We start from the raw sequence: 57,671 nt of genomic DNA, 5'->3' as shown, positions 1-57,671 counted from the left end.
AATTTGGAATATGGCAGCAATCAATAATAATTTTGATGTTATAGCAATGATTTCGGAATTGTCCAGCACCTGAGAAGCATCATTCATATTCAAGAATAAATGGGGTAAGAAGTTATGTAAAACAACAAACACAATAGCGAAAAAGGTTTCTAAAATAATAGCCAACAAAAATATAGAACGCGCTACAACGATCAGTTTTTTATAATCGTTTATACCTTTAGTATGACTCACTCTAATCATTGCCGTAACACTCAATCCCATGGCAACCATAAAAGTAGACGATGCCAGAATAAGTGCAATCTGATTGGCCGCTTGACTGTTTTTACCTAAAGAACCGGAGAGCCAAATTGCAGCGGTGAACAACGTTACTTCAAACAACATTTGCATCGCTGAGGGCAAACCAAGATTGATGATTTTTTTCAAAATTGACTTTCGGATTTCTTTAAAACTAAAATTCTTAAAATATTTTTTTAAGTCGGCATTCCTTTTCATCAAATAATGCATAAAAACCACCATCATTATTCTGGACAAAACCGTTCCTAAAGCGGCTCCCAATATTCCTAATTTTGGAAATATCCAAACTCCATATATAAGCACGTAATTAAAAAAAACATGCACCACATTAGCCATAAAAATAGCGTACATAGAGTATTTCGTTTTGGCTAGACCATCCGCAAATTGCTTGTACCCTTGATACATAATCACTGGAATCAAAGAAAAAGCAACCCAATCAATATATGGAGTTGCCATATCAGCAACCTCTTTGGGTTGGTGCATAAAATACATAATTTGTTTAGAAAGCACGGTCAAAATAAATAATGCAACTCCTAAAACCGTACATAAAAGCAAACCGTGATGAAACGTGGTTCGAATTTTTGACACATCATTTTCAGCATCAGCCTCAGCAACTAATGGTGTAATTGCCGTAGAAAACCCTATCCCTAATGATAAGGCAATAAATATAAAGCTGTTTCCCAAAGAAACTGCAGCTAACTCTGTAGACCCCAGTTTCCCGACCATAAAATTATCGACTATCCCAATCAAAGTATGCCCTAACATTCCTAGAATTACTGGATATGCCAATTTAATATTATATGAAAACTCTTTAAAGTATTGTGATAAATTCACTTGATGTTTTTTTTGAAAGCAAAGATAATTAGAAGGTTTCAATTCTTTCAATACAATTGATAATAAAACACTCTGTAGTGCTATCTATTTTGAAGAAAACAAGTAATTCTATAACAAAACCAAATAATTCTATAACAAACAATGCTTGTAAGCACTATACTTTTGCACTGTTGCAAACGGGTAATTAAATCTAACTAGCAACAATAAAGAAATAAATAAAATATTACAATTATGAAAATGACAGGTAAAATCAAAATGTTTTTTGTATTCGCAGTAGCAATGATGTTTGCTAATAATGCACAAGCACAAGAAACTACAACTACAGCTACAAATTACGATCAGGGATTCCGTCTAGGTGTTGGTTTAAATGCAGGATATTCAACTAATGACCCTTATAAGTTAGCACTTGGTGCAGATGTAAGAGGACAATATGATTTATCAAAAAGATACTCTTTGACATTGACTTCAGGTTACACTAATTTATTTGTAAGCAAAGCTGATGGAAAAGATTTAGGTATTATTCCAGCTAAAGCGGGTTTCAAAGCTTTTATTTGGAATGACCAATTCTACGTTATGGGAGAAGCTGGTGCAGCATTTGCAACAAGTAATGTAGAAAACACAAGAGACGATACTTCTTTATTGTTATCTCCAAGTGTAGGTTATGCTACTAAATACATAGATATTTCTTTAAACTATACACACTACAATCATTTTGATCGTTTAAACAGTAACGGTTCTCTTGGTAGAGGAGTTGGACAAGTTGGTGTACGTTTAGCTTATGGTTTTCAACTATAAAAAAATATTGAGTTAGTTAAAAAAAATGCGCTGAATTTCAGCGCATTTTTTTTGCAATTATTTTTCCGTTACTCTTTTTTCAACATCGCTTTATACATTTCCATATTCGCCTTGATCGTATCGTCCATCTCAGGTTCCTTAATATCGGTATGTTTTTGCATTTCTTCCCAAATAATCTTAGCTACAATATAGCGTGCCATTTCCTTATCATCAGCAGGAACAACATACCATGGCGCATATTCTGAACTTGTATTGTTAATTGCCTCTTCATAATACTGCATGTAATCATCCCAACGATCCCTTTCTTTTAAATCGCCTACCGAAAATTTCCAGTTGTGTTCTTTTTCTTCCAGTCGGCGCAACAAACGCTGCCTTTGCTCCTCTTTACTCAAATGCAAAAAGAACTTTAAAATAATGGTTCCATTTTGCGTAATATGCTTTTCAAAATCATTAATTTGTTGCATTCTATTTTCCCAAAACTGAGGTGTAACATCATCAACGGTTTCAATACCCGGCAAATTTTCATTCATAATATATTCAGGATGTACTCTGGTGACCAAGACATTTTCATAATGCGTTCTGTTAAAAACCGCAAACTTCCCTTTTTCTGGCAAAACCAAATAATGCCTCCACAAGTAATCGTGTTCTAACTCACTTGAATTGGGTGTTTTAAAACTATGAACCACAACTCCTCGAGAATTGAATTCCTTAAAAACTTCCCGAATCAGACTATCCTTTCCAGAGGTGTCCATGCCTTGCAAACAAATTAAAACGCCATAGCGATTGTGTGCATACATGACATCTTGCAGTTGGCTTAATTTTTTGGAAACATTTTCTAACTTATCTTCTTTTTTTTCATCGCTTGCCCCAATATTAAGATTGGTAGGCAATTGTGACAAACTTATTTTGTCAATAACTTTAAAATCATCGGGATTTATAGACTTCATAGGAAATAATTTATCTTTACCTCTCAAATATACCAAATTATAAGGATTAATCCTGATGAATTTCAGGAGCTTTTTCCAGCTATTCGTTGCAATCTTTTATTATTTTAAAGGAAAATAATAAAAGGATTTTCACTACAAACAAAGTTCACTGAACTCCTATGAAAATAGAAATTAGGTGAAGTAATCTGGGCTAGGTACTCGCTTTCAAAACAAATACAATGGAAAAATTCACACTCGAACTATTATTTCAAATCATTGGCATTGGTTCCGCCTCAGGACTTATTTACAAAGACAATTCCTTACTGATTATTGGTGACAACAGCGGTTTTCTTTATGAATACCATATGGATTCCCATGATTTAAAACGCCATCCTTTAATGGAAAATCCAACTGAGAACACACTCAAAAAAGACAAAGCTGATTTTGAAGCCATAACTCATTTTGGAGATAGTTTGTACGTTTTTGGTTCCGGTTCCACCGAGAAAAGGACCAAAATGATACAAGTTAACTCCAGCGATAAAAAGGTAATCGCCACGAATGATCTCAGCGATTTGTATGCAATCATGCAAAATTTCGGAGACATAAAACCCGAAGACTTCAACCTTGAAGGTGCTATCTATAATGGCGAAAGTTGGTTTTTGTTGAATCGTGGCAACGGAAGTTCTAATAAAAATGTTCTTTTCACCATAGAAGGAAAAAACCTGACTAACGATTTCACTATTCTTTCAAACGCCTACAAACTGCCAAAAATAAGAGGAGTGCGCAGTAGTTTTACGGATGCCATTTTAGTTGACAACAGCATTTATTTTTTGGCCACAGCCGAAGATACCGAATCTACATATGATGACGGCGAAGTTTTAGGAAGTCTTATTGGGAGAATCAACCTGAAAACAATGAAAATAGATTTTACCCAAAAAATCAGTAGCACCCATAAATTCGAAGGATTGACTTTATACACCAATTCAAAAGAAAAAATAGAGTTCCTGCTTTGTGAAGATAAAGACACGGAAGTTCTGGAAACAGATATTTACAAATTATCCTTTTCAAATCAATAAATCAAAAAATAATTTATTTCCATCCCAACCTTTTTCATTTTTTTCATCTCTTTAGTAGAAAGACATCAATTGTGATAAACGAAAAATTAATTTCTGAATGCAAAAAAATGCACCGAGATGCCCAGCGTCAAGTGTACGAGCTTATGGCTCCAAAATTGTACCGCACTTGCAAGCGCTACCTAAAGAAAGAGGAAGAAATAGAAGAAGCATTGGCCGATGCTTTCTATACTATTTTCACAAAACTCGACCAGCTCAAAGAATTTGGCGCTTTTGAAGCTTGGTCCCGAAAAATTACAGTTAATCATTGTTTGGCTAACATCAAGAAAAACACCAATTTCAATTTGTATCTTGATGATCTCAAAACTATTTCGCAGCCTCTTACTGATGAAATAACGGACCTCGAAGAGGACGATTTGCTGAATTTGCTCAATCATATTCCTGAAGGTTGCAAGACGATTTTTAATCTTTTCGTTATCGAAGGCTATGGTCATAAAGAAATTGCAGTTATGCTGAACATTTCCGAAGGAACATCAAAATCACAATTGAATGCTTCGAAAACCAAGCTAAAGGAATTAGTAAACAATTTGTATTACCAAAAAGCGAAATAGTCATGGACAATCAAGAAAAAATATTCCAAAAAATAAAAAATGCTTCCCAAAAAGCAGAAGAAAAAAACTTTCCTGCAATGGAAAAAGTTTGGATGCGAGTAGAAGAAAAAATCGATGAAAAAGAAGACAAAAAAGCTATTGTACTTTGGAAAAAATTAGCCATTGCCGCTTCACTCCTATTGTTTTTCTCATTGGGATACCAGTTTATTAAAACCGATTCGAAAGTAATCACTCCAAGCGAAACGAAAGAAAACAGCGTAGTTATTCAAGAAAAAACAGAGCCTAAACAAACCGAGGGACTTTCAAAAACCATAAAACCAGATGTAGAAGTTATTCTAAAAAAACAAATTGAAAAACCTGTAGTCGTAGTAAAAACAACAACTCATATCAATAGTGACATCAATCAAATAACTTCTACTAATTCAGAAGACATCGAACGGAACAAGGACAAAGAAGCGAATAATAACGCCTTTAAAGTCGAAGCAATTGCATTAGAAGAAAATAAGGCAAAAGCCAAAATCACATCTACTTACGATGCCATAACAAGAATGATTTCAGGCATAGTTACAGACGAAATGGACTTACCACTTCCTGGGGTGAATGTATATATTAAAGGAATAACAAAAGGAGTCGCAACTAACTTTGATGGAAAATTTAGCATCAAAGCTGAAAAAGGAGATGAACTTGTTTTTTCATATATAGGATATGAAGACAGTTATGCCACTGTTGGTGAAAATGATAAAATAAATATGAAACTGGTTAATAATTCAATGGCTTTGAATGAAGTAGTAGTTGCTAGTTATGCATCAAAGCCAAAAAAGTCAGTTTTGACGGGTTCTGTTACAATGATTTCTAGTAATGATCTGCTAAAACAAAAATCAGTAAATGTTAGTCAAGCCCTTCAAGGTAAAGTTGCAGGTGTTCAAATTACAAACAATCCTGGATATTTAAGCCAAGGCACGCCTAAACCTTCTCCAACAATTATAATCGGCGGAAACGCATCCATTACACAATCATACGAGCCTTTATACATTATTGATGGCGTTCCTGTGAATCCTGATGATTTTAAACAGTTAAAATCTGAAAACGTTAAAACTATAAACGTTCTTAAGGACACCTCAGCAACTTCTTTATACGGAAGTAGAGCATCAAATGGTGTCATCATTATAACCACAAAAAACGGAACTTATCAAAATCTTTCCAAAAAAGAACTAGAAAAAAGACTCAAAAAACTGAACAAAAATAAAAAGGAAGAACAAGCAGTAGTTCCACCAAAATCTATCGAAGTTTCACAAGAAGACTATGAAAATTTTGTAGAAAATCAATTCGAAAGTCCAAAATCAGCGCCTCTTTCCACTTTCTCGATTGATGTTGACAACGCTTCTTATACCAACGTAAGACGTTTTATCAACAACGGACAAACCGTGCCGAAAGATGCGGTGAGAGTCGAAGAAATGGTCAATTTTTTCAAGTACAAAAATCCACAACCACAAGACCAAAATCCGTTTTCGATTAGTACGGAATATAGTGATTGTCCTTGGAATCCAAAACACCAATTGCTAAAAATTGGTTTGCAAGGCAAAAATATTCCAACGGATAATCTGCCAGCTTCCAACTTGGTTTTCTTGATTGATGTTTCAGGTTCGATGAGTGATCTCAACAAATTGCCTTTACTGAAACAATCACTGAAAATTTTGGTAAACGAACTCCGTAAAAAAGACAAAGTAGCCATTGTGGTTTATGCTGGAGCAGCAGGAATGGTTTTGCCTCCAACATCTGGAGATGAAAAGCAAACCATAATTGATGCGTTGGAAAAACTCAATGCTGGCGGAAGCACAGCTGGTGGAGCTGGAATAGAATTGGCTTATAAATTAGCTCAAGAGAATTTCGTCAAAGGAGGAAATAACCGAGTAATCTTGGCTACTGACGGCGATTTTAACGTGGGCGCATCTTCCAATACCGACATGCAAACCTTGATTGAAGAAAAAAGAAAATCAGGTGTTTTCTTGACTTGTTTGGGCTATGGAATGGGCAATTACAAAGACAGTAAAATGGAAACTTTAGCCGACAAAGGCAATGGAAATTATGCTTATATCGACAATATTCAAGAAGCCAATCGTTTCTTAGGTAAAGAATTTAAAGGTTCAATGTTTGCTATCGCCAAAGACGTGAAAATCCAAATCGAATTCAATCCAAAACATGTTCAGGCGTACCGATTAATTGGCTACGAAAACAGAAAATTGCGTCCTGAAGATTTTACAAACGATACTATTGATGCAGGAGAGTTAGGTAGCGGCCATACAGTAACTGCTTTGTACGAAGTGATTCCAACTGGTTTGGAAAATGAATTTATTAACAATCAACCTGATTTAAAATACACAAAAGTTTATCCAAACGAAAGTAATTATAGTGAAGAGCTTGCAACCATAAAACTCCGATATAAAAAACCTGATGGTGAAAAAAGTATCGAAATGGTAAAGGCTATTGAAAACAAATCCATTCCATTAAAAAATTCGTCCGATGATTTTAAATTTAGTTCCGCTGTAGCTTGGTTTGGGTTGAAATTAAGAGATTCAAAACTGGTATCTAATAAATCTTCTGAAGAAATCAAAAAACTGGCAAAAGAAGGATTGTCCAATGACGAAGACGGTTATAAAGCAGAGTTTGTCCGTTTGGTAGAAACTGTGAAATAATTTATTAAGTTTTAGAGCTAATAGGTTTTGAAAACCTGTTAGCTCTTTTTTTATTTCATTTTTCAATTGAAAACTTCATTCTTTTAACTCCAAAAATTCAGAAATAGTTCTAAAATATTTTGGCTTTAATTTTAAGTTAAAGACAGCCTCTACCCTGAGCAAATGCCTTAACTTTGTTTTGGAACAAAAACAAAGCAAAAAATGACAGATTTAAAAAATAAAAATGCCCTAATCACCGGCGCAGGAAAAGGAATTGGAAAAGCAATCGCTTTGGCATTAGCTAAAGAAGGTGTAAATGTAATTTTAGTGGCGCGAACGAAAGATGAAATAGAAAGTGTTGCCATAAAAGCGCGTTCTTTGCGAGTAAAAGCGCTTGCCATCACTGCCGATGTTGCTGATATCAATTCGGTAAACGCTGCCGTTGAGAAAGCCTTGGCTGAATTTGGAACCATTGATATTTTAATCAACAATGCCGGAATAGCAGCTTTTGGAAAATTCTTAGAATTAGAGCCAACAGATTGGGAACGCATCATTCAGGTAAACCTTATGGGAACGTATTATGTAACCCGTGCCGTTTTGCCAAATATGATCGAAAGACAAACAGGTGATATCATCAATATTTCTTCCACTGCAGGATTAAGTGGGAATGCTTTAACTAGTGCCTATAGCGCTTCTAAATTTGCCGTTTTAGGATTAACGGAATCGTTGATGCAAGAAGTTCGAAAGCATAATATTCGTGTAACGGCATTAACGCCGAGTACTGTTGCAACCGACATGGCCAAAGAATTAAAATTGACAGACGGTAATCCAGAAACCGTAATGCAAGCAGAAGATATGTCCGAATTAATCATCGCCCAACTAAAACTAAACCGACGCGTATTTATCAAAAACAGTAGTATTTGGTCTACGAACCCTTAAAAGTAGTCGAAAGTCAAAAGTCTTAAAGTCAAATGTCGATAGGTACAATAAAAACCATTAAGAGATTAAGAAAATTAAGCGTAAAACTTAATGAACTTAATCCCTTAATGGTTTTTTAATCTTTTGCGTATATGACTTATATGTTTAAAAACTAAAACATACTCGTAACAAAATCCATTCGTACACTTCCATCTTCATCAATTTTCGTCAAATTAATGTCATGTAAAGTATTCACTAATTCTGGATTCCAAGGTGTTTTTACTTTCACATAGTTTTCGGTAAACCCGTGAATATAACCTTCTTTGTTTTCACTTTCGAACAAAACAGTTCTATTACTTCCCAATTGACTTTCGTAAAAAGCACGGCGTTTTTTAACTGACAAACCTCGTAACATTTTACTGCGTTTGGCGCGAACGTTAGCAGGAACAACGTCTTCCATTGAAGCTGCTTCAGTATTATCTCGTTCCGAATACGTGAATACGTGTAAATACGAAATATTCATTTCATTCAAGAAATGGTAGGTCTCTAAAAAATGTTCGTCTGTTTCACCCGGAAAACCTACAATTACATCTACGCCAATACAAGCGTGTGGCATTACTTCCCGGATTTTATTTACGCGTTCCGTATATACTTCGCGTTGGTAACGGCGTTTCATCAATTTTAGAATATCATTGCTTCCCGATTGTAGCGGAATGTGAAAATGCGGAACAAAAGTTCTACTTTTTGATACAAATTCAATCGTTTCATTTTTCAATAAATTTGGTTCAATAGACGAAATTCGCAGTCTTTCGATTCCTTCTACTTTGTCTAATTCCTGAACCAATTCTAAAAAAGTATGCTCGTGTTTTTTATTTCCAAATTCTCCTTTTCCGTAATCCCCAATATTCACTCCGGTAAGAACAATTTCCTTGATATTTTGTTTTGAAATTTCTGAAGCGTTTTTCAATACATTTTCCAGTTCATCACTTCTCGAAATTCCTCTTGCTAACGGAATGGTGCAATACGTACATTTATAATCGCAACCGTCCTGAACTTTCAAGAAAGCACGGGTTCTGTCTCCAATCGAATAACTTCCAACATAAAAATCAGCTTCGGCAATTTCGCAGGAATGCACTTCGCCAAAATCATTTTTCGACAAATCATTGATATAATCTGCCAATTTGAATTTTTCAGTTGCACCAAGAACTAAATCCACTCCATCTACACTCGCTAATTCTTCCGGTTTCAATTGCGCATAACAACCCACTGCCGCGACAAATGCTTTATCATTCAATTTCATTGCTTGACGCACGACTTGTTTGAACTGCTTATCAGCATTTTCAGTAACTGAACACGTATTAATCACATACATATCAGCGACTTCCTCAAAATCTACACGGTCAAATCCTTCGTCTTGTAAGTTACGGGCAATCGTAGAAGTCTCTGAGAAGTTTAGTTTACAGCCTAAGGTATAAAAGGCTACTTTTTTTCTATTTTCCATATTATAACTCAATTAATGAAATCGTTGTCAAAAAATTGAGTGTGCAAATTTACGAACTAAAATCTATTAATTTTTAGACGACAACAATTTTATTAAAAACTAAATCCGACACTCAGAATCTTTTGAGAGACTAAGTATCGGATGATAAATTATTATTTTTTGATTTAAGATTTAATTCAAAATAAATCTTCTCACCACCTCAGCCACGCCATGATTATTATTAGAAGCTACGATAAAATCTCCTTTAGCTCTCAATTCAGGATCGACATTATCGACCCAAACTCCTAATCCAGCATATTCAATCATGGTTAAATCATTCCCTGCATTTCCTACAGCAATAATCTCACTTTGAAGAATATTTAGTTTCTCGGCTAAAAATTTGATACTGGCTCCTTTATCAATTCCATTTTGCGCTACTTCAAGAAAAAATGGCTTTGACATACTCACACTTAGATGCGGCATTGCGGCTTTCAAGTCTTTTTCTACTTCTTTTAAGTAAGTTGGCTCTTCTAACAAAATACATTTGACAGCTGAAGACTGAACTTCTTCTTTAAAACTTACCGCTTTATTGTGTTCTAAACCCGTAATATTTTTTTCGATTTCAATATATTCAGAATCCGTTTCACTTACAATTTTCCCATTAACGTAAGTAATAATGTGTGTCTTACTTTTTAAACTGTAATCATACAATTCATGGATTTGCCCTTGAGTTAACGTTTGCTCAAAAATGACTTTATCTTCTTTTAAATCAGTAATAACAGCTCCATTATACGATATCATATACGAATTATCCAATTGTAATTCTTTGGCGTAAGCAATCATTGCTGGCGTTGGTCTTCCAGAAGCCAGAATAACATAAACTCCTAATTCCTGGGCCTTAAACAACATTGCTGCATTCTCTACTGAAATGGTATGGTCATCGGTTAACAAAGTGTCATCCAAGTCTAAAACCAACATTTTATATTTCATTATTATTTTTTAAACGTAGTAATTTCAATTACTGCGGATTCACAAATTACTTTTTCAAGTTGATTGAATTCTGACGAGTGTCAAAAATTTGAAGGATACGAATTTCAGTTTCAGAATGAATTTTATAAATAATTTTATAATCTCGAACAATCATTCTTCTGAATGGTTCTCCTAAGAATTCATCTACTTGATATTGCTCAACAAAATGAATGTTTTAACTTTGAAGTACAATATCTCTGATAACGTTCCTAGCTCCTTGAGGAGATTTTAATTTAATAAATTCAAATAGTAGTTTTAAATCGGCTTTCCCTTCAGTATCCCAAAGTATGGTAATTGGCTTCTGCATATTACCACTTCTCGATTTCTTTTTCTAAATCTTCAATCGTTGTATATTCTCCCGATGAAATTCGTTCATCAGCCTCTTTTACCATAGCAACGTATTCTTCCTTATCAACTGGGTAACCACTTATGGTATGCGCAACAACTTCTTGGTCTAAAACAGATTTAAACGCAATTATTTTTTTTAGTTTACTTTCATCATTAACATGAAGTAACCAATCCATCAATTCTATTTTTTTTGCAGCTATGTCCATCTTACAGAGGTATTTGAATAGCAAATATATAAATTTAAATACTCATTCTGAATTCTTCAATAACAGGATTTACTTTTGCAAACTCGGTTTCCTGAACAAACAATTCAACCGCTAAATCTGAATTTCCAAATCCTCCCAATCGAGCCGATTGTATATTATTTTTTACTACTACATCGACGCCAATCGATTCAATTCTTTCTTGTAACGCTACAGCTAAAATCTCACTTCCCGAAAACACTTTCATTAATCCCATTTCCCTCTTTATTTAATTATTTTGTACCGTTTTCTTCATCGCCTTCTAATTCCTCCTCCTCAAAATCTTCATTTGCATCTACCTCCAAGTTTTCTTCCTCGTCAAAATCTTCTTCGTCTTCATCTTCTCCATCAAAATCGAATTCATAAGGTTCCTCTAGCATTTTTTCAGCAAGAACTTCTATTCGTTCTGTGAATTGTTCCGAAAAAATAATACGTTGCGCTCTAACAATACTATTCGAAATACGCATGATTTTTGTTTCATGACGCAACTTCAAAATTGGATCAGCATCATCAAGGATAAACATTTTTAATCGGTTTACGTTAAATCCAGCTGTAGTAAACATTTCGCTTAACTTATTTGGCGTTCCAATCAAAACATCAATTCCGCTGGAAATATAATTTTTATCGTACTCCATGTCGCCTTTATCATGAACACCGTAAACTTCTAAATTAGAATTCTTTCCGTATTTTTCAAAAAGAGATTCCATTTCTAATACTTTCGCTTTATCTTCAACTATAATCAAAGCCCTTGGCGATTCTTCGGTCACTCCAGCCAATCTCTGAATTACATTCAGCACAATTGTAGTTGATTTTCCGCTTCCTTTTGGTGCGATAATAATACAATCCGAACCACTTTTCATGGTCGAAAATGTTTCTTTTTGCATCGCATTGGCTTCAGTCAAACCGTTTTCAATTAAGGCTTGTTGTAACTCTTCGTTTATTTTTTTTAGTTTCATTTATTTGATATTGATAGATTTAAATATTCAAAAATTAAAATATTACCACACTAATTTTTAAATTATTCAATCATTAAATTAATTTTATTTAGACGCAAATAATGTCACATCATTCTCAGAAATTTCGCTTCCGCCAAGGATAATCAAGCGCTCTACCACATTTCGTAATTCACGGATATTTCCTGTCCAATCGTATTCTTTCAACAAATTAATCGCTGCTGAAGAGAACTTTTTGACTGCATTCCCTTGCTCCGAAGCAATCTTATCCGCAAAATGAGAAATCAACATCGGGATATCATCTCGTCTATCATTCAAAGCCGGGACTTTAATCAAAATCACTGCCAAACGATGGTATAAATCTTCTCGGAAACGCCCTTCGGCAATTTCAACTTTCAAATCTTTATTGGTAGCTGCTACCACACGAACATCGACTTTGATGTCTTTGTCCGCTCCCACTCTGGTAATCATACTTTCCTGTAAAGCACGCAATACTTTTGCTTGCGCCGAAAGACTCATATCCCCAATTTCATCTAAAAAAATAGTCCCTTTATCCGCAGCTTCAAATTTTCCTGCGCGATCTTTGACAGCCGAAGTAAATGCTCCTTTTACGTGACCGAATAATTCACTTTCTATCAATTCTGATGGAATTGCAGCACAGTTTACTTCGATTAAAGGGAAATTAGCGCGCTCACTCTTTTCGTGTAGTTGATGCGCAACCAGTTCTTTTCCGGTTCCGTTGGGACCCGTGATTAAAACTCTAGCTTCGGTTTGAGCTACTTTCTCAATCATCACTTTGATATGATTGATGGCTTCACTTTCGCCAATCATTTCGTAGTTTTTACTGACTTTTTTCTTTAAGATTTTATTCTCAACTACGAGTTGTTTTTTGTCTAAAGCGTTGCGAACCGTATTCAATAATCGGTTTAAATCTGGTGGTTTTGAAATGTAATCAAACGCTCCCAAACGCATCGTGTTAATTGCCGTTTCCATATCGCCATGACCGGAAATCATCACCATAGGAATTTCGGGCTTGATTTTTTTGACTGCTTCTAATACCTCAACACCATCCATTTTTGGCATTTTGATGTCGCACAAAACCAAATCGTAATCGTTGTTCTTTATTTTTTCGAGACCTGCAACACCATCTTCGGCTTCTTCAACCTGATAAGTGTCATTTTCTTCAGAGAGTATTTTTGTGAGTACTCTTCGAATTGCAGCTTCGTCTTCTATGATTAGTATTTTTGACATATTTTTATTTTTGTTTAGCCACCAAGACACAAAATTTAATTTCTAATTAACAGACAAAGTTTTTGAAAACTGATGCCCTAGCCCCGATTGAAGTGGAAATCCTTTTTATTTTTTCTTTAAAAATAAAAAGATTGCAACGGAAAGCGGGAAATAGCTCCATAAATTAATTAAGTTTTAACAAAGCTGAGCCGAGCTTTATTTAATATTTCAACCAGCGATACATCTCACTCCACGTTGGCTTCTTGCCGTACATAAGTATCCCAATTCGGTATACTTTTGCAGCAAACCAAACGACACAAAAGAAGCTACCGAACAATAACGTTACAGAAATGGTGATTTGCCACAAAGGTACGCCAAACGGAATTCGCATCAGCATTACGATAGGAGAAGTAAGCGGAATCATTGAGAAAACGACTGCAATTGTCCCGTGTGGATCATTGATAACCGTAAAAAATCCAACATAAACACTCAACATTAACGGCATAATGATTGGCAACAAAAATTGCTGTGAATCGGTTTGATTATCGACTGCGGCGCCAATTGCTGCGTAAAAGGAACTGTATAGAAAATAGCCGCCAATAAAGTAAATCACAAATCCAATCAAGATACTTGCAATGGGTAAATTCCATAATTCCTTAATATACATTTGGGCAGTTCCCGTCATTTCTTGCTGTACAGTTTGCATCATTTCTGGCGAAACCCTGGCTGTAGGACCCACATTTACTCCTAAAAATGCCGAAGCTGCAAAAAGTAAAGACATTCCAATTATTGCCCAAATTAGGAATTGCAACAATCCTGCTAGTGAAGTTCCTATGATTTTTCCCATCATCAATTGAAATGGTTTCACTGAGGAAATTATGATTTCTACTATTCGACTGGTTTTTTCTTCGATGACACTTCGCATCACCATGTTTCCATAAATAATTATGAACATCATAATAAGATATCCAAATGCGCCACCAATCCCGATTTTGATTTCGTTAAGTCCTTTGACACTTTCTTCACCAGAGGCTTTTGTCAAGCTAATATTTACTTTAGACTGAGCATTTTTGATTGCCCGGGTATCTAAATGTGCTTTTTCTAAATTGCTTTTAGTTAATTTATTGGCAATTACATCCTGAACATTTTCAATGAATGAAATACTGGGACTGCTGTTTGAAATAAACTGTATTTTACTTTCGAAATCCTCAGTATTACTCGCCTTTGGGATATACAATAATCCCTCATAGCTTTCCTTTGTGATACTATCTTTGAGAAATTTTAAATCAATTGCAGTTAAATCAAGGTATTTGTATTCCTCCTTTTTATTGTTCTGCGACGTAAATTCCTTTGCAAACATACCTGATTCGTCATGAATAGCAATTCGTTTCGTGTCTGCTTTCATGGAACTTAAATACGCAACAAAAACGGCGATTCCCACAAATAATAACGGACTTAAAAAAGTCATGACAATAAAGGATTTATTCCGCACCTTGGCAATAAACTCTCTTTTTATAATTAATGATACTATAGACATTTTAGATGGTTAGATTGTTAGACATTTTGGACTCTTAGAATTATAAACCATTAGATTTTCTAAAAATCTAAGTAGTCTGGAAAGTCTATTGTGTTACTGTTTGAATAAAAATATCATTTACACTTGGAATCTTTTCGACAAAATGAGTTACTTGTCCGCATTGTGTCAAAATATTCAATAACTCATTTGGTGTGGCATTCCCGAGTTGAATTTCTAGTTTTAATTCGTTGTTCAAGGATTTAAAAGTAGCCGGGCCAACGGTGAATTTTTGCGTAATAGCATACATCAATCCTTCTACATTCTCCGATAAAATGCCCACTTCAAAACTATTAGTTTTAAATTGTCTTTTTACTTCGTCTAGTTTTCCCTCTATGAGTTTATTCGATTTGTGAATTAAAGCAATATGATCACACAATTCTTCTACGCTTTCCATACGGTGTGTAGAGAAAATTATTGTCGCTCCGTCTTCTCGTAAAGCCAGAATTTCATCCTTGATAGTGTTGGCATTTACGGGATCAAAACCAGAAAAAGGCTCATCAAAAATTAATAGTTTTGGCTTGTGCAATACACAAACTACAAATTGAATTTTCTGTGCCATTCCCTTAGAAAGCTCTTGGATTTTCTTGTTCCACCATCCTTGAATTCCCAATCTTTCGAACCAATACTCCAGTTGTTTTTTGGCTTCAGCCTTAGAAAGTCCTTTCATTTGGGCCAAATACAAGCATTGCTCTCCCACTTTCATCGTGTTGTACAATCCTCTTTCTTCGGGTAAATAGCCGATGTATTGAACGTGTTTGGGTTGCAGTTTTTCACCATCCAAAATAATTTCACCGCTATCAGGTAATGTAATTTGATTTATGATTCGGATTAAAGACGTTTTTCCAGCTCCGTTTGGACCTAAAAGTCCGTAGATACTTCCTCTTGGAATACTCATTGAAACCTCGTTGAGCGCCACATAATCACCGTATCGTTTTACAACTTTATTAACTTCTAAAATAGTACTCATGCTCCTTTTTTAATTGATGTAAAAGTAAATAATTAGTTTCATGTAAGTGCCATTTAATTTATTACGAATTACAATCATTCTAACAAAAGTGTAGGCGACTGTTAACACCAAATAAGTAACACGTATAATTTTCAAAAAAAACCCATCCTTATTGTAGTAAGGATGGGTACTATATTTAAAACAGCTTAGACAAATTTTCTATTATGAAAACATGTCTTTTACTTTCTCAAAGAATGATTTATCTGATTTCTCTGGATTTGGAACAAAATTTTCGTCATTTAGGTTTTTTTCGAAAAACTGTTTTTGTTCTTTGTTTAGTGTTTTTGGCGTCCAAACATTTACATGAACCAATAAATCTCCGTTTCCGTAGCCATTGATACTTGGTATTCCTTTGCCTTTTAATCTTAGAATTTTACCAGATTGAATTCCTTCTTCTAGTTTGATTCTCACTTTTCCGTTTATAGCTTCAATATCTTTGGAGATCCCAAGAACTGCTTCAGCAAAACTGATGTATAAATCATAGTGTAAATTCTCTCCTTCACGTTTCAAGAACTCATGCTCCAATTCTTCAATTGCAACAATCAAATCTCCTGGAATACTGTTTCCTGGCGCATCATTTCCTTTATTAGAAACTTTCAATTGCATTCCGTCAACTACACCTGCAGGTATTTTTATAGACACTGTTTCGTCCTCCAAGATCATTCCTTGAGAATCAGCTTCTGATGGTTTTTTGTCTAATATTTGACCTGAACCACCACAAGTTGGACATGTGGAGGCCGATTGCATTCTACCTAAAATGGTATTCGTGACACGCATCACTTGCCCTTGACCATTACACGTAGAACACGTTTTGTATGATACTCCTGGCGCTTGAACTTTGCGTTTTACTTTTACTTTTTTCTCAACACCATTGGCAACTTCCTCTAAAGTTAACTTTACTTTGATTCGGAGATTACTTCCTTTAGCGCGACGAACACCTCCGTCACCGCCTCCTCCGAAACCACCAAAACCGCCTCCAAAGATATCACCAAACTGACTGAATATGTCATCCATATTCATTCCACCTTGACCACCACCGCCAAAACCTCCTGAACCATCAAAAGCTTGATGACCGTATTGATCGTATTTTGCTTTTTTCTGAGGATCGCTTAAAACTTCATACGCCTCAGCGGCTAATTTGAATTTTTCTTCAGCCGATTTGTCTCCAGGATTTTTATCAGGATGATATTGAAGTGCGTTTTTGCGATATGCCTTTTTAATTTCAGCAGCATCAGCGCTCTTTGAAATGCCTAATATTTCGTAAAAATCTTTTTTCATTTTTTATTTTTTTTGTTGAAATACACCAAAGTATATCTCAGCTCGGGTCAATTACTGTCCTAAAACAACTTTAGGAAAACGGATAATCTTATCGCCTAGTTTGTATCCTTTTTCAAGAACATCTACGATTTTACCTTTAAACTCGTCTGATGGAGCAGGGATTTGCGTAATTGCCTCAGCAAAATCTGCATCAAAAGCATCTCCCGCTTTAAGATCAACTTGTTCTAAACCTTTGGCAACAAGTGTGCTTTTTAATTTCTCATGGATCAACTCTACTCCTTTAGTCAAGAGCTCATCATCCGATTTATTTATTTCAACTATCGCTCTATCGAAATCATCTAAAACAGGAAGCATCGCTAGTAAAACCTCTTGATTAGCCGTTTTAAACAACTCAATACGTTCTTTTGAAGTTCTACGTTTGTAATTTTCAAATTCAGCAAATAATCGTAAATACTTGTCTTTCTCTTTAGCTAAGTCTTGAGTCAATTGCTCTTCTACACTTAGTTCTTCAATAATGATTTGCTCTCCATTTGCATTATTTTCTAATGTCACATCATCTATTTCTTGATCAATCTCGGTATTTTCAGTAGTCATATTACTTGTATTTTTAAAAATATTCTTAAACTTCATTTTATTCTTTTTTTGATTGCAAAAGTACTGCCAATTCTTTTAAAATGTCAAATTGTCATCTTTTTATTGTATTCACAATTTCAGCATAATTTCAAACGGTTTTTAATAAAATTTATCCTTTAAAATTTTAATATAATTTTAAGATTATCTGGCTATACTTTCAATAAATTTGATTTAGTAATCAATGCTAAAAGAATTGATTACTAAAATTGAAATTCCTTCATATTATTAATTCACCATTGTTTTATATTAAAAAAGCTTCGTTTAGTAGACGAAGCTTTTTTAATGGTTTTAAAACAGAATTACAACAACGCTTTTTTGAGACCCTCAAAATCTAGTGAAACTTGTTCGCCACTCTCTAAATTTTTGAGCGAAAATGTGTTGCCAGCAATCTCTTGTTCTCCTACCACTATCGCAAACGGAATACCTCTTTTATCTGCATGCTGGAATTGTTTTGCCACTTTTGCAGCATCGGGATACAATTCGACTTTTACCCCAGCATTTCTTAATTCCTTTATCGCTTTCATCGCATAAAATGCTTCGGTATCGCCATAATTAATAAACAACGCTTTAGAAGTAGCGGTTACAGTATTAGGAAACAAATTCAATTCTTCGACAACCAAATAAATGCGGTCTAAACCAAAAGAAATTCCAACACCACTCATATTTTTCAATCCGAAAATTCCAGTCAAATCATCATATCTACCGCCACCGCCAATGGATCCCATTGCAACTGATTTAGGCGGAGCCACCTCAAAAATAGCACCAGTATAATAATTTAATCCTCTAGCCAAGGTTACATCCAAATCTAAAATTGCGGTTGACAATCCAAGTTCTGCAACATTGTCACATATAAAACGCAACTCCTCTACCCCTTTCATTCCCTCGATAGATTCTGCTAACAAAACCGAAAGTTGATTTAATTTCTCAGATATCGTTCCTGTAAAATTAAACAAGGGTTGTACCTTTTGTATTGCCGTTTCAGAAATACCTTTTTCTATCATTTCCTTTTTCACGCCGTCCTCGCCTATTTTATCGAGTTTGTCTAGTGCAACCGTGAAATCAATTAATTTATCAGATGCCCCAATGACCTCAGCAATTCCCGATAATATTTTTCTGTTATTAATTTTGACTGTTACGCCTTCTAAACCAAGCGCAGTAAAAACAGTATCGTACAATTGTACCAGTTCAACTTCTTGCCACAAGGATTTAGATCCCACCACATCTGCATCACATTGAAAAAATTCTCTGAAACGTCCTTTTTGCGGACGATCTGCTCTCCAAACCGGTTGAATTTGGTATCGTTTGAATGGAAATTCGATATTGTTTTGATGTTGTACCACATAACGAGCGAAGGGAACGGTTAAATCGTAACGCAATGCTTTTTCAGAAATACTCGCTGTTAGTTTTGTACTGTCTTTACTCTCTAAATGAGTGGGATTGGCTTTCGCCAAATAGTCTCCGGAATTTAATATTTTAAAAATCAAACGATCGCCTTCCTCACCGTACTTTCCCATAAGCGTGTCTGAGTTTTCGAATGAAGGTGTTTCTATCGGTTGAAAACCAAATTTCTCGAAATTACCTTTTATGGTTTGGATAATATAGTTTCGTTTTGCCACCTCGGTTGGTGAAAAATCTCTAGTCCCTTTTGGAATACTCGGTTTTGATGCCATTGTTGCTATATGGTTTCTGATATTAGCTTTCTAAAATCTAAATTGTAAATTCTTAAATATTTCTGCAAATATCTTATTTTTAAAATTATTCTCTTTAGAAATTTTGTCATTTTATTACAGAACGCATAGCCGCGATTGTAGTGAAAATACAAAAGCGAAAAATAATACTGTTTTATTGCTGGAAAGAGCGACCGCAGGAAGCTCCTTTGCGGCAATTGAAAACAGATTATTTTTGCTGATGGATTGTAACGAAAAGCGGGAAATAGCTTCAAATAAGGAGGATTACAATAAATTAGTTTTTAGCTAAAGAAAATTTGTAACAAAAATTGTAATTTCGTGTCAAACTGCTATGATGTTAAAATTATTCAAAGAAAATATTCGAATTGCACTCGGTTCCATCCGAACACAATTGTTGAGAACCGTTCTTACTGTGCTGATTATTGCTATTGGTATCACCGCTTTGGTGAGCATTCTTACGGTTGTTTCGGCGCTTGAAAACACAATATCCTCGGATTTTGCATCGATGGGAGCCAATACGTTTAACTTGAAACAATATGAAAATACGACTAGGAATCGCGGTGGAAACGAACGGCTGATCATAAATCCTATCATTTCGTATCCTGAAGCAGTCGCTTTCAAAAATAAATATGGGTATCCATTTACCCAAACATCCTTATCGTTTACCGCTACATCAGCTGCTGAAATAAAATACGAAGCGACTAAAACTGATCCCGAAAATGCCATTGTGGGTGTAGATGAATTTTTTATGACCAACTCTGGTTTAGAAACAAGTTCTGGACGCAATTTTACTGGATTTGATATCGCAAACAATGCCTGTGTGTGCGTGGTAGGTTCTGATTTTGAAAAAGGGTTGCTTAAAGATGTAAATCCTATTGATAAAATAATCTCTATTCGCGGGGCAAAATTTAAAGTCATTGGTGTCTTGAAGGAGAAAGGATCTACGTTTGGCAATAGTCAAGATTTACGCGTTTTAATCCCTATTCAACTCGCACGTTCTTTATTTACAGCGCCTAACATCAATTATACGGTAAGTGTTATGGTCGCTAAAAAGGAATTTCTAGAGCAAGCTTTAGGAAATGCTACAAGTACCATGCGTAGGGTTCGTAAATTGAGCCCTGTGAAAGACAACAACTTTGGTGTAGTACGAAGCGATGATTTGATCAATCGAATTCTAGGAATTACAAAATATTTGGGATTAGCCTCCTGGTTAATAGGAGTGATTACTGTTCTGGGATCATCTATTGCTTTGATGAATATTATGATAGTATCGGTAACTGAACGTACGCGCGAAATAGGCGTTCGGAAAGCTTTAGGAGCTAAGAAAACAACGATTGCTATTCAGTTTTTGATAGAGACCTTATTGATTGGACAAATGGGCGGACTCGTAGGGATTATTTTTGGAATTTTAATTGGTTTTGGAATCGCCACTGCCATGGATTTCGCTTTTGTAATTCCTTGGAGCGCAATCATGGCTGCCTTTATCACCAGTTTTATAGTTGCTATTGCCTCTGGACTGTATCCTGCAATCAAAGCCGCAGTGCTAGATCCTATTGAAGCTTTGCGATACGAATAGATTTAAATTTTAGGGATAAGACTTTGATCAAAATGTGAAAATTGATATCTTATCTATAGCAATCAAATAAATTAAATCGAACATCGAATCATCCGATCATTACCGTACATGTCTTTGCGCAATTCGATGTCTTTAAACTGTAATTCCTCAAGTAAAGCGACTGTTTCTGGTCCTAAGTACTGATTTATTTCAAAAAATAACATTCCGTTTGTAGTGAGGTTTTTGTGCGCTAAATTGGCTATTTTTTTATAAAAAATAAGAGCGTCTTCATCTTCTACAAATAGTGCCAAATGAGGTTCATTTTCTAAAACGTTTTTCTTGATTTCTTCTTTTTCTAAATTCCGAACATAAGGTGGATTCGAGACAATAATATCAAATTGCTGTTTTAAATCTTCTGTTTGAAGAATGTTTTGATTGATAAAAGATACGTTGACGGAATTATTTTGTGCATTTTTCTTGGCTGTTGCCAAAGCCTTTTCAGAAACATCAATGGCAGAAACCGTGGCATTTGGAAGATTTTTTGCCAATGAAATAGCAATACAACCGCTTCCTGTTCCTATGTCAAGAATCTTTAAATCTTTGAATTTTTCAATCTTTGAATTATTTCTAATAATCCATTCTACTAATTCTTCGGTTTCAGGTCTTGGAATCAAGACATTTGGATTGACTTCAAAATCCAAACCATAAAAGCTCGTTGAACCCAACAAATACTGAATGGGAATTTCCTTTTTTAGTTCCTCAAGAATCGAATTCCAAACGACAATTTCTTCTTCAGAAAAAAGCAAATCAGGCTGCAACGCCAAGTCAATTCGTTTGAGTTTTTGTTTTTCTTCCAAAATCAAATAAAAAAAACTTTCTGCTTCACCCGCATCATAAATTAGGGTGAGCACTTCAATAAATTGAGTTCTATAATCTTTTATTTTCATTGTTTTATTTTGGATGAATTTTGGTTTATTATCGTTTTGTCAAGTCGAGCGCAGTCGAGACTCAACAAAATCATAAATTCTTCAGCATCCAAATAGGGCAACTCGTGTGGCCTGTGCTTCCCATAGGAGAACAAATGTATTCGAATCCTACTTTTTTGTATAATTTTTGAGCATCAAGCATAAATGGCATAGTTTCTAAATAGCATTTCTCAAAGCCAAAATCTTTTGCACTTTGCAAACAGGTTGCCATCATTTGGCTCCCAATTCCAAGACCTCTAGTTTCTGGTAAAAAATACATTTTTTGAAGTTCGCAGATTGTTTCGGCTTCATTTTCAAGTGGTGCAATACCAGCACAACCCAGAATTTTACCTTCCTTTTCTACTACAAAATAAACTGATTTAGGCTTACTATATTCTTCAAACATTAAATCCAAATACGGATCCTCGTAAGCCGTTCCTACTTTTGGGATGTTTAATTCATCAAAAACAGCTCTAATCAATGCTGCAACATACGGATTGTCTTCTTTTTTAATTTTTCTAATGCTGTAATTTTCCATTTCTCTATTGCCTAATTTATTGTACAAAAGTAGAAATTGTTTAGTGTTATTTTAGAAAGTTTAAAAAATAATACCTTTCCATTTCTGAATTTTCAGGTCAAAATTGGGGCTAATCTCAAAAACAACTACTTTTACATCGTGAAAACACATGAAAAATACATCCGACGCTGTATTGAACTAGCCAAAAATGGTTTGGGAACTACCTATCCAAATCCGCTCGTAGGAAGCGTTATTGTTTATGAAAACAAAATCATTGGCGAAGGCTGGCATAAAAAAGCAGGAGAACCACACGCCGAAGTAAACGCTGTGAATTCTGTAAAAGATAAATCGTTGCTAAGAAAAGCTACAATTTATGTGAGTCTAGAACCGTGTAGTCATTTTGGCAAAACGCCCCCTTGTTGTGATTTGATCATTAAATATAAAATTCCAAATGTAGTTATTGGAACTGTTGATCCCAATGTAAAAGTGGCAGGAAACGGAATTAAAAAACTATTGGAAGGGGGCGTAAATGTTACGGTAGGCATTCTGGAAAATGAATGTAATGAACTTAATAGACGATTTTTTACGTTTCACGAAAAAAAAAGACCCTACATTATTTTGAAATGGGCCGAAAGTCAGGATGGTTTTATCGCACCAATAGAAAAATTAGAAAAGAAACCGGTTTGGATCACCAATCAATTTTCAAGACAATTAGTCCATAAATGGCGCACCGAAGAACAAGCCATTCTAGTAGGAACTCAGACTGTCATTGATGACAATCCAAAACTTAACGCACGCGACTGGCACGGGAACAACCCCATTAGAGTCGTTTTAGATCAAAACAACCGCATCCCAAAAGATAGTCATATCTTTGATAAAAAGGTTAAAACAATCCTATTTTCTAGATCAAATCAAACTATTGAAAAAGAAAATGGTATCTTTGAGTATCTTGATTTTGAACAAAATATAGTAACCCAAATAATCAAATCCCTCTATCAACATCAGATTCAAACGATAATTGTAGAAGGTGGCAGACAAACGTTACAGACTTTTATTGATGCGAATCTTTGGGATGAAGCTAGAATATTTGTTGGTAATATGACATTAAAGACAGGAACTCAGGCACCAAAACTTGGTAGAAGCCAATTCAAAAAACAAGCCATTGGTACCGATCAACTACTAGTATCAAGAAACTATGATTAACACAATAATTTTTGATTTTGGCGATATTTTTATCAACTTAGATAAAGAAGCGCCTCGTGTTGCCTTCGCGAAATTGGGTTTAAAAACATGGTCTGAGGATTTGGAGGAACTCAATTTATCCTTTGAAAAAGGGAAAATTCCGGAACTTCAATTCATAGAAGGCTTTCAGAAAAAAATACCTGATGTGTCAATAAAAGAAATTCGAAGTGCTTGGAACACCATTTTATTAGATTTCCCATTGTACCGACTTGAATTTTTGCAAATGCTTTCGCAAAAATACCGCTTGTTCTTGCTTAGCAATACTGATTCAATTCATATCAATCGATTTCAGCATGTAGCGGGCACCACTTTTTATAGAGAATTTTATGAATGTTTTGAAAGAGTTTATTTTTCTTTTGAATTGGGCATGCGCAAACCCGAAGCCAACATTTTTAATTATCTGATAAAGCAGCATGAGTTAATACCAAAACGTACTTTATTCATTGATGATAAAACAGAAAATACAGATGCAGCCCTTGCATTGGGATTTCAAGTTTGGAATTTACAAGTAGGCAAAGAAGATGTGATACAACTATTTGATAAAAAAATAATTTAGAAACTACCTTTTGGACATAAAAGACACCTACAATACGATTGATTTGGCTTGCGAAGAAGTAGTATTCAAAGAAAAAAATAGTAAATTTTTTGGCTATGCATTTCCACTTCGATCTGAAGAAGAAGTAAAACCATTCATTGAAAGCTTACGAAAACTTCACCCTAATGCTGGGCATTTTTGTTATGCATATCAAGTAGGTACAACAAGCACGACGTATCGAGCAAATGATGACGGAGAACCAAGTAACAGTGCTGGCATGCCTATTTACGGACAAATCCTTTCTTTTTCAGTAACCAATGTATTAATTGTTGTTGTTAGGATATTTGGTGGAGTCAAATTAGGCGTTGGAGGATTAATCGCTGCATATAAAACAACCGCACTAATGGTTCTTGAAACCTGCGAAATTATCGAAAAAACGATCGATATTCATTTTACAATCACTTTTGACTATGTAAATATGAATAAGGTAATGCGCATTATTAAGGAAAAAAAGTTAGAAATCGTAGGCCAAGAAATGGAAATAAAGGAAGATTCAGGATTACCGATAGGCAAAATCGAAATAAAAACACGAAAAAAAAATGCCGAAATGATATTCGACATTTTTAAATCAATGTTTGAAATCGATATAAAACAACTCTAATTTACATCTGAAATTGTCTTTTCATTACTTTATTCTATTTTTTTTAAGAGTTCTAAAATATAATCTGGTGGCGCTGTAGGACGACCTGTTTTTAAGGACACAAAAACAAGAATAAATTGAGCATTTGTTAATAACTCGTCCAATTCATTGTATATCTCGCAATCAAATTCTATCTTCACTGAACTCCGACTTTTAAAAACGGTGCGCACCGTTAGCAAGTCATCATAACGCGCTGACTTTTTATAATTGATATTCATAGAAACTATAGGAAGCGCAATCCCACTTTCTTCAATACTTTTATATGAAACCCCTTTATTTCTAAGCCATTCCACTCTTCCCATCTCAAAATAAGGGATGTAGTTTCCATGATAGACGACCCCCATTTGATCCGTTTCTGAGTACCTTACCCTTACTTGTATTTGATGATTTTTCATTAATTATTTGTTAAAATTTTTAAATTTTTGTACTCCTTACAATAATAATTCTAGAAATTATTATCCATTAAATTTTTTTTTATAGAAAATTGTTCACATATTTGTTACCCCCGATAATTAATAAAATAACATCTTTTTTTCGTAAGATAATAGTTACCAAAAAATACATAATTCAATAAAGAAAATGAACAAAACTGCACAATCAGTATGGGAAAACTGTTTGTCTTTTATAAAAGACAACATTCAGGATCAAGCTTACAAAACTTGGTTCGAACCGATCAAATCAGTTGAACTTACCGATAACGCATTATATATTCAGGTTCCAAGTAAATTTTTCTATGAATGGCTGGAAGAACATTACGTTAAATTATTAAAAGTAGCACTTACTAAAGAACTTGGAAAAAACGCAAAGTTACTTTATAAAATCAGAATGGAAAACACTTATGGTAATAAACAACCGTTTACGGAACAATTGCCAAGTGCCAATAGGGTTCCCATGAAACCACAAGAAGTAGATGCTCCATTCAAAAATTTAAACCCAGAACTCAAAAACCCTTTTGTAATTCCAGGGATTCGCAATTTGAAGATTGAATCCCAATTGAATGCGAATTACAGTTTTGATAATTTTCTAGAAGGAGACTCCAATCGGTTAGCACGTTCCGCTGGTATGGCAGTTGCCAACAAACCAGGAGGAACTTCATTCAATCCGTTATTGATTTTTGGAGGAGTAGGATTAGGAAAAACCCACCTAGCTCATGCAATTGGGGTTGAGATAAAAGATAAATATCCTGAGAAAACAGTTTTATACATTTCGGCTGAAATTTTTACACAACAATATATCGACTCGGTTAAGAAAAACAACCGAAACGATTTCATTCATTTTTATCAATTAATTGACGTTTTAATTATTGATGACGTACAATTTCTTTCTGGCAAATCAGGAACTCAAGATGTATTTTTCCATATTTTCAATTATTTGCATCAAAATGGAAAACAGGTAATCTTGACTTCAGATAAGGCGCCAGTTGACATGCAGGATATTGAGCAGCGCTTGTTATCGCGTTTCAAATGGGGTTTGTCTGCTGAAGTACACCAACCTGATTATGATACTAGAATTTCTATCCTTAAAAATATATTGTATCGAGATGGCGTAGAAATTCCGGAGGAAATCATAGAATATGTAGCTCGCAATATTAAATCAAATGTAAGAGAACTCGAAGGTGCGATTATTTCGTTGATTGCACAATCTTCATTCAATAAAAAGGAAGTTACGCTAGAGCTTGCCAAAAGTGTGGTTGAAAAATTTGTGAAGAATGTAAAAAGAGAAATTTCAATCGATTATATTCAAAAAATTGTTTCCGACTATTTTCAATTGGATCTGGAAACCTTACAGTCAAAAACAAGAAAGCGACATGTGGTGCAAGCCCGCCAATTGGCTATGTTTTTTGCTAAAAAATTCACGAAGGCATCTTTGGCCAACATTGGCTCACAAATTGGGGACAGAGATCACGCAACTGTATTGCATGCTTGTAAAACCGTTGATAATTTAGTTGCAACCGATAAACAATTCAAAAAATTTGTGGAAGACATCAATAAAAAACTAACGTTGTAATCCCATCATGTCCGTGAAAATTTTAATGGTTTGTTTAGGTAATATTTGCCGCTCTCCTTTGGCAGAAGGAATTTTAGCTTCAAAACTTCCAAAAAATAAATTTAAAGTTGATTCAGCTGGGACTGGTTCTTGGCACGTTGGTCATGGACCAGACGATCGTTCGGTTGCTGTAGCAAAAAAAAATAAAATCAATATTTCAAATCAAAAAGGACGACAATTCAGTAAATCTGATTTTGATGCTTTTGATTATATATATGTGATGGACAATTCAAATTACAATACAGTAATTGAACTTGCCGAAAACCTAGAACAAAAACAAAAAGTTAAACTAATTCTAGATGAATTATTTCCAAATGAAAAAGTAGATGTTCCCGATCCTTATTTTGGCTTACCTAATGGATTTCAAATAGTGTATAATATGCTTGATGAAGTTTGTGATGCAATTGCAACAAAATTAATAAAGAAACATCCCTAATATTTTAGCTAGAAAATTTTCCGAGAAAATAAATAGAAAATTTACTTAACAATAACACTACTTCAGGAATGGCATCAACAATATTAGGAAAGCTGTATTTAATACCTACAACAATGGGCGATTGTGATCCTATGGATGTATTGCCACAAACTATAAAAAGAAGTATCGACCTCATTGATTCCTATATTGTAGAGAATGACAAGACTGCTCGAAAATCAATCAAAATTGTTAATCCAGAAAAAAAACAAGCAGATTTAAAACTGTTTATTTTAAACAAACACACTGAGACTAAGGAACATTTGGAATTCATTAAACCATTGTTGGCTGGAGAAAACATGGGATTAATGAGCGAAGCAGGTTGTCCAGGAGTTGCTGATCCCGGTGCAGTAATCGTTAAACTTGCGCATGAAAAAGGAATTCAAGTTATACCGTTAGTAGGTCCTTCTTCAATTCTTTTGGCAATGATGGCCTCCGGAATGAATGGACAAAGCTTTACATTTCACGGATACTTGCCTATTGAAAAAGACGAAAAAAAAGCAAGTTTTAAAACTCTGGAAAGAGTCTCTTTTGAAAAAAATCAATCTCAAATTTTCATTGAAACTCCTTACAGAAACAATAAATTATTAGAGGATTTAATGCAAACCTTGCATCCCGAAACGCATTTGTGCATTGCTACAGATATCACCTTACCTACTGAATACATTATGACCAAGAAAATTGCGGCTTGGAAAAAAGAGAGTATCGATTTGCACAAACGTCCTACCATTTTTATCATTCATAAGATGTAATTTTTTTAGTATCAAAAACTTCAAAATTTGAACTTGTTTAAATGTATTCAATTAATTTAAACCCATTTTGCAATACTAAATTATCTTAAAACGCTCCTAATACAAGACAATTCTAATAAAAATACCTATTTTTATACTAAGAATTATTGTTTTTATCATGAGTAAACTTCCCAATATTAACACGAGTATTTTTACGGTAATGTCACAACTGGCAGCTGAATATAATGCTATCAACCTATCCCAAGGTTTTCCAAACTTTCCAGTTGATGAACGATTAACTGATATTGTTGCCAAACTGGCCAAAGAAAATGTACATCAATACACGCCTATGTCTGGCTATGTACCATTATTATCAAAAATAGCGATACTAGTGAATCACTCCTATGGAAGAACTATTCAGCCTGAAACGGAATTGTTAGTTACCGCTGGAGCGACCCAAGCCATTTTCACCACCATAACTGCTTTAGTAAAAAATAATGATGAAGTCATTATCTTAGACCCAAGTTATGATTGCTATGAAGCACCCGTTTTATTGTGCAACGCAAATCCAGTTCGGGTAGCACTTAATGACGATTATACTCCAAATTGGGGAGTTATCGAACAGGCGTGTACTTCAAAAACCAAAATGATAATCATCAATAATCCGCATAATCCAACGGGGAAAATTTTAACAGATTCTGATTTTGAAGCCCTAGAAATTCTGCTCGAAAGATATCCGGATATTTTATTACTTGCTGATGAAGTCTATGAATACATCACTTTCGAGGAAAAACATATTTCAGCTCATACTCGTAAAAAACTATTAAATCGCTGTGTAATGGTTTCCTCATTTGGAAAATCGTTCCATGTTACGGGATGGAAAGTGGGCTATTTAGTTGCACCAGAATATTTAATGAAAGAAATCAAAAAGGTACATCAATTTTTAGTTTTTAGTGTCAATAGTATTTGTCAGATTGCCATTAGCGAATATTTAGAGATTGTTTCTGTTTCTGAAATCGGGAAATTATATCAGGAAAAACGGGATTACTTTAGACAATTATTAAAAAAGAGTCGCTTCGAACTAATGCCGTGCGAAGGAACTTATTTTCAAGTGGCGTCATATGCAGCTATATCAAATGAGAATGATGTTGATTTTTGCAAACGACTTATTAAGGAAGATGGCGTGGCTGCTATTCCTATTTCTACTTTTTATGCCGATGGAAAAGACCTGAAATTAATTCGGTTTTGCTTTGCCAAAGACAATGCTACGCTGGAAGAAGCCGCTAAAAGATTGTGCGCCATATAAAATCGATATTTAAATTTATTTTTATTATGCGTGCATACTATTTAATTTATTATATTTACAATAAAAAAATATCAAAATATGAGCTATACAGATAAAATGTTACGCGACGATGCCCTAAAAGGCAAAGTAATTGTCGTAACTGGAGGAGGAAGCGGTTTAGGAAAAGCAATGACTAAATATTTCTTGGAATTAGGAGCGCAAGTTGCCATTACTTCCAGAGATATAGAAAAACTTAAAAATACTGCTGCAGAACTGGAAACGGAAACGGGCGGATCATGCCTACCAATTCAATGTGATGTGCGTCATTATGAAGAAGTGGAAAATATGCTACAAGAAGTTTTGAAAGCTTTTGGTAAAGTAGATGTTTTACTTAATAATGCTGCTGGAAATTTCATTTCTCCTACTGAAAGATTATCTGCAAATGCTTTTGATACTGTAATTGATATCGTTTTAAAAGGATCAAAAAACTGTACACTTGCTTTTGGGAAACATTGGATTGACACCAAACAAAAATCATCTACCATTTTGAATATTGTTACGACTTACGCTTGGACAGGTTCTGCTTACGTGGTACCTAGCGCAACTGCAAAAGCAGGAGTTTTAGCAATGACAAGGAGCCTTGCGGTAGAATGGGCAAAATACGGAATCCGTTCGAATGCAATTGCACCAGGACCATTCCCAACTAAAGGCGCTTGGGACCGATTATTACCAGGAGATTTAGCCGAAAAATTTGATATGGCTAAAAAAGTACCGTTAAAACGTGTGGGAGATCATCAGGAATTAGCCAATCTAGCGGCTTATTTAGTTTCTGATTTTTCAGCATACATCAACGGAGATGTTATAACAATTGATGGTGGTGAATGGCTGAAAGGTGCTGGACAGTTCAATTTACTTGAAGCAATTCCTGAAGAACTTTGGGATCAACTGGAAATGATGATCAAAGCAAAGAAGAACAAATAATAGTTTTAAAAAAATTAAACCATTAAGAGAGTAAGAAAAATTAAGAATTAACACTTAATACACTTTACTTTCCTAATGGTTTGATATTGTAATGTTTTCTAGGGCAAGCAAAATTTCACTTTTTAGCAAACCACTCCCGCCTCCATAGTGTTGTACTATACTGATATCGGGATTTTGATTTCTGAAAAAAGTGCACAATTCAGCTTCACTTTCTTCTTGAATTCCGGAATCTAATAATACAAGTGAAAAATATTTTTTTAGAAAAATTTCCTTCGCTTCCTCATCATTTGTCACACCTACTCCGCTCCAATTCTCGTTTGCATTTATCAATCGGATGACGGTTTCTAGAATTTCCAGATGTCTTCCTATGTATAAAATATGTATGGTTTCCATCATTCTATTCTTATAACACAAATCCTAAAGAGAATGATTCTTTACCATTTGAGCCGATTCGTTTTAAAATTATTGTTGTAAAAATTGTAATTCGACATTCAAACGAACTTCTTCGCTTACTAAAACACCGCCAGTTTCAAGCGCCGAATTCCAGTTTAATCCCCAATCTTTTCTGTTGATTTTTCCTTCTAATGCAAGTGCCATTTTGGTATTTCCCCATGGATCTTTCATTAATCCTCCATATTCTGTAGCTAATTTTACTGATTTTGTAACACCGTGTAATGTTAAATCACCAACCAATTCATATTCACCTTCATTAATTTTGGTGAAAGAAGTTGCGCTAAATTTAATTTCTGGAAACTGAGCAGCATCAAAAAAATCTGGACTCAATAAATGAGTATCTCTATCCGCATTTCCTGTTGTTACGGAATCAATTGCTCCTGTGAATTCAATTTTCGCGTTTTCTAAATTGCTGTCTTCTGCTTCAATCGTTGCATCAAACTTTGAAAATTTACCTGAAATAGTAGTAAACATCATGTGTTTCACTTTAAAACCAATTTCTGAGTGTGTTGGGTCAATTACCCATTTTGTTGTTGACATAGTATTATTATGTTTTATTAGTTATTTCTATTATTCGTTTATATAATTACAATTTCATTGGAACTTCCATCAATAATATCTCAGCATTGGATGAATTAGCGGTTATTTTGATTGCATTGGTATCCCAAATTCCTAATCCGTCACGTTCATTTAAAGAGATGTTACCTATCGTGAAATCCCCTTTTAAAACAAAAGCATAAATTCCGTTTCCCGGTTTTTTCAATTCATACGAAGTAGCAAAATCGTGATCAAATTTCCCAATATGAAACCAAGCATCTTGATGAATCCAAACACCTTCATCTTCTGGATTTGGTGATAAAATTTGCTGTAATTTATTGTGCCGATCATTTAAATCTAAAGTAATTTGATCATAACGAGGCGTTACATTTTTTTGATTCGGATAAATCCAAATCTGTAAAAATTTAACCAATTGGTCTTTGTTTTTATTGTACTCGCTGTGAAAAATCCCCGTACCGGCGCTCATCGCTTGAATATCACCTTCCTTGATTACGGTAGTATTTCCCATACTGTCTTGATGTTCTAAATCACCTTCGAGCGGAATAGAAATAATTTCCATATTATCATGCGGATGTTTCCCAAAACCCATTCCTTGGCTGACTCTATCATCATTAAGAACACGCAACACACCAAAATTCATACGTTCTGGATTGTGGTAATTTGCAAAACTAAAAGTATGATAGGATTCTAACCAGCCGTGATTAGCATGACCGCGAGTATTTGCTTTATGCAAAACCGAATTCGTAATTGCATTTTCTATTATTTTATCTGTATTTTCCATTTTCTTGTACTTTACTATTGTGGTACAAAGTTGCGTCAAAAAAAAAGCGCTCGCATTGAACTAGGACAAGAAATGAAAAATAACGAGAATTTAGTGTTTGGCGATTTTAGTTCTTATCTTACTAAGAAACTCAGCCGAAATACCCAAATACGAAGCAATATAATGTTGGGCAACGCGCTGAGAAAGTGTGGGATAATGGTCGAGAAATTCTAAGTATTTCTCGATGGCAGTTTTAGAAATAGTATTAAATAAACGCTCTTGAGTAACCGCAAGACTGCGTTGCATGAGGATTCGGAAAGCGCGTTCAAATTTTGGTGCTCTAACTAATAATTCTTCTTTAGTTTCTGGGCTAAACATAAAAAAATCACAATCTTCTAATGTTTCAATGTATACCCTACTTGGTTTTTCTTCATAAATGCTAAACGAAATATCACTAACCCAAGCATTTTCGATGGCAAATTGCAGAATAACTTCAAAACCATTGGCATCAATATAATATTTCCGTACACAACCTTTTATTACAAAAGCTTCAAAATTGCACATTTCGCCTTCATGAAGTAAAATTGTTTTTTTGGAAACCGTACGATATTCCAATAAAGAATTGAAAATTTCTAACTCTTTTTTTTCAAACGTGACATATCGACTGATGTTGGTATTAATTTGTGAATACAAGATAATATGATTTAGAAACTAAAGATAAAAAAAGGAGAATGAACTACGACTAATAAACAAATTTAATTAGCAATATTTCCTCAAAAAATAAAATCCACTCCCAATTAAATTCCTATTTTTGTCCCGATAAATACATAACAAATAAAGTATGCTCATTATAGGAATTGCAGGTGGTACAGGAAGCGGAAAAACAACTGTTGTACATCAAATCATGAATGAATTACCACAAACAGAAGTAGGAATTATTTCACAAGACTCCTATTACAAAGAAAATCATGGACTTTCATTTGACGAAAGAGCATTAATTAATTTTGATCATCCGCGCGCCATTGATTTTGAATTATTGGTAAAACACTTGAAAGAATTAAAAGAAGGCAACAACATCCACCAGCCCGTTTATTCCTTTGTAACGCACAATAGAACAGACGATACTGTTTTTACACATCCCCGAAAAGTGATGATTGTAGAAGGGATTTTGATTCTTGCAAATCCAGAATTAAGAGAATTATTTGATGTGAAAATATACGTACATGCTGACTCTGACGAGCGATTAATCCGTCGTATGAAAAGAGATATCGTTGAGCGTGGCCGTGACATGCACGAGGTGATCAACCGGTACCAAAACACACTCAAACCCATGCACGAACAGTTTATTGAACCAACAAAAGCTTTTGCTGATATCATTATACCAAACGACAAATACAACACCGTAGCCATAGATGTGGTTCGAGCAGTAATAAACCAAAAAATTTTATAAATTAGTTGTAATTTTAAAGCATACAATTATTAGGAGCTATTTCCCGCTTTCCGTTGCAATCTTTTAGTAGGTGAATCTTCCTTCGTCAGTATCACCTACTAAAAGGATTTCCACTGTAATCGGGGCTAAAAAAAATAAAAATGACAAATCCACACAAAGACAAACCTTGGTTTAAATTTCTAAGCAATAAATATGTCTGGGTTTTGTTGTTTTTTGTCACTTGGATGCTTTTTCTAGACAATTATTCGTACTTCGGTCACCGAGTTTTAGACAAACAAATCAACGAATTAGAGGACAACGCAAACTATTACAAGGAAGAAATAAAAAAAGACCAAAAGAATATCAAACAATTAAAGAATCCCGAACAGATAGAAAAATACGCCCGAGAGAAATATTATATGAAAAAAGATAGTGAAGACATCTATATCATCGAATTTGAAGGCGATACGATTGAAAAAAAATAAAATCCCATCCCAAACCCATCGCAAAGGGAAGGAAATGTGAAATTTATAGTAATTATTAAAAATATAACACCAAGTTTCGGTTCCCTCTACTTTATAGAGGGCTGGGGTGAGGAAAATAACAAACAAAATGGCTACAAACCTTTTCGATGATTTCAATCCCATTTCCTCCAAACAATGGAAACAAAAAATCCAATTTGAACTTAAAGGAGCGGATTATAATGAAACGGTAGTTTGGAATTCTCCAGAGGACATTCAAGTAAAGCCTTTTTATCATAAAGATGAGCTGGCCAAATCTTTTCCTATTGCTACAAAAGCAACTGAGTTCAGTATTTGTCAAAATATATTTGTTTTTGATATTGAAAAATCAATAGAACGAGCACAAGATTCCTTGAGTCGTGGTGCTGACAGCCTTCGTTTTACAATAGAAAATGAATCGATTGAGGTGACCTATCTATTAGAAAAATTACCCTTAGAAAAAGTTACCGTTTATTTTAATCTGGGATTTATTTCAATCGATTTCGTTAAAAAAATAGATGCATTTGCCAAGAAAAATAACACCACTATTTTCTGTAATCTAGATCCTATTGGGCAATTAGCCAAAGAAGGAAACTGGTTCACAACCTCAGAAAAAAGTAATTTTGACACCTTAAATATACTTACTCAAACCATTTCTACGGTATCTTTATTGAGTATTAATAGTGCCTTGTACCAGAATGCAGGAGCAACTATAGTGCAGCAAATTGCTTATAGTTTAAGTCACGCGAATGAGTATTTTAATAGAGTTGAGCAGATCAATAAACCCATCGTTTTTGAAGTGGCCGTTGGGACCAATTACTTTTTTGAAATAGCAAAACTCCGAGCTTTGCGATTACTTTTTACAACAATCGCAAAGGAATACAACCACAATATAGACTGCAACATCATCGTTTCGCCTACAAAACGAAATAAAACAATATACGATTATAACGTAAACATGTTACGCACCACTACCGAATGTATGAGTGCTATCATTGGCGGTGCAGATGCTATTGCCAATTTACCTTATGATGCATTGTATCACAAAGACAATGAATTTGGTGACCGAATTGCCCGAAACCAATTGTTGATTCTCAAAAATGAAAGTTATTTTGACAAGGTGAATAATCCAGCTGACGGCAGTTATTACATTGAGACACTTACGAATCAATTAGCTGAGAAAGCATTAACGCTATTCAAAGATATCGAGGCAAATGGTGGTTTCTTGAAACAACTTAACGATGGAATAATCAAAAGGAAAATTCAGGAAAGTGCTGATGCAAGTCAAGAATTATTTGATTCTGGGAAAGAAATTCTATTAGGCACAAACAAACATCCTAACAAACAGGATAAAATGAAACATGATTTAGAATTGTTTCCTTTTGTAAAAGTGAAACCAAGAAAAACCTTGATTACACCAATAATCGAAAAACGTCTTGCAGAGAAAATAGAACAAGAGCGATTGAATCTTGAATAATCAGCTTAACTCTGTTATTTAATTTAACACCACTGGAAAAGAGTATATTTACTTTACTAAAACATAAAATAATGGAAGCCATCAGACAAATCGTTAAGGTGAAAAACCACAAAATAAGTATAACACTGCCAGATGATTTTACTGCTGATGAAGTTGAAGTGATTATTCTTCCAAAGTCGAATAATGTAGAAATCCCTCAATGGCAAATAGACCAAGTTAGAGAAAGAACTGAGAAATATCTTAAGAATCCTTCTTCAGCGCAAGATATTGATGATTTTCTAAAAGCTATTGATGGTAAGTTATAAAATTGTAATTGTTGAGGAAGCGAAACTTGATTTCATAACAGCTTTGGACTGGTACAAAAGCATTCAACCTAAATTGGGTGATACGTTTTCCAATTCTTTCAAGGAAAGTTTAAAAATAATTAAGTCAAATCTGCTTCTTTTTCAAATAAGATATGACAACACCAGATTGGCTTTAATTGAAAATTTTCCATATTTAATTCATTTCAACAGCTATGAGAACACAATTGTCATCAAAGCTATTTTTCATACTTCACGAAATACTGAAATATGGATTGAAAGGAATTAAAATTTCAAAAATATAATCTTTGTACTAAACAAATGAAAAGAAAAGATTTACAACATATAAAATTAGAAAGTACACTGTTGAAAGTGGAGCATGAACATGCACCAGCTGATGCTTTTCTAACTGCAGAAGGAATTGAACTAAAACAAACGTACTCAGAACAAGATATTGAGAACATCAAGCATCTTGATTTTGGAGCAGGTTTCGCACCCAATTTACGCGGGCCTTATGCAACGATGTACGTGCGCCGACCTTGGACTGTGCGCCAATATGCAGGATTTTCTACTGCCGAAGAAAGTAATGCTTTTTACAGACGAAACTTGGCTGCTGGTCAAAAAGGACTTTCTATCGCTTTTGATTTACCAACACATCGCGGTTATGATTCGGATCACGAGCGTGTGGTGGGAGATGTTGGAAAAGCAGGAGTTGCGATCGACACTGTTGAAGATATGAAAGTGTTGTTCGACCAAATTCCGCTAGATGAAATGTCCGTTTCCATGACAATGAATGGTGCCGTTTTACCTATTATGGCTTTTTACATTGTCGCTGCTGAAGAACAAGGCGTCAAACCCGAATTACTATCGGGAACGATACAAAACGACATTTTGAAAGAGTTTATGGTGCGCAACACCTATATTTATCCGCCAACTCCTTCCATGAAAATCATCGCTGATATATTTGAATACACGAGTAAAAACATGCCCAAGTTCAATTCTATTTCGATTTCTGGATACCACATGCAAGAAGCGGGAGCGACAGCTGATATTGAATTAGCGTACACGCTGGCTGATGGATTGGAATACATTCGAACAGGATTAGCAACCGGTATGAAAATTGATGAGTTTGCACCAAGATTATCCTTTTTTTGGGCGATTGGGATGAATCACTTCATGGAAATTGCCAAAATGCGTGCTGGTAGAATGATATGGGCTAAACTGGTCAAACAATTCGAACCAAAAGACGATAAATCATTAGCCTTGCGAACTCATTGCCAAACTTCGGGTTGGAGTTTAACGGAGCAGGATCCTTTTAATAATGTGGCTCGAACCTGTATTGAAGCAGCAGCTGCCGCTTTTGGAGGAACACAATCTTTACATACCAATGCCTTAGATGAAGCCATCGCTTTACCTACGGATTTCTCTGCAAGAATTGCAAGAAACACACAGCTTTATCTACAAGAAGAAACTAAAATAACTAAAACCGTAGATCCTTGGGCTGGTAGTTATTATGTCGAAAGCTTGACGAATGAAATTACTGAAAATGCTTGGAAACTTATTGAAGAAGTAGAAGAACTTGGCGGGATGACCAAGGCCATTGAATCTGGAATTCCGAAACTTAGAATCGAAGAAGCGGCGGCCAGAAAACAAGCGCGCATTGACAGCGGACAAGACATTATTGTAGGGGTGAATCAATATCGATTAGAAAAAGAAGATCCGTTACAGATTTTGGATGTGGATAACCAAATGGTTCGCAAGCAACAATTGGAACAATTAGACCGAATCAAAGCAACTCGAGATACCGAAAAAGTTCAAAATTCACTAAAAAAATTAACCCTTTGTGCACAAACAGGAGAAGGTAATTTACTGGAAATTGCTGTTGAAGCTGCTCGAAACAGAACTACTTTAGGAGAAATTAGTGATGCACTAGAAGCGGTTTTTGGACGATACAAAGCACAAATTAAATCTTTTAGCGGCGTGTATAGTAAAGAAATAAAAGACGACAAAAGTTTTGAAGAAGCAAAAAAATTAGCAGATGCCTTTGCTGTTAAGGAAGGCCGTCGTCCCCGAATCATGATTGCAAAAATGGGACAAGACGGACACGATCGTGGGGCAAAAGTAGTGGCGACCGGTTATGCCGATGTAGGTTTTGATGTAGACATTGGTCCACTTTTTCAAACACCAGCAGAAGCAGCTAAACAAGCTGTAGAAAACGACGTACATATTCTAGGCGTTTCCTCTCTTGCTGCAGGACACAAAACTTTGGTCCCACAAGTTATTGAAGAACTTAAAAAGTACGGTAGAGAAGATATAATGGTAGTAGTTGGCGGAGTAATTCCTGCACAAGATTACCAATTTTTATTTGATGCCGGTGCGGTTGCCGTATTTGGACCCGGAACAAAAATTAGTGAGGCTGCTATTAAAATTTTAGAAATATTAATGGGAAGTTTCGAATAAAACACATTGAATGTCAAATCTATCTAAAACATTAGTCGAAAGAGAAATGCTTTTTTGTTTTTTGATAGTTCATTAGTACAATAAGAATTCCTTATATCTATCCAATTTTTTATCAATTGTTCTAAAATAAAAAAGCTGTGAAAAGTAAATTTCACAGCTTTTTTTCATAATGTATCTTATTCTTAAATCTGAATGCTTCTTACAGTTGCGTTACTATCTGCAATAATAAAAGACGTATCGTAACCTCCAAATAACTTCATATAAGTTCTTATTGAAGTTCCGTATGCATCTCTAAAATAACGCTTACCCTTGTTTTTAAAATACTTTTTTACGGACCCAGCACCACCTAGATGTGCTGCTGCTAAAATCCCTGACTCTGTAACATGAATTCCGTTCAGAATTGTTCCCTCATATTTTTCAATTTCCTTTTTCAGTTCCCATTTATTTTTTGCTAATAGAGCAATAAAGGCTCTTTCTTGCAATTCAGGACTATTCAAAAAAGAAGAACTGCTTCGCACTCCAACTGACTTTAATGTTTCAATACCAAATTGATATTTACCTAAATAACCTAAGGAATTAATTTTTCTGTATTTACTTTCAGATTCTCTATAACCAATTGCTTCTCTGAAACCTACGAAAAAGTTTCCGGTAAAAGGGATGTTCGAATTGATGTAATCTTCTTGTTTTTCAGAAGGAAATAAGTAGTGTGTTCCTTCTTCTTCATTGATAAGAAACCAAGGGCTGGTTTCTAAGTTAAACGGTCTAAAACCGGAGCTCAAAAAAACTGTAATTACAGTTAGACTAGTGTAAAAATACCACTTCTTTATCATAAATTTTTTTTCTTCAAAACGCTGTCCCGTTAAGAAATTTCTATGTGCAAATATACAACAAAAAAAATTATACTGATAATCAGGTAGTTAAACTTGTCTAAAAATAGATGAAGTGGTATTTAATATCGTTAAAGTGCACAAATTCGATTGTAGGCGCAGGAATCTTCACAGTATTTAAAATAGAGAAAACGGTCTTTAAAAAATGTGAATTTGTTTTTATTTTTTTCAAATCAACATCCAAACTCAGATATAATTGCCTGAATCTTTTGGGATTAAATGCTGTATTCGGAAGTACAACTTCTTTCTTTCCAGTTATCATTCCTTCCGCCCCATAACCTAGGGCTACATTGAGCCATTTTGGTATTTTTGAGTCTTTTGTAAACGAATTTAAATTAATGGAAAGCCAATACGTTTGTCCGTTATAATCTTTAAGAATTTGTTCTGAAAAGGAACTTCCTAAAACTGAAGGTCTAAAAATGGCATATTTTGTAGTATGAAAGGAAAATTTGGGTGTAATGCGCTGTTCCTGCCAAATCAATTCTTGTGAAATATACAAAGCTGTTCCAGCAGCATTGGCGATTATGTCCCCAGAAGAAGCGCCCCATTCAGCGGAATAGCCGTCCATTACCTCAACAGCTGTTAAAAACGCAAAGCCCAATCCCGCTCCATAAAACACCTGATTTTTTTTAGAAGTGCCACTCCATTGCAGCATCTCAGCTCCGAATCGTCCCAAATGATAGGAGGAAAATAGATGACCAGCTTTGTCCATTTGGAGCCATTCAGAATTGTCATTTATAAAGTGAAAATCAGATTTGGGATAATCCGCATACCAAACCTCATTCAAGCCAATTAAAGTTCCCGTGGCCAAAATTGATTCGGTAATAACAACCGTATTTTGCCTTTTTAGATTCAAAGAATCAGAAGGTTTGAAAAAATGAGATGGTTTACTTTGGCTAAAGCCAATTTGAAAAACGACTAGAAATAAAAATATATAGCCAAAAGTAGTTCTCAAAACTATCTTTTTACGCCTTGACTATTGATCCAATCTGAATATTTTTTTGCATTTACATTGTGTTCTGGCAATGTAGCAGCAAACTCATGGTAACCAAAATGCTCTACACTTGCGCAGAAATAAATAAAATCATTTTTTTCAGGATCTAGAACCGCTTCCAACGCAGTAATATCAGGCATTGCAATAGGTCCTGGAGGCAAGCCTATATTCATATACGTATTGTATGGATGCGGCATTATTAAATCCTTGTAAAAAACTCTTTTGATGACTTGATTAAAATCATTCGATTTCTTTTTCATGGCAAATATCACCGTAGGATCTGCTTGCAAGGGCATTTCTAATCTCAATCGGTTCAAATACACTCCGGCAATTCTTGGTCTTTCGTCTTTTTTAACAGATTCTTTGTGAACAATTGAGGCTAAGATTGTCGCTTCAACTGGAGTTAGACCTTGTGCTTTTGCCTTTGCAATTCGCTCTTCATTCCAGAAGTTGCGGTATTCTTTGATCATTTTATCACGGAACTTTTCAGCGGTGATGTTCCAATAAATCTCATACGTATTCGGAATAAAAAGCGCCAAAACATTCTCTTCATTGAACCCGTTTTCTTTTAAAAAAATAGAATCTTTGAACGAATTCAACAATGATAAACTATCGGCTTCAATTTGAGAGCCTACACGTCCTGCTAAATTTTCTACGCGCTCTTGATTATTAAACGCCAGTTTTACGGGTGAATTAAGTCGCAACGTTTTAACCAGAGCGTAACTATTCATTCCCTTTGTCAATAAAAAACGACCCGGAATCACATTATCAGTATAGCCTCGTTTGTTGGCGACCATTTCAAATCGATCCATGTTCTCTACATAAGGTGTCATAATTTTTTTTACATCCTCGTATTTTGCATCTGTAGGAACGTAAACGTATACCTCATCATCCGAAAATTTGGTGTTGGCAGAAAAAATTTGTCTCAAAAGTATCAAACCATAAATCATTAATACTGCTATTACAACAACGGAGACTATGCTAATTATTTTTTTAATATTCATAAGTGGTATTTTTTTACGAGGAAACATGTCCCTAATGTGCTTTCTATTTATTTGATTTTGAAACGATACCGATTCAAAGTTTCAATTTTAAAAATTAGTATTGATCAATTGAAAAATAGCTTCGTCTTTATATACGCCGTTTACGAGGGTCCAATCTTTCTTCACACCTATTCTTTCAAATCCAAATTTAGTAAAAAGTGCTGTACTTGCTGCATTTTCGGTACCAATATTTGCATACAATTGGTGCAAATTAAGATTGTAAAAAGCATATTCGATTAATAATTGTAATGCTTCAGAACCAATATTTTGACTTCGGTTGTCTTTATTTTGAATTACGATACCAACTCCTGCCCTATTATTCTTTGGATCAAAATCAAATAAATCGATTAAACCTAAGGCTGGAAAATCTTGGTCTTGACAAATAGCCAATCGCAACTGTTTGGCTTCATAGATGTCTTGCTGGGCATTTTCTAAATATTGTTTGACTAAAAACCGACTGTAGGGCGTGTGCGTATTACTCACTTCCCAAATGCTTTGATCGTTTTCTATTGCATACACAAACTCCAAATCATTGGGTTCTAATGCTCGAATGTAGATATTGTCGCCTTTTAATGTTTTCATTTTAAAATTAAGATTTTACTTAATTATTTTTATACCCTATTTTTTTTCTAGGTTCGGTATTATCTTTTTTGTCAATTAGTTCATCAAGATAATTAAAAACAAGTTCTATATTTTTAGTGTGATTAGAGAGTTTCTTTTTAATTTCTTAAATTTCTAATTTCATGCTCATTGTATCGGTAAGCATCGCTCTTATTTTTGTAAAAACTCGTATAATTTGAATATTTACTTTTATAGCAGTAGTGCTGTTAAGTACACTTGACAGCATTGCGACACCTTGTTCTGTGAATGCCATAGGCATATACCTTGTTCCTCCCCAACTTGAGGTGCCAATTTGGCTCCTCAAATTATCGAATTCTAACTGATTAAGTTCAAACATAAAATCGTCTGGAAAGCGTTCTATGTTCCTACGAACCTGCCGTTTGAGTTGTTTGTTTTCTACCGCATAAAGTTCCGATAAATCTTTATCTAACATAACTTTTTGATCTCTTATCAAATAAATTTTACTGCTAATAATATCATCCGGAATCATAATTGCTTTAACCATATTTTCTACATTGTTCGTGAAAATTATTTTTTTACTGAATAAAAATTACATCCTTTAGCTTCCTAATTAAATCTCAATCGTTCCTTTGAATACAAATTCTGCAGGCCCTTTCAGGAAGACTTTGGAAAATTGTCCTTCATTTTTTTCGAACGAAACTACTAATTTCCCGCCTTCAACATTCAAATCAATGGAAGAAGCATCTGTTTTTCCTAAAACATTCATCGCAATTGCAACTGCTGTAGCGCCTGTACCGCAAGAGAGTGTTTCATCTTCAACACCGCGTTCATAAGTTCGCAATGAAAAAGTGGTATCGTCTATTTGTTTGACAAAATTGACATTGGATCCAGATTTACCATACAAATCACCGTATCTGATAGCGGCTCCGTTTTCCTTAATATTGTAATTTTCTAAATCATCAACCAGTTGCACATGATGTGGCGAACCTGTATTCAAGAAAACGTGATCAGAACTGACTTTTAACTCATGAACATCGATCATTTGTAAAGCAACTAAACCATCTGTTCCAATAGTTGCGTGATGTAAACCATCTGTTGCTATGAAAGTAGTTTTGTTCTTGATTAGCTGTAGCTTTTTGGCGAAAGCAACCAAACACCGTCCGCCGTTACCACACATCGAGCTTTGGTTTCCATCTGAGTTGTAATAGACCATTTTAAAATCGGTCGCAGTTTCGAGATTTGAGGCGATCGTGTCGTTTTCCAATAGAATAAGTCCATCGCCACCAATCCCAAAACGCCTGTCGCATAAGTGTGCAATGAGTTGGGCATTTTGTTTTGGGAAAAAATTAGAACGATTGTCAATCATTACAAAATCATTTCCAGTTCCTTGATATTTATAAAACTCTATGTGCATTTTAATTTGAATTTTGTCTCACAAAAGTACAACTATTAATGAAATGTTAATCATTGTTAAAGAGCGTTAAACTGTATTTTACCATGCTTTTTTATTTTTATTTTTGAAGATAAATATCTTAATAAACGAATTTAATTATGAAAAAAATTTCAACACTTTTTTTGGTTTCACTGTTGAGCGGAGTAGTAACACTAGGTTCATACAAGTTATTATTTGATACTAATGGTTATTTTTCTAACGATAAAAGCGAATTAGTAACAACGGCATCCAATTCATATGGAAAAAGAGTGGGCTTATCAACTGATGTTCTTGACTTTACTGAGGCTGCCGAAAAAACAATTCATTCCGTTGTTCACGTAAAAAATGTTTCCCGAACTACGGTAAGCAATCCCATATTAGAATATTTTTATGGGTATAGAGGCGGTCAATCTCAGGAACAAGTGGGAACAGGTTCTGGTGTAATCATCTCAGAAGACGGCTATATTGTAACCAACAATCACGTTATTAAAGATGCATCCGAAATTGAAATTACACTGAATAATAAAAAATCGTACAAAGCAAAACTTATAGGAACCGATTCTAAAATGGATATTGCTTTATTAAAAATTGATGCCGATGACAAATTACCGTACACCGCATTTGCAAACTCTGATTTGGTAAAAGTAGGCGAATGGGTTCTAGCTGTTGGTAATCCCTACAACCTGACTTCTACGGTAACAGCGGGAATCGTTTCTGCGAAAGCAAGAAATTTAGACACTAGCGGCATTCAATCTTTCATACAAACTGATGCTGCAGTTAATCCTGGTAACAGTGGTGGAGCGTTAGTTAACACGCGCGGTGAACTAATAGGAATCAATACGATGATTTCATCGATGACGGGTTCCTATGTAGGATACTCTTTTGCAGTTCCTTCAAACATTACCCGAAAAATAATTGAGGATTTAATGGAATTTGGGAATGTACAACGTGGAATACTTGGCGTTGAAGGTGGCGAATTGAACAGTATCTCATCTAAAGAGTACGGCCTTAGTTTGACTCAAGGATTTTACATCAATAAAGTGACCAGAAATTCAGGCGCTGACAAAGCTGGCTTAGCCAAAGGCGATGTTATTGTAAAAATAGACGAACAAAACATCAGCTCTTTTGCGGATTTATCGGGATACATCAACACCAAACGTCCAAACGATAAAGTACAAGTAACTTATAACCGAGACGGAAAAACTAAAGTAATTCCGGTGACTTTAAGTAAAAATGAATTTTTTAATGCCGAATTCAAAGGAATCGAATTAGAGAATATTGAGGCTGCTGACAAAAAGAAATTTAAAATCGAATATGGTGTGCGAATCAAAGGCATCACTAGCCAGAACTTAAAACAATACGAAGACGAACTGATAGGTAATATTATCTTAAGCATTGACAATGTAAAAGCGACCGATGTGGAAACGGTCTCTAAACTTTTAAGTAAAAAAGAAGAAACCCAATCGATCCGAATAGAAATGATTAATAAAAATGGAGAAATCATGCGCGTTATTCTTTAAAAAATCCTCTATTTTATTTTACGAAAGCCATCTTGAAAAAACAAGATGGCTTTTTTATTTCGTAAATAATTCATAAAACACGCTACGAAATCGATTGAAATGGGTACTTTTGCGCAAATTTTAAAAAAAATACAACTCTTTATTTTCCTTAAATTTTCAAAATGGCAACTACAACTTTATACGAAAAAGAAGTTTCTTTACAAGCTGACAGGCGACGCGCAGGAGCAAAACTCATAAAAATCATCAGCGATTTATGGTATGATAAATCAATTGAAATGGTGTTATTCCGGAATCAAATGCTAGACAGAAATGTAAGTGACATCATCAACTTACACGAATATGCAGCTGAATTTGTGGGTAAACCGATTTCAGTATTTGATTCTGTTAAGATTGCAAAAGCCATTTTAGAATTGAACTTGCTTCCCGCAAAATTAGATATTGGCAAACTAACTTATGAATATGGTTTGGAAGAGGATAAATATCCAGATGCCAAATATTTTGTTATTGACAAACTAAAAAACGCAAAAGACTCAGAGGAAATTCAACCCAAAGATGTTGTATTGTATGGTTTTGGACGCATTGGTCGTTTGTTAGCCAGAGAATTAATGTCTAAAACAGGAAAAGGGAGCCAATTGCGCTTACGTGCCATTGTAACTCGTGACAAAAACGATGCGGTTTCTCTTGAAAAAAGAGCTTCCTTATTGCGTTACGATTCTATTCATGGTGATTTTGGAGGGTCAGTAACTGCTGATCCTGAAAATAATGCCTTAATTATTAATGGAACAACGGTTCATATTATCACGGCAAACGGACCTGAAGAAATTGATTATACCCTCTTTGATATTCATAATGCCTTGGTGATTGATAACACGGGTGCTTTTACTACACACGAAGCGTTGAGTCGTCATTTGGTTTCAAAAGGAGCTGATAAAGTACTGCTTACCGCTCCCGGAAAAGGAGTCCCAAATATTGTACATGGCGTAAACCACAATGAATACAATCCCGATGAAATCAATATTTTCTCGGCAGCATCTTGCACTACAAATGCTATCACGCCAATCTTGAAAGCCGTTGAAGACACTTTGGGCGTTGTCAAAGGACATTTGGAGACCATCCATGCGTATACCAACGACCAAAATTTGGTTGACAACATGCACAAAAAATACCGTCGCGGAAGAGCCGCAGCATTAAATATGGTAATTACCGAAACAGGCGCTGGAAGTGCTGTTGCAAAAGCGTTACCGTCGTTAGAAGGAAAACTGACTTCAAATGCGATTCGTGTACCTGTACCAAATGGTTCTTTGGTTGTTTTGAATTTAGAAGTGTCAAAAACTACTTCGGTTCAGGATATCAATGCTATCATGAAAAAATACGCTTTGGAAGGCGAATTAGTAGAGCAAATTAAGTATTCCTTAAATAACGAATTGGTATCCTCAGACATCGTTGGTACTTCGCAACCTGCCATTTATGATAGTAATGCTACTATTGTTTCTAAAGATGGAAAAAACATTGTCTTATACATTTGGTACGATAACGAATATGGGTACAGCCACCAAGTAATTCGATTGGCTAAGTATATTGCCAAAGTAAGACGTTTTACGTACTACTAGCATACTGTTTACAGGTTGTAGCTTGTAGTTGTATTTTTTTAGATATTAGTTTTTAGTCAATTAATTTATTTAGATCTAAAACAACCACAAACCAACCTGAATTTAATAGAAAATCCGTCCCGTTATGATAACGAGACGGATTTTTTTATGTGTTAATTTGTCATTGTTGCAGTGAATGGAGCGCTTTTAAGGCGTAGTAAACGGATTTTTTTTAAGTATTACTATCATTGTTGTATTTAATGGCCCGCAGATTTTAGCGTATTCGTTATCTGTGTTACTGTCTTTGCTCTATCGAATTGGAACGCAGATGACGCGGATTTTTCACTGATTTTTCACTGATTTTAAAAAAGTCAAACTTAAAAATCAATATATTATCCCTTATACCACGCATTAAAAACCATTCACAATTCACTCTTCACTTCTCACTTTTTACTAAAAATAATTTACTCCTTTGCTTTCGTCAAATAATACACTGGAATCCCAATGAGCATAATCACCACACCCCAGCCGCTCGTACTTGTTTTAGTGTACAATAACGCAATACAAATCGCCGAAGCAATGATTATGTAAAGTGCAGGTAAAAATGGATATCCAAATGCTTTATACGGTCTTTCTACGTTTGGCATTTTTTTACGAAGGATAAAGATTCCTAAAATAGTCAAGATGTAAAATATCAAAACGATGATCACCACAAAATCCAATAAATCACCATATTTCCCAGTCAGACACAAAGCCGAAGCCCAGATACACTGCGCCCAGATAGACCACGCTGGAACACTGGCTTTATTCAATTCAGCGGCTTTCTTGAAGAAAACTCCGTCTTGCGCCATCGTATAATACACTCTGGCTCCCGCCATAATCAGTCCGTTGTTGCAGGCAAAAGTCGAAATCATAATCATCACTGCAATAATTAATGTCCCCACAGAGCCGAAAATACTTTGCGAAGCCACCACAGCCACTCGATCCGATTCGGCTGTAGCAATCTCATATAAAGGCACAACTGCCAAGTACATGATATTAGCCAAAATATAAATCACACTCACAATTAAGGTTCCTAAGAACAAACTCAATCCCACGTTGCGTTTTGGATTTTTAATTTCGCCAGCGATAAAAGTCACCCCTTCCCAAGCCACACTAGAGAACATCGAACCTACTAAGGCTGCCGAAATTCCAGATATCAAAGCCGTTCCGCTAATAGGCAACCACGAACCCGTTTCTACGTTCAGTGTTTGTGACGTCCAAGCATTGGTCCAGTTCGCGTCCCAAACTTCCGCTTTGGCAGCCATAAAACCAAAAATAATCAAACCAGCCAACGATAAAATTTTGATAACCGTGAGCACCGTTTGTAAAATCTTAGAGTTTTTCACCCCGCGACTATTGATATAACTCAGCAGAATAATCGTGAAAATAGAAACAATCTGAGCCGCATTGAGTTTAAAATCCCCAATCTCGTATAAAATATTCTTATCACTTAAAGGCGCATACAAATAGGCGGCAAATTTAGCAAAAGCCACACCCACGGCAGCAATGGTACCTGTTTGAATCACGGCAAAAAAGCTCCAACCGTACAAGAAACCCACCAATTTCCCATACGCTTCCTTGATGTACACATATTGCCCACCCGCTTTAGGAAACATCGAGCTCAACTCGCCATAACTCACGGCGGCAATCACCGTAATGGTGCCCGTAAGCACCCACATAGCAAGCAACCAACCGGCCGAACCCAATTGCCGAACCATATCCGAGCTTACAATAAATATCCCGGAACCTATCATAGAACCCACCACAAGCATGGTTCCGTCAAGTAATCCTAATTCTCTTTTAAAATCGTCTGGTTTTTGGTCTTCCATTTTTTTTTTGGTTTGGGGTTTTGGTTTTGGGGTTTTGATTTTAGTTGGCTAAAGATATACTTTTTTTAGAAATTTCATAAAAAGGATGGGGGAAGTGACAAAAAAGTGAATGGTGGTGAGTGAGTGGTGCAGCGTGATATTGTTCCTTTGCGCGTGACCCTGCAGCAGCTTTGTCGTTCCTCCTCGCTGCTTTGGGTCGGGCGGTACGCTGTATCTTTATTTTCTTAAAGAAAGAAAATAAAGTATGCCGCTTCCCTCCCTCACGCAAACCACAATAAAAAAAGACGTTTATTCTTTTCAATAAAAATTGTAAGAAAAATTTAATATATTTGAAGGAATATAATGTGGTATAAAGTTTAGCCAAGCAAGCCGTATTTGGGTTTGCATATGCAAAGGTTTGTATTGGCTATATACTAGTTCGTGGCAATTTCGCTATACAACAACTAAAAATTAAAATTACTATATTTACAACGATATAAAAATCTACCAAAAGTAGCGTGGATTGGTATCCTACCGAGCAATCGGTAAGTCAGGTTCGATTCCTGGCCGAGATAGCTTTAAAAAAATCTATTTCGGGCAGGAATTTTATTTTAAATATGACTCAACAAGAAATATATCAGTATTTTCAATATCACAACTCTAACATGAAATTGTTGAAAATTGGTTTTGAAGAAATTCGAGATCAGTTAAAGATTCTATATTTATCTAAAAATAAATCAGATGATTTTATTTTCAGCCTTGCCGATTCAGCAACTGATAAAATTCAAAGTATAGAAAAAGCTAAATCGCTATCTAGAATTTTATCTGGAATTCAAGTTTCGTGGGCAGAGGAAAGTATTAAACGGCTATTTTATGAAAAAGATCTTTTAAGTGATAATCAAATTAGCTACTTGCTAGAACAACCATTAGATCAAAAATGGTATAAAACTCTACATATTATTTTCTGCATTGCCTATGATTTAATTCCTGTTGAGGATGAATTTTGCTCAACGGTTAATATTAAGCTTCAAAGAAGAAATTTAGGGAACGAACTTGTTCTAATATATTTTCGATTACGTAGGTTAATTACAGAATCTTTAATGCCAAACTTTACAATTAGAAACAAAGTTCAAAATGGTGAATGGGCTTTCGCGTTCCGTCCAAGCTTTAGTAAAGAATTTTCCCAAGAGCTTACAGATATGTTAAATGCTGAAAACCTAATTACTACCACATCACGATTCACTTTAGTTAATACATTTTATCATATGCTAGTTGATATGGCGAGGTTTAAAAGTAATTCGTTTACTTTAGATTCGATGTTAACTCCGTTTGAATATTACTATCAAAAGAACAACCAAAAAATAAATTTTGAAATAATAAAGATTCAGAATCCTAAATTAGAAAACTTTATTCAAAGTAGAATAGATAAAGAAATTAAAGGAGCTGCATATCGGAATAGAAACTGACATTAACACACGCTACAAGCAGTTTGGGTATTTGACTTAATTAGAAATTAGTTTTATATTTGCAAGATTTGGTCAAATCTGAAAGGTAACGCTGATTTAATCCCAAACTGCTTGTAGCAAGAGAAAGTTGGCGATTACTTCATCGCAGAGTCAAGAATCTAACGAAATAAAATTGCGATAGAAACTTGAATACGTAAAACAATTCAAGAATTATACAAAATTATCAAAATACAAATCTCCTTTAAAATCTTCAACCTCCAATTTATGTAAAACTAGTAATTGAGTAACTTGAGTAGATGTAATTGTATTTAAATCGTGATTGTTAAATTCGCTGAAAAAATCTTTTATATTTCTATGTAATAATGTAAGTTTATTCTTTTTCATAATTTTTACTCTTTTATCCATTGAGGCTTCTTTGGCTAGTTTACGAGTATTAATTATCATCACCGGGGTTACATTTTCCGCATTAACATATGTTTTATCGAACCAATGACAAGAATTTGACATTTGCCCACATTCCTTTTTTACTATTTCAGCCCGCTTCACATCGACCTCGTTTTTGCACTCAAACAAAATATATTCTCCCTTAGATATACACCAAAGATTATCAGGTCCTTCTTTCCAATACTTCTCTGGTCTTTCAGATTCGAAACCAAGACATTTACCAACTTCCTCTAGTGACATTTCAAATTTGTCAGCAGATGCGCCAAATATTAAATCTCCTAAAATCCCTTCAAGTTTATATTTTAATTCCAAATAAGACGAAAATGTTTTTATCCATTTCTTTATTTTCTCTATTCGGTCTTCGTTAATACTCAACTTTTTAATTTGCATCCCAGAACTAGGTTTAAATAAATACTTGTTTTTCTTATGAGCCAGAACTTGCAACTTATTAGAATCTATTGAACTTTCAGGATGCATCATCCTTGCCATTTGTTGCAAATACCATCCTCTTTCCGTATCGTTATAACTATCAATATATTTATCCATTAATTCTTGAATTTTATTGCTTGCTCTTTGATACTCAAAGTTCGAAAATAAATCTTCAGCTTGTTTTTCAAGTTCTAAGATTTGTAGAATTTCTATATCCTTAGTAGCAGGTGTAATTGAGTCCATTTCTTGCTTATAAAAGTCTTTCCAATTATTATCTCTTTTTAAGCACTGATTTGTAGTCTCAACTAAAATTTTAAAACCATCCGAAGTTGTTGCATCTTCAACAGCAAAACGAGTTAACTGTAATCCAATTCGAATCTGCATTTGGGTTTGTTCGGAAAAAAATTTTCTATATCTATCGTTTGTTACTACACTTAGAATATCAGAACCAATCAAATAAATTACACAATAATCTTTTTCACCTCTTACACCTCTACCAAGTCCTTGCTCAATTTTCTGAGCAATTTTAATATCAATAACATCGCTTTCTAGTCTAACATCTTCTTGATATCTATCATACAAAGTCTCAGAATATGGCTTTGAATCAACAATTAGCAGACGACAACTAGAATCAGGTAAATCTATTCCATCGTATCTATTTGCAAAAACTAAAGTATTAGAAAATCTTCCGTCTATAAGATCTTCTATCTTTTCAGAGATATTTCTAGTAGTAACTACTGTGGCCCCAGCATTTTCCCACGATTTGGTGCGATGAAAACCTGATGTCAATGCTATAACTCCCAGCTTCCGTGTAGTATCACTTTTTCCGAAAGTTCCAATTATTGACATTCTATCTAATTTATCATCAATATGAAAAGGCACTAAAATCATTTTTTCTCCTGACCAAAGATTGTTTGAAAATACTATAGGTTTTAAAACAGTTTCTTTTTTTAAACCAAGACCTTTTATGAAAAATGAATCATTGTTTGTTGTTGCAGACATAAAAATTCGACATTTTGCATTATAAAAACTACCGTATTTTTCAATTGGATTTCTATATGGTCGAATCTCAATTTTATCGCCTGAAAGAAGACAAAAACAATTTTCTATTTCATCTTTAATTAAATCCCAAGCAAATTTATATTTCGAAGACTCTTTATCCTTGTTCGCTGTTATAACATCGGTTACCGCTTTATACTTTTCTTTCCATATCCAATAAGGCACACTTATTACCTGTTCAGTATCTCCATCTTTTATTTCTTGCAGTTTGGCATATCCTTGGTCTTCTAGAGATCCTTCTAATAAATTTAAAATTTGGTCAAATTCTTCTGTATTATTAATTGTCACATTATCCGTTTTATGAATCTTAACTGTAAAACTATCTTCTATAGTTTCTATACAAGAATGCGAATCATCTAATACAATGGAATCAAAAGGAATTGACTTATTTTTCAATCCAAATTTCGATTTTCCATTAAAAACTATTTGCGAGTGAGTAATTAATATTTTTTCACCATCTAAAAACTCTTTCGGTATAGCACGATCATTTCCAATAACACAGTATGGAATTCCGAATTGTTGAGCCTGAATACAAGTCTGGTTTGCCAAAAAAATGTTTGGACAAATATATATACAAGATCCTTTTTTTTCGTTTAATCTCGATTGCAGAATCAATAACCTATCAAAGTTTTACCTTGACCTGTATGAAGTTTTATAATACTATCTTTATCTTCTCGATAATTTTTGTGCCAATCTTCTAAAATTGCATATTGCGAGGGTCTTAATGGTCCTTTATCACTTGCTCTATCTAAAGTATCGTATAATTCTATAGGATTAACTTTTAGGTCAGGTTTGGAGCCCTCCAAGCGTTTCTTAAAATTTATCATTTTAGTAGCTAATTATTTAATTTATATAAGACAAATATATTATAATTTACAAGAATTAAGTAAGAAAAAATCGTAGAGATTGAATTTCTGATATGAAAATTTTTATTGACAAAAGATTAATTAAAATACAATTTACAAATCGGATTATTCAAAGAAACAACCGTTAACACATGTCTGTTGCCATTTGCGAATTTAGTGGAATTACCATTTTTTATTCGTATTTTAGTTCAGCCGAAAATACTCGTCTTCGTAAGTCACAAACAGTTACAGGCGCGAGAACTTTACAAAAAAACATATAACAAAATGAAATACGCTAAATTTAATATTGACTCGAATAAAATAGAATTCTGCCAACAGCTACAACGGGTTTGGGCATTATGCTTAATTGGCAGTTGAACTTATATTTGTAAATTTTGTGTGTAACCAACAAATAAATCTTAATTTAGTCCCAAACAGATTGAGAACCGCGGGACATTGTGCGTCACGGTAGACAAAATTCAGATAAAAATGATATAAATTTACAAACAGCTACTTTTATTCACCATAAAAATTAAATCATTGACAAGCTCTTTAATTCATTAATCAGTGTTTTTATCTGATAATATCGAAACTTATGGATACAATAGATTATGTAGCTTTATTCGAGCAGTCTCAGGGATTGGTCCTAGTTATAGATACCAACTTTACCATAGTTGCGGCTTCTGACGATTTTATTAAGAAAACTAAAACCACACGTGAGAACATTACAGGGCGCGATATTTTTGTTGTATTTCCTCTTAACCCTGAGGATAGAACTAGCGATGGAGAAAGTAAGATGCGCGCTTCTTTTAATTGGGTCATCAAAAATAAAACTGCCGATACCTTGCCAATTGTACGATACGATATTCCTAAACGGACATCGGAAAGTGGCGGGTTTGAATCAAAATATTGGAAAGTCATTAATTCCCCTATTCTTGACGCAAACAATAACGTAAAATATATCATTCAGCGTTCCGAGGATGTGACAGAAAATGAAACACTTTTAGCACTGCTCGATTTGCAGAAAAAAGCGTTGAAGCAGCTTGAAGACAGCGAAAAGCGATACAATATGATGCTGATGAGATCGCCCTTTGGTTTTGCTATTTTCAAAGGTAAAAATATGGTTATTTCGCTTGCCAACGATTCCATAAAAGAAATGTGGGGAAAAGGAAATGACGTAGAAGGAAAGCCATTATTTGATGTGATAGCTGAACTAAAAGACTCCGCTTTTCCGGAGTTGCTTGATAAGGTGTACACCACCGGTATTCCGTTTTACGGCGATGAATTGCTTGCCCCGATTTTGCGCAATGGTAAACTGGAAGACGCTTATTTCAATTTTGTTTATCAGCCCTATCTGGAAGCAGACGAAACTATTTCGGGGGTTACTATCATTGCCATTGAAGTAACGAACGAAGTAAATGCAAAGCAAAAAATTAAAGATAGTCAGCAGCAACTTCAGAATATTTTTATGCAAGCCCCGTTTGCTTTAAATATTTATGAAGGAAAAGAACTAGTGATTTCACTTGCAAATAAACTTTTCTGCGAAATTATAGGAAAATCAGAAAGTGAAATACTTGGAAAAAAATTATTTGATGCATTTCCCGAAACTGCTACCCAGGGATTGGATAAAATTTTAAGCGATATATTTTCTACTGGCATTCCTTTCAAGGGAAACGAATTTCCTGTTCGCTTTTTGAAAGATGGCAATGAATTCAAAGGATATTTTGATTTTATTTACCATCCAATATTTGACTACAATAAAAATGTTTCTGGAGTAATTAATGTTGCCATTGATGTAACTGATAAAGTGCTCGCAAGAAAAAAAATTGAAGAAAGTGATAAGCGGTATAACCTGATGCTAAAGCATTCGTCATTTACTTTTGCCGTGCTAAAAGGCAAAGACCTTATCATTGACCTTGCAAACGACCGGATCAAAGAAGTTTGGGGAATAGGGAATGACATAGAAGGCAAATCGCTCCTTGACCTTATGCCCGATCTTAAAAACACAAGCTTCCCAGCTTTACTTGATGAAGTTCGTGCCACCGGTATCCCTTTTCATGGTAATGAAGTACAAAGCCCTAAAAGTCTTCATGGGGACTTAAGGGAAGAATATTTTTTCAATTTTGTTTTTCAACCTTATTTGGAAGCGGACGAAACTATTTCGGGTATTACTATTATTGGTAATGATGTAACCGAGCAGGTATATGCAAAAAGGAAGATTGAAGAAAGCGAACAGCGATTACGCCTAATGGCTGATTTAATGCCCGCAAAAATAAACAATGCATCAGTAGATGGAAGTGTTACCTATTTTAATAAACACTGGTTAGATTTCAGTGGATATACTTTTGAAGAATTAAGAGATTTTGGATACCACCAAATTATGCATCCAGATGAAGTGGAAGAATTTCAGGAGCGTTTTCAGAAAGCAGCCGAAACAGGAACTGACCTAGTAATGGAAATGCGGTTTAAAAATAAACAAGGTGATTATGTATGGCATTTAAACATCGCATCGCCTATAAAAGATAAAAATGGAATACATGAAATGTGGATAGGTGTTACCACAGAAATACATGAACAAAAAACTGTAGCTGAAAAAATAAAAGCAAGTGAAGAACGGTTCAGGCTTTTGGTAATGCTGGCACCAGTAGCCATTTGCGTACTGCGAGGAGAAGATTTTATATTTGAAACCTTAAACCAAGAAATGGCTAATTTGTTGGATATAAAAATAGAAGATTCACTAGGCAAACCTCTATTTGATGTTATAACTGAAGTGAAAGACCAAGTTTATAAACAACTGTTAGATGATGTATATCGCACCGGCAATCGTTTTGTATCCCCAGAGCTTTCTCTCACCATTCATCGTAAAAGTATGATGGAAGATGTATTTGTAAAATTTGTATATGAGCCATTGCGTGAAGCCGATGGAACTATCTCTGGTGTGATGGTGCTATCAGACGAAATAACAGATCAGGTAAATGCCAGAAAAGCTATTGAAGTAAGCGAGAAAATGTTTCGTGTTTTAACCAACAATATGCCTCAAAAAATTACCAATGCCGATGCCGAGGGCAATATTAAATTCTTCAATCAACAATGGCTTGAAGATACAGGCCTGACATTTGACGAATTAGTGGCCGGCGGTTGGGTAAAAACGATACACCCCGATGATTTAGAACCCATGGTGAATAGTTGGAAACACTCTGTCGCCACAGGAGATGTTTTTGACGTAGAGTGTCGCATCAAAAACAAAGAAGGTGCGTATAGATGGCACCTAAGCAGGTCAGTATCTGTAAAAGATGAAACAGGCAAAATAATTATGTGGGTGGGAAGCAAAACCGATATTCATGAGTTGAAAGAAGCAAAGAGTAAAGCAGAAGCTGCTACGCATTTAGCCGAAGAAGCAATGCAGGGAAAACAACAATTTTTGAGCAACATGAGCCACGAAATACGAACCCCCATGAATGCCATTATAGGATTTACCAATGTGCTCTTAAAATCGAAATTAGACAAAACGCAGGAAGAATATTTAACTGCAATCAAGGTATCTGGCGATGCTCTACTGGTTTTAATTAATGACATTCTCGACCTTGCCAAAGTGGATGCCGGCAGAATGACCTTTGAAAAAATACCTTTCAATTTAGCTACTTCTCTTTCAGCAATGCTTCTATTATTCGATATTAAAATAAAAGAGAAAAATTTAGAACTGGTAGAACAACTTGACACAGCAATACCCGAAATTATATTAGGCGACCCTACTCGTTTGCGCCAGATAATTTTAAATCTGGTGAGCAACGCTGTAAAATTTACCGAAGTAGGAAAAATAACTATGGGCGTTGCCCTACTTAAACAGGATTCGGAGGAAGTAACACTTGAATTTAAAGTAACCGATACTGGCATTGGGATTCATAAAAATAAGCTGGAACATATTTTTGACGATTTTGGACAGGCAACTTATGAAAACTCGCGCTTGTATGGTGGCACCGGTCTGGGGCTTTCCATCGTTAGAAAATTGACAGAACAACAAGGTGGGACAATACACGTAGAAAGCGAATTAGGGAAAGGATCTGTCTTTAGTTTTGAATTGAGTTTTGCAAAAACGAACCAAAAAATAAAACACCAGACGGAACGGGTCTATAACAAGCAAGCGGAGATAATAAACTTGAAAGTATTGGTTGCCGAAGACATGCCACTCAACCAGCTTTTAATAAAAATAATACTCGCTGACTTTGGCTTTGAGGTCGAAATTGCCGAAAACGGAAAAATTGCGATTGAAAAACTACAACAAAAGAAGTACGACCTTGTATTGATGGATTTGCAAATGCCCGAAATGAATGGCTTTGAAGCTACCACTTACGTGCGCAACACGATGAACTCGAATATTCCCATTATTGCGCTAACTGCAGATGTTACTACAATAGATGCAGACAAAGCCCGCGCCGTGGGAATGAACGATTATATCTCTAAACCCATTGATGAACAACTACTATACAGTAAAATAATTGACGTTCTCCAAAAAACAGAATGAGCAAATTTAACTTTTTAAGGAAGAACAAATATTCTCCAGCATCCTAAACATTTGGAATTGTATTAAAACTTATTTCGGACTGCAATTTAACAGAAATATTACTGAGCGAAAATGACGCCTAGAAAAAAAAACGAACGCACAACAGCTTTGAGCAAGCTGAAATGCAGTGGAATTATCGTTTCGCATCAAGTTTTTCGTTAAGCTGAAAATTGAGCGGTTACGAACTTCCAGCCATCTTAAAGTGGCATAACGTTGTGCATCAATCTGCAAGACCGAGGAGAATACAATAACTACTTGTAACAATTAATAAAATTTGATACTAATTATTAACCTCTAAATAGTAATGTAAGTTCAAGTTATAAGTGCAACAGATAAATTAAAAACACTTGGAGTTACCCCCCCAAGTGTTTAAGGTCAAAAGCCTAAATTTGTCTTGCATGAAAAAATATAAACAA

Annotated in this window: 53 protein-coding genes (1 of these 53 running past the window's edge); 24 read left to right on the top strand and 29 right to left on the bottom strand. The window is 34.8% G+C overall.

What is annotated here, in order from left to right; genetic code table 11:
- A protein-coding gene (locus tag ACNQGB_RS12155; RefSeq protein WP_417946193.1) for an MATE family efflux transporter crosses the window boundary here: on the bottom strand, positions 1-1,128 show its 5' portion. The gene continues 255 nt to the left of window position 1, outside the view; only the first 1,128 of its 1,383 coding nucleotides appear in the window; it begins with the start codon at positions 1,126-1,128; its stop codon lies beyond the left edge, outside the window.
- A gap of 231 nt (positions 1,129-1,359) precedes the next feature.
- Here ACNQGB_RS12155 and ACNQGB_RS12150 point away from each other — a divergent pair, with 231 nt between their 5' ends.
- The gene (locus tag ACNQGB_RS12150; protein WP_472777118.1) at positions 1,360-1,923 is read left to right on the top strand and encodes a hypothetical protein; all 564 of its coding nucleotides are present in this window, start codon (positions 1,360-1,362) and stop codon (positions 1,921-1,923) included.
- A 68-nt stretch (positions 1,924-1,991) separates the two neighbouring features.
- Here ACNQGB_RS12150 and ACNQGB_RS12145 read toward each other — a convergent pair whose 3' ends face one another.
- Positions 1,992-2,870, bottom strand: a complete 879-nt coding sequence (locus tag ACNQGB_RS12145; RefSeq protein ID WP_417945180.1) for a PPK2 family polyphosphate kinase — start codon at positions 2,868-2,870, stop codon at positions 1,992-1,994.
- A 218-nt stretch (positions 2,871-3,088) separates the two neighbouring features.
- On the opposite strand from ACNQGB_RS12145, the gene ACNQGB_RS12140 reads away from it, so the two are divergent.
- The 4 genes from ACNQGB_RS12140 (at position 3,089) to ACNQGB_RS12125 (ending at position 8,144) form a co-directional block, all read left to right on the top strand.
- Positions 3,089-3,925 carry a DUF6929 family protein gene (locus ACNQGB_RS12140; protein ID WP_417945182.1) on the top strand — a complete coding sequence of 279 codons (837 nt, stop codon included), beginning with the start codon at positions 3,089-3,091 and terminating at the stop codon, positions 3,923-3,925.
- 107 nt (positions 3,926-4,032) lie between these two features.
- Positions 4,033-4,533 carry an RNA polymerase sigma factor gene (locus ACNQGB_RS12135; RefSeq protein WP_417945183.1) on the top strand — a complete coding sequence of 167 codons (501 nt, stop codon included), beginning with the start codon at positions 4,033-4,035 and terminating at the stop codon, positions 4,531-4,533.
- Positions 4,534-4,535: 2 nt separating this feature from the next.
- On the top strand, positions 4,536-7,226 hold the full coding sequence (locus tag ACNQGB_RS12130) for a YfbK domain-containing protein (protein ID WP_417945185.1): 2,691 nt from the start codon (positions 4,536-4,538) through the stop codon (positions 7,224-7,226).
- Positions 7,227-7,427: 201 nt separating this feature from the next.
- Positions 7,428-8,144, top strand: a complete 717-nt coding sequence (locus ACNQGB_RS12125) for a 3-ketoacyl-ACP reductase (RefSeq protein WP_417945186.1) — start codon at positions 7,428-7,430, stop codon at positions 8,142-8,144.
- 151 nt (positions 8,145-8,295) lie between these two features.
- Here ACNQGB_RS12125 and mtaB read toward each other — a convergent pair whose 3' ends face one another.
- From mtaB to hisS, 11 genes are all read right to left on the bottom strand, one after another.
- Complete coding sequence (gene mtaB / locus ACNQGB_RS12120; protein ID WP_417945187.1) at positions 8,296-9,624, bottom strand: tRNA (N(6)-L-threonylcarbamoyladenosine(37)-C(2))-methylthiotransferase MtaB; 1,329 nt, start codon at positions 9,622-9,624, stop codon at positions 8,296-8,298.
- A 171-nt stretch (positions 9,625-9,795) separates the two neighbouring features.
- A complete protein-coding gene (locus ACNQGB_RS12115) occupies positions 9,796-10,593 on the bottom strand; it encodes a Cof-type HAD-IIB family hydrolase (RefSeq protein ID WP_417945188.1) in 798 nt (265 codons plus the stop codon).
- Positions 10,594-10,940: 347 nt separating this feature from the next.
- Complete coding sequence (locus ACNQGB_RS12110; protein ID WP_417945190.1) at positions 10,941-11,186, bottom strand: hypothetical protein; 246 nt, start codon at positions 11,184-11,186, stop codon at positions 10,941-10,943.
- Positions 11,187-11,220: 34 nt separating this feature from the next.
- Positions 11,221-11,439: a putative signal transducing protein gene (locus ACNQGB_RS12105; RefSeq protein ID WP_309756235.1), complete on the bottom strand. Its 219-nt coding sequence runs from the start codon at positions 11,437-11,439 to the stop codon at positions 11,221-11,223.
- A 16-nt stretch (positions 11,440-11,455) separates the two neighbouring features.
- Positions 11,456-12,178 carry a DEAD/DEAH box helicase gene (locus ACNQGB_RS12100; protein ID WP_417945191.1) on the bottom strand — a complete coding sequence of 241 codons (723 nt, stop codon included), beginning with the start codon at positions 12,176-12,178 and terminating at the stop codon, positions 11,456-11,458.
- A gap of 84 nt (positions 12,179-12,262) precedes the next feature.
- Positions 12,263-13,426, bottom strand: coding sequence for a sigma-54-dependent transcriptional regulator (locus ACNQGB_RS12095; RefSeq protein WP_417945193.1), 1,164 nt, complete (start codon positions 13,424-13,426; stop codon positions 12,263-12,265).
- Positions 13,427-13,625: 199 nt separating this feature from the next.
- Positions 13,626-14,942 (bottom strand): ABC transporter permease, encoded by a 1,317-nt coding sequence (locus ACNQGB_RS12090; RefSeq protein WP_417945194.1) that lies wholly within the window; start codon positions 14,940-14,942, stop codon positions 13,626-13,628.
- A gap of 85 nt (positions 14,943-15,027) precedes the next feature.
- Positions 15,028-15,948, bottom strand: coding sequence for an ABC transporter ATP-binding protein (locus ACNQGB_RS12085; protein WP_417945196.1), 921 nt, complete (start codon positions 15,946-15,948; stop codon positions 15,028-15,030).
- A 201-nt stretch (positions 15,949-16,149) separates the two neighbouring features.
- Positions 16,150-17,265, bottom strand: coding sequence for a molecular chaperone DnaJ (gene dnaJ, locus ACNQGB_RS12080; RefSeq protein WP_417945197.1), 1,116 nt, complete (start codon positions 17,263-17,265; stop codon positions 16,150-16,152).
- A gap of 51 nt (positions 17,266-17,316) precedes the next feature.
- Positions 17,317-17,895, bottom strand: a complete 579-nt coding sequence (locus tag ACNQGB_RS12075) for a nucleotide exchange factor GrpE (RefSeq protein ID WP_417945199.1) — start codon at positions 17,893-17,895, stop codon at positions 17,317-17,319.
- Positions 17,896-18,197: 302 nt separating this feature from the next.
- On the bottom strand, positions 18,198-19,568 hold the full coding sequence (gene hisS / locus ACNQGB_RS12070; RefSeq protein ID WP_417945200.1) for a histidine--tRNA ligase: 1,371 nt from the start codon (positions 19,566-19,568) through the stop codon (positions 18,198-18,200).
- Between the two features lie 349 nt (positions 19,569-19,917).
- On the opposite strand from hisS, the gene ACNQGB_RS12065 reads away from it, so the two are divergent.
- Positions 19,918-21,162, top strand: coding sequence for an ABC transporter permease (locus ACNQGB_RS12065; protein WP_417945202.1), 1,245 nt, complete (start codon positions 19,918-19,920; stop codon positions 21,160-21,162).
- Between the two features lie 71 nt (positions 21,163-21,233).
- On the opposite strand, the gene prmC is transcribed toward ACNQGB_RS12065, so the two are convergent.
- Together prmC and ACNQGB_RS12055 are read right to left on the bottom strand one after the other, a co-directional pair.
- Positions 21,234-22,088 (bottom strand): peptide chain release factor N(5)-glutamine methyltransferase, encoded by an 855-nt coding sequence (prmC, locus tag ACNQGB_RS12060; RefSeq protein WP_417945204.1) that lies wholly within the window; start codon positions 22,086-22,088, stop codon positions 21,234-21,236.
- Between the two features lie 70 nt (positions 22,089-22,158).
- Positions 22,159-22,644, bottom strand: a complete 486-nt coding sequence (locus ACNQGB_RS12055) for a GNAT family N-acetyltransferase (protein ID WP_417945258.1) — start codon at positions 22,642-22,644, stop codon at positions 22,159-22,161.
- A 138-nt stretch (positions 22,645-22,782) separates the two neighbouring features.
- Between ACNQGB_RS12055 and ribD the strand changes: the two genes are divergently transcribed.
- Genes ribD through ACNQGB_RS12040 form a run of 3 tightly spaced genes read left to right on the top strand, consistent with a single transcriptional unit; the run spans position 22,783 to position 25,061 of the window.
- Positions 22,783-23,826: a bifunctional diaminohydroxyphosphoribosylaminopyrimidine deaminase/5-amino-6-(5-phosphoribosylamino)uracil reductase RibD gene (gene ribD, locus ACNQGB_RS12050; RefSeq protein ID WP_417945205.1), complete on the top strand. Its 1,044-nt coding sequence runs from the start codon at positions 22,783-22,785 to the stop codon at positions 23,824-23,826.
- On the top strand, positions 23,819-24,421 hold the full coding sequence (locus ACNQGB_RS12045; protein WP_417945206.1) for an HAD family hydrolase: 603 nt from the start codon (positions 23,819-23,821) through the stop codon (positions 24,419-24,421). The genes ribD and ACNQGB_RS12045 overlap by 8 nt, the downstream gene beginning before the upstream one ends.
- A 10-nt stretch (positions 24,422-24,431) precedes the next feature.
- The gene (locus ACNQGB_RS12040; protein WP_417945208.1) at positions 24,432-25,061 is read left to right on the top strand and encodes an IMPACT family protein; all 630 of its coding nucleotides are present in this window, start codon (positions 24,432-24,434) and stop codon (positions 25,059-25,061) included.
- Between the two features lie 29 nt (positions 25,062-25,090).
- Here ACNQGB_RS12040 and ACNQGB_RS12035 read toward each other — a convergent pair whose 3' ends face one another.
- Complete coding sequence (locus ACNQGB_RS12035; RefSeq protein ID WP_417945210.1) at positions 25,091-25,495, bottom strand: acyl-CoA thioesterase; 405 nt, start codon at positions 25,493-25,495, stop codon at positions 25,091-25,093.
- 184 nt (positions 25,496-25,679) lie between these two features.
- On the opposite strand from ACNQGB_RS12035, the gene dnaA reads away from it, so the two are divergent.
- The 5 genes from dnaA to ACNQGB_RS12010 all read left to right on the top strand — a co-directional run bounded on the left by dnaA (position 25,680) and on the right by ACNQGB_RS12010 (position 30,615).
- Entirely contained in the window at positions 25,680-27,107 is a 1,428-nt protein-coding gene (gene dnaA, locus ACNQGB_RS12030) for a chromosomal replication initiator protein DnaA (protein ID WP_309757359.1), read from the top strand.
- 7 nt (positions 27,108-27,114) lie between these two features.
- Positions 27,115-27,582, top strand: coding sequence for a low molecular weight protein-tyrosine-phosphatase (locus ACNQGB_RS12025; RefSeq protein ID WP_417945212.1), 468 nt, complete (start codon positions 27,115-27,117; stop codon positions 27,580-27,582).
- A 68-nt stretch (positions 27,583-27,650) separates the two neighbouring features.
- Positions 27,651-28,370: an SAM-dependent methyltransferase gene (locus tag ACNQGB_RS12020; RefSeq protein WP_417945214.1), complete on the top strand. Its 720-nt coding sequence runs from the start codon at positions 27,651-27,653 to the stop codon at positions 28,368-28,370.
- A gap of 157 nt (positions 28,371-28,527) precedes the next feature.
- Complete coding sequence (locus tag ACNQGB_RS12015) at positions 28,528-29,655, top strand: methionine aminotransferase (protein WP_417945215.1); 1,128 nt, start codon at positions 28,528-28,530, stop codon at positions 29,653-29,655.
- 78 nt (positions 29,656-29,733) lie between these two features.
- On the top strand, positions 29,734-30,615 hold the full coding sequence (locus ACNQGB_RS12010) for an SDR family oxidoreductase (protein WP_417945216.1): 882 nt from the start codon (positions 29,734-29,736) through the stop codon (positions 30,613-30,615).
- A 72-nt stretch (positions 30,616-30,687) separates the two neighbouring features.
- Here ACNQGB_RS12010 and ACNQGB_RS12005 read toward each other — a convergent pair whose 3' ends face one another.
- The 4 genes from ACNQGB_RS12005 to ACNQGB_RS11990 form a co-directional block, all read right to left on the bottom strand.
- Entirely contained in the window at positions 30,688-31,008 is a 321-nt protein-coding gene (locus ACNQGB_RS12005) for a response regulator (protein WP_417945217.1), read from the bottom strand.
- A 69-nt stretch (positions 31,009-31,077) separates the two neighbouring features.
- Positions 31,078-31,608 (bottom strand): YceI family protein, encoded by a 531-nt coding sequence (locus ACNQGB_RS12000; protein WP_417945219.1) that lies wholly within the window; start codon positions 31,606-31,608, stop codon positions 31,078-31,080.
- A gap of 46 nt (positions 31,609-31,654) precedes the next feature.
- Positions 31,655-32,407 carry a pirin family protein gene (locus ACNQGB_RS11995; RefSeq protein WP_417945220.1) on the bottom strand — a complete coding sequence of 251 codons (753 nt, stop codon included), beginning with the start codon at positions 32,405-32,407 and terminating at the stop codon, positions 31,655-31,657.
- A 90-nt stretch (positions 32,408-32,497) separates the two neighbouring features.
- The gene (locus tag ACNQGB_RS11990; RefSeq protein ID WP_417945222.1) at positions 32,498-33,079 is read right to left on the bottom strand and encodes a Crp/Fnr family transcriptional regulator; all 582 of its coding nucleotides are present in this window, start codon (positions 33,077-33,079) and stop codon (positions 32,498-32,500) included.
- Positions 33,080-33,227: 148 nt separating this feature from the next.
- Between ACNQGB_RS11990 and udk the strand changes: the two genes are divergently transcribed.
- The 6 genes from udk (at position 33,228) to scpA (ending at position 38,554) form a co-directional block, all read left to right on the top strand.
- The gene (gene udk, locus ACNQGB_RS11985; protein ID WP_309757548.1) at positions 33,228-33,836 is read left to right on the top strand and encodes a uridine kinase; all 609 of its coding nucleotides are present in this window, start codon (positions 33,228-33,230) and stop codon (positions 33,834-33,836) included.
- A 140-nt stretch (positions 33,837-33,976) separates the two neighbouring features.
- On the top strand, positions 33,977-34,300 hold the full coding sequence (locus tag ACNQGB_RS11980) for an FtsB family cell division protein (RefSeq protein ID WP_417945224.1): 324 nt from the start codon (positions 33,977-33,979) through the stop codon (positions 34,298-34,300).
- Between the two features lie 127 nt (positions 34,301-34,427).
- The gene (locus ACNQGB_RS11975; protein WP_417945226.1) at positions 34,428-35,792 is read left to right on the top strand and encodes a methylmalonyl-CoA mutase subunit beta; all 1,365 of its coding nucleotides are present in this window, start codon (positions 34,428-34,430) and stop codon (positions 35,790-35,792) included.
- Positions 35,793-35,863: 71 nt separating this feature from the next.
- Positions 35,864-36,097: a hypothetical protein gene (locus ACNQGB_RS11970; RefSeq protein WP_417945227.1), complete on the top strand. Its 234-nt coding sequence runs from the start codon at positions 35,864-35,866 to the stop codon at positions 36,095-36,097.
- On the top strand, positions 36,084-36,383 hold the full coding sequence (locus ACNQGB_RS11965) for a hypothetical protein (RefSeq protein WP_417945229.1): 300 nt from the start codon (positions 36,084-36,086) through the stop codon (positions 36,381-36,383). Before ACNQGB_RS11970 ends, ACNQGB_RS11965 begins: the two co-directional genes overlap by 14 nt.
- Before the next feature lie 32 nt (positions 36,384-36,415).
- Positions 36,416-38,554, top strand: coding sequence for a methylmalonyl-CoA mutase (gene scpA / locus ACNQGB_RS11960; protein WP_417945230.1), 2,139 nt, complete (start codon positions 36,416-36,418; stop codon positions 38,552-38,554).
- A gap of 182 nt (positions 38,555-38,736) precedes the next feature.
- Here the strand turns inward: scpA and ACNQGB_RS11955 are convergent, their stop codons facing one another.
- From ACNQGB_RS11955 to dapF, 6 genes are all read right to left on the bottom strand, one after another.
- The gene (locus tag ACNQGB_RS11955) at positions 38,737-39,384 is read right to left on the bottom strand and encodes a peptidoglycan-binding protein LysM (RefSeq protein ID WP_417945232.1); all 648 of its coding nucleotides are present in this window, start codon (positions 39,382-39,384) and stop codon (positions 38,737-38,739) included.
- Between the two features lie 97 nt (positions 39,385-39,481).
- Complete coding sequence (locus ACNQGB_RS11950; RefSeq protein ID WP_417945234.1) at positions 39,482-40,396, bottom strand: DUF2279 domain-containing protein; 915 nt, start codon at positions 40,394-40,396, stop codon at positions 39,482-39,484.
- A 2-nt stretch (positions 40,397-40,398) separates the two neighbouring features.
- Positions 40,399-41,439 carry an endolytic transglycosylase MltG gene (gene mltG / locus ACNQGB_RS11945; protein WP_417945236.1) on the bottom strand — a complete coding sequence of 347 codons (1,041 nt, stop codon included), beginning with the start codon at positions 41,437-41,439 and terminating at the stop codon, positions 40,399-40,401.
- Between the two features lie 87 nt (positions 41,440-41,526).
- Positions 41,527-42,060, bottom strand: a complete 534-nt coding sequence (locus ACNQGB_RS11940; RefSeq protein WP_417945238.1) for a GNAT family N-acetyltransferase — start codon at positions 42,058-42,060, stop codon at positions 41,527-41,529.
- A gap of 145 nt (positions 42,061-42,205) precedes the next feature.
- Positions 42,206-42,604 (bottom strand): ORF6N domain-containing protein, encoded by a 399-nt coding sequence (locus tag ACNQGB_RS11935; protein ID WP_417945240.1) that lies wholly within the window; start codon positions 42,602-42,604, stop codon positions 42,206-42,208.
- Between the two features lie 66 nt (positions 42,605-42,670).
- The gene (dapF, locus tag ACNQGB_RS11930; protein ID WP_417945242.1) at positions 42,671-43,474 is read right to left on the bottom strand and encodes a diaminopimelate epimerase; all 804 of its coding nucleotides are present in this window, start codon (positions 43,472-43,474) and stop codon (positions 42,671-42,673) included.
- Positions 43,475-43,611: 137 nt separating this feature from the next.
- Between dapF and ACNQGB_RS11925 the strand changes: the two genes are divergently transcribed.
- Together ACNQGB_RS11925 and ACNQGB_RS11920 are read left to right on the top strand one after the other, a co-directional pair.
- Positions 43,612-45,012, top strand: coding sequence for a trypsin-like peptidase domain-containing protein (locus ACNQGB_RS11925; RefSeq protein ID WP_417945244.1), 1,401 nt, complete (start codon positions 43,612-43,614; stop codon positions 45,010-45,012).
- Positions 45,013-45,173: 161 nt separating this feature from the next.
- Entirely contained in the window at positions 45,174-46,622 is a 1,449-nt protein-coding gene (locus tag ACNQGB_RS11920; RefSeq protein WP_417945246.1) for a glyceraldehyde-3-phosphate dehydrogenase, read from the top strand.
- 443 nt (positions 46,623-47,065) lie between these two features.
- On the opposite strand, the gene ACNQGB_RS11915 is transcribed toward ACNQGB_RS11920, so the two are convergent.
- Positions 47,066-48,472 carry an APC family permease gene (locus ACNQGB_RS11915; protein WP_417945248.1) on the bottom strand — a complete coding sequence of 469 codons (1,407 nt, stop codon included), beginning with the start codon at positions 48,470-48,472 and terminating at the stop codon, positions 47,066-47,068.
- A 596-nt stretch (positions 48,473-49,068) separates the two neighbouring features.
- Between ACNQGB_RS11915 and ACNQGB_RS11910 the strand changes: the two genes are divergently transcribed.
- Positions 49,069-49,917, top strand: coding sequence for a hypothetical protein (locus ACNQGB_RS11910; RefSeq protein WP_417945252.1), 849 nt, complete (start codon positions 49,069-49,071; stop codon positions 49,915-49,917).
- 210 nt (positions 49,918-50,127) lie between these two features.
- Here the strand turns inward: ACNQGB_RS11910 and ACNQGB_RS11905 are convergent, their stop codons facing one another.
- Together ACNQGB_RS11905 and ACNQGB_RS11900 are read right to left on the bottom strand one after the other, a co-directional pair.
- A complete protein-coding gene (locus tag ACNQGB_RS11905) occupies positions 50,128-52,398 on the bottom strand; it encodes a helicase C-terminal domain-containing protein (RefSeq protein WP_417945254.1) in 2,271 nt (756 codons plus the stop codon).
- A 62-nt stretch (positions 52,399-52,460) separates the two neighbouring features.
- Positions 52,461-52,676 (bottom strand): DEAD/DEAH box helicase family protein, encoded by a 216-nt coding sequence (locus ACNQGB_RS11900; RefSeq protein ID WP_417945255.1) that lies wholly within the window; start codon positions 52,674-52,676, stop codon positions 52,461-52,463.
- 613 nt (positions 52,677-53,289) lie between these two features.
- Here ACNQGB_RS11900 and ACNQGB_RS11895 point away from each other — a divergent pair.
- Positions 53,290-57,216, top strand: a complete 3,927-nt coding sequence (locus ACNQGB_RS11895) for a PAS domain S-box protein (protein WP_417945256.1) — start codon at positions 53,290-53,292, stop codon at positions 57,214-57,216.
- Positions 57,217-57,671 lie beyond the last annotated feature (455 nt).

It is taken from the genome of Flavobacterium frigidum (assembly GCF_048286795.2).
Note: the sequence above shows the minus strand (reverse complement) of the source record. Positions and strands in the feature narration are given on the sequence as shown.

Coding starts and splice junctions, on each gene's coding strand:
- ACNQGB_RS12150 (WP_472777118.1), top strand. CDS start 1,360: ATGAAAATGACAGGTAAAATCAAAATGTTTTTTGTATTCGCAGTAGCA.
- dapF (WP_417945242.1), bottom strand. CDS start 43,474: ATGCACATAGAGTTTTATAAATATCAAGGAACTGGAAATGATTTTGTA.
- prmC (WP_417945204.1), bottom strand. CDS start 22,088: ATGAAAATAAAAGATTATAGAACTCAATTTATTGAAGTGCTCACCCTA.
- ACNQGB_RS12015 (WP_417945215.1), top strand. CDS start 28,528: ATGAGTAAACTTCCCAATATTAACACGAGTATTTTTACGGTAATGTCA.
- ACNQGB_RS11895 (WP_417945256.1), top strand. CDS start 53,290: ATGGATACAATAGATTATGTAGCTTTATTCGAGCAGTCTCAGGGATTG.
- ACNQGB_RS12135 (WP_417945183.1), top strand. CDS start 4,033: ATGCACCGAGATGCCCAGCGTCAAGTGTACGAGCTTATGGCTCCAAAA.
- ACNQGB_RS12125 (WP_417945186.1), top strand. CDS start 7,428: ATGACAGATTTAAAAAATAAAAATGCCCTAATCACCGGCGCAGGAAAA.
- scpA (WP_417945230.1), top strand. CDS start 36,416: ATGAAAAGAAAAGATTTACAACATATAAAATTAGAAAGTACACTGTTG.
- ACNQGB_RS12090 (WP_417945194.1), bottom strand. CDS start 14,942: ATGTCTATAGTATCATTAATTATAAAAAGAGAGTTTATTGCCAAGGTG.
- ACNQGB_RS12110 (WP_417945190.1), bottom strand. CDS start 11,186: ATGGACATAGCTGCAAAAAAAATAGAATTGATGGATTGGTTACTTCAT.
- hisS (WP_417945200.1), bottom strand. CDS start 19,568: ATGGCATCAAAACCGAGTATTCCAAAAGGGACTAGAGATTTTTCACCA.
- udk (WP_309757548.1), top strand. CDS start 33,228: ATGCTCATTATAGGAATTGCAGGTGGTACAGGAAGCGGAAAAACAACT.
- ACNQGB_RS11970 (WP_417945227.1), top strand. CDS start 35,864: ATGGAAGCCATCAGACAAATCGTTAAGGTGAAAAACCACAAAATAAGT.
- ACNQGB_RS12140 (WP_417945182.1), top strand. CDS start 3,089: ATGGAAAAATTCACACTCGAACTATTATTTCAAATCATTGGCATTGGT.
- ACNQGB_RS11925 (WP_417945244.1), top strand. CDS start 43,612: ATGAAAAAAATTTCAACACTTTTTTTGGTTTCACTGTTGAGCGGAGTA.
- ACNQGB_RS12005 (WP_417945217.1), bottom strand. CDS start 31,008: ATGGAAACCATACATATTTTATACATAGGAAGACATCTGGAAATTCTA.
- ACNQGB_RS12075 (WP_417945199.1), bottom strand. CDS start 17,895: ATGAAGTTTAAGAATATTTTTAAAAATACAAGTAATATGACTACTGAA.
- ACNQGB_RS11915 (WP_417945248.1), bottom strand. CDS start 48,472: ATGGAAGACCAAAAACCAGACGATTTTAAAAGAGAATTAGGATTACTT.
- ACNQGB_RS12020 (WP_417945214.1), top strand. CDS start 27,651: ATGGCATCAACAATATTAGGAAAGCTGTATTTAATACCTACAACAATG.
- ACNQGB_RS12025 (WP_417945212.1), top strand. CDS start 27,115: ATGTCCGTGAAAATTTTAATGGTTTGTTTAGGTAATATTTGCCGCTCT.
- ACNQGB_RS11920 (WP_417945246.1), top strand. CDS start 45,174: ATGGCAACTACAACTTTATACGAAAAAGAAGTTTCTTTACAAGCTGAC.
- ACNQGB_RS12145 (WP_417945180.1), bottom strand. CDS start 2,870: ATGAAGTCTATAAATCCCGATGATTTTAAAGTTATTGACAAAATAAGT.
- ACNQGB_RS12055 (WP_417945258.1), bottom strand. CDS start 22,644: ATGGAAAATTACAGCATTAGAAAAATTAAAAAAGAAGACAATCCGTAT.
- ACNQGB_RS11935 (WP_417945240.1), bottom strand. CDS start 42,604: ATGGTTAAAGCAATTATGATTCCGGATGATATTATTAGCAGTAAAATT.
- mtaB (WP_417945187.1), bottom strand. CDS start 9,624: ATGGAAAATAGAAAAAAAGTAGCCTTTTATACCTTAGGCTGTAAACTA.
- ACNQGB_RS12130 (WP_417945185.1), top strand. CDS start 4,536: ATGGACAATCAAGAAAAAATATTCCAAAAAATAAAAAATGCTTCCCAA.
- ACNQGB_RS11975 (WP_417945226.1), top strand. CDS start 34,428: ATGGCTACAAACCTTTTCGATGATTTCAATCCCATTTCCTCCAAACAA.
- ACNQGB_RS11995 (WP_417945220.1), bottom strand. CDS start 32,407: ATGGAAAATACAGATAAAATAATAGAAAATGCAATTACGAATTCGGTT.
- ACNQGB_RS12105 (WP_309756235.1), bottom strand. CDS start 11,439: ATGGGATTAATGAAAGTGTTTTCGGGAAGTGAGATTTTAGCTGTAGCG.
- mltG (WP_417945236.1), bottom strand. CDS start 41,439: ATGAATATTAAAAAAATAATTAGCATAGTCTCCGTTGTTGTAATAGCA.
- dnaA (WP_309757359.1), top strand. CDS start 25,680: ATGAACAAAACTGCACAATCAGTATGGGAAAACTGTTTGTCTTTTATA.
- ACNQGB_RS11955 (WP_417945232.1), bottom strand. CDS start 39,384: ATGATAAAGAAGTGGTATTTTTACACTAGTCTAACTGTAATTACAGTT.
- ACNQGB_RS12010 (WP_417945216.1), top strand. CDS start 29,734: ATGAGCTATACAGATAAAATGTTACGCGACGATGCCCTAAAAGGCAAA.
- ACNQGB_RS11900 (WP_417945255.1), bottom strand. CDS start 52,676: ATGATAAATTTTAAGAAACGCTTGGAGGGCTCCAAACCTGACCTAAAA.
- ACNQGB_RS11940 (WP_417945238.1), bottom strand. CDS start 42,060: ATGAAAACATTAAAAGGCGACAATATCTACATTCGAGCATTAGAACCC.
- ACNQGB_RS12115 (WP_417945188.1), bottom strand. CDS start 10,593: ATGAAATATAAAATGTTGGTTTTAGACTTGGATGACACTTTGTTAACC.
- ACNQGB_RS12045 (WP_417945206.1), top strand. CDS start 23,819: ATGATTAACACAATAATTTTTGATTTTGGCGATATTTTTATCAACTTA.
- ACNQGB_RS11965 (WP_417945229.1), top strand. CDS start 36,084: ATGGTAAGTTATAAAATTGTAATTGTTGAGGAAGCGAAACTTGATTTC.
- ACNQGB_RS11910 (WP_417945252.1), top strand. CDS start 49,069: ATGACTCAACAAGAAATATATCAGTATTTTCAATATCACAACTCTAAC.
- ACNQGB_RS12000 (WP_417945219.1), bottom strand. CDS start 31,608: ATGTCAACAACAAAATGGGTAATTGACCCAACACACTCAGAAATTGGT.
- ACNQGB_RS12095 (WP_417945193.1), bottom strand. CDS start 13,426: ATGTCAAAAATACTAATCATAGAAGACGAAGCTGCAATTCGAAGAGTA.
- dnaJ (WP_417945197.1), bottom strand. CDS start 17,265: ATGAAAAAAGATTTTTACGAAATATTAGGCATTTCAAAGAGCGCTGAT.
- ACNQGB_RS12100 (WP_417945191.1), bottom strand. CDS start 12,178: ATGAAACTAAAAAAAATAAACGAAGAGTTACAACAAGCCTTAATTGAA.
- ACNQGB_RS11980 (WP_417945224.1), top strand. CDS start 33,977: ATGACAAATCCACACAAAGACAAACCTTGGTTTAAATTTCTAAGCAAT.
- ACNQGB_RS12085 (WP_417945196.1), bottom strand. CDS start 15,948: ATGAGTACTATTTTAGAAGTTAATAAAGTTGTAAAACGATACGGTGAT.
- ACNQGB_RS12035 (WP_417945210.1), bottom strand. CDS start 25,495: ATGAAAAATCATCAAATACAAGTAAGGGTAAGGTACTCAGAAACGGAT.
- ACNQGB_RS12065 (WP_417945202.1), top strand. CDS start 19,918: ATGATGTTAAAATTATTCAAAGAAAATATTCGAATTGCACTCGGTTCC.